Origin of the sequence: Stutzerimonas frequens (assembly GCF_024448335.1) — a bacterium.
In the GTDB taxonomy this organism is placed as follows: Bacteria; Pseudomonadota; Gammaproteobacteria; order Pseudomonadales; family Pseudomonadaceae; genus Stutzerimonas; species Stutzerimonas frequens.
Window position 1 is genome coordinate 56,731 of record NZ_JAMOHM010000004.1, and the last position, 57,671, is coordinate 114,401.

The following is a 57,671-nucleotide window of genomic DNA, read 5'->3' on the forward strand; positions in this document are numbered from 1 at the left end:
GCGAGCGCCACGGCCGACACGCTACGCTGCGGCAATCAGCTGGTCACTACCGGCGATCGCACCTTCGAAGTCGAGCGCAAATGCGGTGCGCCGCAACACCGCGACGTCGTCGGCTATCGCCTGGGCCGGCATGACCGTCATGAGCTTATGCTGGAAGAATGGGTCTACGGGCCGCGTAACGGAATGCTCAGCATTCTGACTTTCGAAGGCAACCGCCTGGTACGCATCGAAACCCGTCGAGCCAACTGAGTCTGGAGCCAACCAATGGTCCGTCACCTGCCCGCCGCGCTACTCGCCCTGCTTTCGGCCAGTTTCCTCGCCGAAGCCTCATCGACCTATCGCTGCAACAGCCGGCTCGTGAGCCTGGATGCCAGCACGGCAGAGGTTCGCAGCAAGTGCGGCGAGCCGGCCAGCAGTTCGCTGATCGGCTATAAGCAGGTTATCGACGACTATGGCTACGCTCAGGAGGTGCCTGTCGAAGAGTGGGTCTATGGACCCAACCACGGCATGCTTCACTTCCTGCGCTTCGAAGGTAACAGGCTCCGACAGATCGAGAGCCAGCGAGGAAACTAGCCCAATGCAAAACCCCGCCATTTGGCGGGGTTTCTTTATGTCTGCGCTGAAAACAGAATCAGTCGACGGCTTTCAGGCCATCAGCTGAGACGTCCTTCACGCCTTCGATGCCACGCGCCTTGGCGATGGCTGCTTCTTTTTCCGCCTCGGTTGCCACTGTACCGGACAGCGAAACGACGCCGTCCTTGGTTTCCACTTCGATATCCATACCCGGAGTCGCATCCTCGGCCAGCAGGGTGGATTTCACCTTGGTGGTGATCCAGGTATCAGAAGCGGCATCACCGGCATCATCCATAGTATTGGCGGCCAGCATGACGGTATCGGTCTTGTCGATGGCAGGCGTGGTATCGGCCAGAGCGGCGCCAGCGAACGGCAGGCTAAGAGCAGCGGCAATGGCGGTGGCAGTCAGTGTCTGAATAGTCTTCATAGATGTCACTCCTGTTCTCGTGGTTTCTGCGGTATGACTCCGAACCGCAGACTCGTGAATAACAGGCGCAAGCTGCATGCCAACTTTTGAAAATATTTTTTACTATAAAAATCAATAGGTTAATTAAACGGCACGTCCTTCTCTCAGTTGCACATTGCAAGTTCATGGCTTTGCGCGCGTGCATCTTGCAATCTCGTGACCCCAGAAACGAGAAAAGGCCCCGAAGGGCCCTTTCAACACTACAGCATGAATCAGACGCCGGAAGCTTCGGCGGCCGCGACGTCCTTGATCGAAAGCTTGATACGACCGCGGTTGTCCACATCCAGCACCAACACCTTCACTTCCTGACCTTCCTTCAGTACGTCGGTCACCTTCTCGATGCGCTGATCGCTGATCTGCGAGATGTGCACCAGTCCGTCCTTGCCCGGCAGAATGTTGACGAAGGCACCGAAGTCGACGATCCGCTCGACCTTACCCACATAGATCTTGCCGATTTCGGCTTCAGCCGTGATCGACAGCACGCGCTGCTTGGCTGCCTCGGCGGCGTCCTTGGTCTCGCCGAAGATCTTGATCGAGCCATCGTCTTCGATGTCGATCGAGGCTTTGGTCTCTTCGCAGATCGCACGGATGGTGGCGCCGCCCTTGCCGATCACGTCGCGGATCTTGTCCTGGTCGATCTTCATCGCCAGCATGGTCGGTGCGTTGGCCGACAGCTCGCTGCGCGACTGGGCAATGACCTGGTTCATCTGGCCGAGGATGTTCAGGCGCGCTTCCAGGGCCTGGCCCAGAGCGATTTCCATGATCTCTTCGGTGATGCCCTGGATCTTGATGTCCATCTGCAGCGCGGTTACGCCCTTGGCGGTACCAGCAACCTTGAAGTCCATGTCGCCGAGGTGGTCCTCGTCACCGAGAATGTCGGTCAGAACGGCAAACTTCTCGCCTTCCTTCACCAGGCCCATGGCGATACCGGCCACCGGCGCCTTCATCGGCACGCCCGCATCCATCAGTGCCAGCGAGGCACCACAGACCGAGGCCATGGAGCTGGAACCGTTGGATTCGGTGATCTCGGAAACCACGCGGATGGTGTACGGGAATTCGTCGGCGCTCGGCAGCATGGCGGCGACGCCGCGACGGGCCAGACGACCGTGGCCGATTTCCCGGCGACCGGTAGCACCCATGCGACCACACTCACCGACCGAGTACGGCGGGAAGTTGTAGTGCAGCATGAAGGGGTCTTTCTTCTCGCCTTCCAGGGTGTCGAGCAGCTGCGCGTCACGGGCAGTACCGAGGGTCGCAACGACCAGGGCCTGGGTTTCGCCACGGGTGAACAGAGCCGAACCGTGGGTCTTGTCGAGCACGCCGACTTCGATGTTCAGCCCGCGAACGGTGCGGGTGTCGCGACCGTCGATGCGCGGCTTGCCGTTGACGATGTTCTCGCGAACGGTGCGGTACTCGATCTCACCGAAGGCATCCTTCACTTCGCCGGCAGACGGCTGGCCTTCTTCACCAGAGAACTTGGCAACGACCTGGTCCTTCAGCTCGCCCAGGCGCGCATAGCGATCCTGCTTGATGGTGATGGTGTAGGCCTGGGAGATGGCTTCACCGAACTCGGCACGGATGGCGTCCAACAGCGCGGTGTTGGCCTGCGGAGCAGTCCAGTCCCAGCGCGGCTTGCCGGCTTCGGCGGCGAGTTCTTCGACCGCCTTGATCACGGCCTGGAACTCGTCATGGGCGAACAGCACGGCGCCCAGCATCTGGTCTTCGGTCAGCTCTTTGGCTTCCGACTCGACCATCAGTACGGCGTCCTTGGTGCCGGCCACGACCATGTCCAGGCTGGAAGCCTTGAGCTGCTCGTAGTTCGGGTTCAGCAGGTAGCCGGTTTCCGGGTGGAAAGCCACGCGTGCGGCGCCGATCGGGCCGTCGAACGGAATGCCGGAAACAGCCAGGGCTGCCGAAGTACCGATCATCGCAGCGATGTCCGGATCGGTCTTCTTGCTGGTGGAAACAACGGTGCAGATGACCTGCACTTCATTCTGGAAACCTTCCGGGAACAGCGGACGGATCGGGCGATCGATCAGACGCGAGGTCAGGGTTTCCTTCTCGGAAGGACGCGCCTCACGCTTGAAGAAACCACCGGGGATCTTGCCGGCTGCATAGGTCTTCTCCTGGTAATGCACGGAGAGCGGAAAGAACCCCTTGCTCGGATCGGCGGTCTTGGCACCGACCACGGTCACCAGCACGGTGACGTCGTCATCGACGGTGACCAGCACTGCGCCGGAGGCCTGGCGAGCGATACGGCCCGTTTCCAGGGTTACGGTCGACTGACCGAATTGAAACTTCTTGATTACCGGATTCACGGTTTTTCCTTCTCTTTGTTGCCTTGGGGAAATTGGCAGAACGCTCGGGAGTCGGCCCGAAACGACCTGCAAGAAAGCCAAAAGCTGGAAGACCGAAGCTGATTGCAGGGATGTCCCACTTTCAACTTCAGGCTTCCAGCTTCCGGCTTCCAGCGCGGGCGCGTCTTAGCGACGCAGACCCAGACGACCGATCAGGGTGCTGTAACGAGTGGTGTCCTTACCCTTCAGGTAATCCAGCAGCTTGCGGCGCTGGTTAACCATGCGGATCAGACCACGACGCGAGTGGTGATCTTTGCCGTTGGCCTTGAAGTGGTCCTGCAGCTTGTTGATGTTGGCGGTCAGCAGGGCTACCTGCACTTCCGGGGAACCGGTGTCGCCTTCAGCTTGCTTGTACTCGTTAACGATCTGGGCTTTTTCTTCAACGCTCAGTGCCATGATAGGGCTCCTTGAGTGAACAGGCCGGGAATCATCCCGTGTTTAATAAAGAGAAATGACCGTGCCTGCTGACAGCCACCCTCTGACGCAACGCGCGAACGCGCTGCGTAACGGTCATTCCGACCGAATCAACCGACGTGGCGCAATGCGCCCGTCTTCGCTCACTTCACCGATACCGATGAAGCGACCATTGTTATCCTGTACGCGAACCATGCCGTACTGCGGCGCCTCCGGTGCCCGCACCGGCTGTCCGTGCAGCCAGTAGTAGGCGCTGTGCTCCGACAACTGCAACAACGGCCAATGCTCCAGCCCGCTGTCCACCGGTTGCAGGAATCCATCCAGGGCCTCGGAGCCGCCGTCAGCATGCGCCCGCTCCAGTTTCTCGAGCGTCACCGTCTGCGAAAGGTCGAACGGACCGGCCTGCGTGCGCCGCAGCTCGGCGACATGCGCGCCGCAGCCGAGCAACCGGCCGATGTCTTCCACCAAGGTCCGGATATAGGTGCCCTTGCTGCAGGTCACAGCCAGTCGCGCCTTGTCGCCTTCGAGCGCGAGCAACTCCAAGCGCGCAATATTAACAGAACGCGGCTCGCGCTCCACCACTTCACCGGCACGCGCCAGCTTGTATAGCGGCTGGCCGTCGCGCTTGAGCGCCGAGTACATCGGCGGCACCTGCAGGATATCGCCGCGAAACTGCGGCAGCAGTGCCTCCAGCTGCTCAGGGGTAACCATCACCGGCTTACGCTCCAGAACCTCGCCCTCGGCATCCGCGGTGGTGGTGGTCACGCCGAGCTGCATCACCGTCTCGTAGGCCTTGTCCGCATCTAGGAGGTACTGCGAGAACTTGGTGGCTTCTCCGAAACACAGCGGCAACACCCCGGTCGCCAGTGGATCGAGGCTGCCGGTATGCCCGGCCTTCTCCGCATTGAGCAACCAGCGAACCTTCTGCAGCGCCGCGTTGGAGGTGAACCCGCGCGGCTTGTCCAGCAGGATGATGCCACTGACATTGCGTCGTACACGCTTGACCTGTGCCACGCTTACTCTCCGCGCTCGTCGCTGTGCTTGCGATCTTCGGCCACGGCGCGCTCGATCAGCGAACTCAGTTCCACGCCGCGCCGGATGCTGGCGTCATAGTTGAAATGCAGTTGCGGGACCGTACGCAGCTTCATGCTCTTGCCGAGCTGCATGCGCAGGAAGCCGGCAGCCTCATTCAGGATGCGCAGGTTGCCTTTGACCGCTTCCTCGTCGTCATCCTGCCCCATGATGGTGATGAAGATCTTCGCATGGGACAGATCGCGGCTGACGTCTACCCCGGTGATCGTGATCAGCCCCAGACGCGGATCCTTGATCTCGCGCTGGATGAGCAGCGCCAGTTCGCGCTGCATCTGATCACCGATACGCTGGGTACGACTGAATTCTTTGGCCATATTTTTTCCACCCGTTCAAAAGCCAAAAGCTGGAAGCTCGGAGCAGCCACCGCAACCGCGGCGACGACTCCTGGCTTCCAGCTCTCGGACTGGCGCTTGCTTACAGCGAACGCGCCACTTCGACCTTCTCGAACACTTCGATCTTGTCGCCGACCTTGACGTCGTTGTAGCTCTTCACGCCGATACCGCACTCCATGCCGGCGCGGACCTCGGCGACGTCGTCCTTGAAACGACGCAGCGACTCCAACTCGCCTTCGAAGATCACCACGTCGTCGCGCAGGACGCGGATTGGCCGATTGCGGTAGACCATGCCCTCGGTGACCATACAGCCGGCAACCGCGCCGAACTTCGGCGAACGGAAGACGTCACGCACTTCGGCAATGCCGAGGATATTCTCGCGCACATCGCTGCCGAGCATACCGGTGAGCGCCTTCTTGACGTCCTCGATAATGTCGTAGATGACGTTGTAGTAGCGCATGTCCAGGCCCTCGGCCTCGACGATCTTGCGCGCACCTGCATCGGCACGGACATTGAAGCCGAACAGCACTGCGTTGGATGCCAGCGCCAGGTTGGCATCGGACTCGGTGATACCACCGACGCCGCCGCCGACCACGCGCACCTGCACCTCGTCGTTGCCCAGCCCGTTGAGGGATCCCTGCAGGGCCTCGAGAGAACCGCGTACGTCGGCCTTGAGGACGATGTTCAGCGTTTTCTTCTCGTCCTGCCCCATGGTTTCGAAGATATTTTCCAGCTTGCCGGCATGGGCACGAGCCAGCTTCACCTCGCGGAACTTGCCCTGACGGAACAGCGCAACCTCGCGGGCCTTCTTCTCGTCGGCAACCACGGTCAGGTCGTCACCAGCTTCCGGGGTACCATCCAGACCGAGAATCTCGACCGGAATCGCCGGACCGGCTTCTTTCACCGGCTTGCCGTTCTCGTCGAGCATGGCGCGAACACGACCGAAGTTGACGCCGCAAAGAACCATGTCGCCCTGGCGCAGCGTGCCGTCCTGAACCAGCACGGTAGCGACCGGGCCACGACCCTTGTCCAGACGCGATTCGACCACCACGCCACGACCCGGGGCCGACGGCGTCGCTTTCAGCTCGAGGAGCTCGGCCTGCAGCAGTACAGCCTCGAGCAGCTCGTCGACACCAGTACCCATCTTGGCGGATACCGGGATGAACGGAGTATCGCCGCCCCACTCTTCCGGAATCACATCGAGCGCGGCCAGGCCGTTCTTGATGTTGTCCGGGTTGGCGTCCGGCTTATCGATCTTGTTCACCGCGACCACGATCGGAACACCAGCCGCCTTGGCATGCTGTACCGCTTCCTGGGTCTGCGGCATGACGCCGTCATCGGCCGCCACGACCAGGATCACGATGTCGGTGGCCTTGGCACCGCGAGCACGCATGGCGGTAAACGCCGCGTGGCCCGGGGTATCGAGGAAGGTGACCATGCCACGCTCGGTTTCGACGTGATAGGCACCGATGTGCTGGGTGATACCGCCAGCTTCGCCAACAGCTACCTTGGCACGGCGGATGTAGTCGAGCAGCGAAGTCTTACCGTGGTCGACGTGGCCCATGACGGTCACAACCGGCGCACGGGCGACCGACTCGCCTTCGAACTTCAGCAGCTCGGCCAGCTGCTCTTCCAGCGCATTGTCGCTGACCAGCTTGACCTTGTGGCCCAGTTCCTCCGCGACCAGCTGCGCGGTCTCCTGATCCAGCACTTGGTTGATGGTGACCGGAGACCCCATCTTGAACATGAACTTGATGACTTCGGCCGCTTTCACCGACATCTGCTGGGCCAGTTCGGCCACAGTGATGGTCTCGCCGATCGACACTTCGCGCACGACTGGTCCTGTTGGGCTCTGGAACCCATGCTGGTTACGCTTCTTGAGCTTGCTCTTGCCACCGCGACCACCGCGACGGAAGCCATCGGCTTCGTCCTCACCGCTACGCACGGTGCGCGCCAGCGGTGCCTTGGTCTTGAGCGACGGCCGATGCTGCGCATGCTTGCGATCACGACGCTCGTCGTCATCGCTGCGCGGCTTCTCGACACGGCGAGGCTCTTCCTTCTTGCGCTCTGGAGCGGGAGCAGCAGGCTCGACCGCTACCGGCACGGGCTCTCCGCTCGCGGGCTCGACAGGCTGGGCAGGCGCCTCGGCCACGGCCTTGGCTGCCTCGGCCTGGCGACGCGCCTCCTCTTCGGCGCGCTCGCGGGCTTCCTGTTCGGCCTTGGCACGCGCGGCTTCCTCGGCAGCACGCTGTTCTTCCAGCTCGCGACGCTTTTCCGCTTCGATTTCTTCAGCGCTGCGCTTGACGAAGGTCTTCTTCTTACGGACCTCTACACTGATGGTCTTGCTGCCACCCACCTTCAACTTGGTAGTGGTTTTGCGCTGCAAGGTAATCTTGCGCGGTTCATCCACCTTCGCCCCATGGCTGCTCTTGAGATGGGCAAGCAGGGCCTGCTTTTCGTTATCGGTCACTACTTGCTCGGCGCTGGTGTGCGACAGTCCTGCCTCACGCATCTGCTGAAGCAGTCGCTCGACCGGTGTGTCGACCACCTGGGCCAGTTCTTTCACCGTGACTTGCGTCATGCATTTCTCTCCTCAGGCCGCTAATTACTTACTCGAACCAATGGGCTCGGGCGGCCATGATCAGCTTGCCGGCACGCTCTTCATCGATGCCGTCTATGTCGAGCAGGTCGTCAATAGACTGCTCGGCCAGGTCTTCGCGGGTGATGACGCCCCGCACGGCCAACTCGACCGCCAGTTCTTTGTCCATGCCTTCAAGCGCCAGCAGATCGTCAGCCGGCTGAGCGTCTGCGAGCTTTTCCTCGTTGGCGATGGCCTTGGTCAGCAGGCGATCCTTGGCCCGCGTACGCAGCTCGTTGACGATATCCTCGTCGAAGCCATCGATGTCGAGCATCTCCTCCATCGGGACATAGGCGACTTCTTCCAGCGAAGTGAAGCCCTCTTCTACCAGTACCTGCGCGAGCTCCTCATCTACATCCAGCTCTTCGATGAAGCTGCGCAGAATATCGCCGGTCTCTTCCTGCTGCTTGGCCTGGATGTCCGCTTCGGTCATGACATTCAGCGTCCAGCCGGTCAGTTGGCTGGCCAGACGTACGTTCTGACCGCCGCGTCCGATGGCCTGGGCCAGGTTGTCCTCGGCGACGGCGATATCCATGGCATGTGCGTCTTCGTCGACGATGATCGCTGCGACTTCGGCAGGCGCCATGGCATTGATGACGAACTGCGCTGGGTTCTCGTCCCACAGCACGATGTCGACCCGCTCACCACCGATTTCGCCGGACACTGCCTGAACCCGCGATCCACGCATACCGATACAGGCGCCCTGGGGATCGATGCGCTTGTCCTTGGAACGAACAGCGATCTTGGCCCGCGAACCTGGGTCACGCGACGCCCCCATCACCTCAATCAAGCCCTCGGCGATCTCAGGCACCTCGATGCGAAACAGCTCGATCAGCATCTGCGGCGCAGTGCGCGACAGGATCAGCTGCGGGCCGCGGTTCTCGGTGCGAATTTCCTTGAGCAAGGCGCGAACACGGGCACCGACGCGGAAGGTTTCACGCGCGATGATGTCTTCCCGGGCCAGCAGCGCTTCGGCGTTGTTGCCCAGATCGACAATGACGCTGTCGCGGGTCACTTTCTTGACCGTTCCGGAGATGATTTCACCCAGACGATCGCGATAGGCCTCGACTACCTGCGCACGCTCGGCCTCGCGTACTTTCTGCACGATGACCTGCTTGGCAGTCTGCGCCGCAATGCGACCGAACTCGATGGACTCGATCTTCTCCTCGAACACATCACCGAGCTTGGCGTCCGGATTACGCTCCTGGGCCTGATCCAAGGCCAATTGGTGGGCCGGATCCTCGAAATGCTCGTCGTCGACCACGGTCCAGCGACGGAAAGTCTCGTAACTGCCGTTGTGGCGATTGATTTCCACACGCAGATCAACGTCGTCTTCGTAGCGTTTCTTGGTCGCTGTGGCCAAAGCCAGCTCCAACGCCTCGAAAATCACACTTGCCGGTACGCCCTTTTCATTGGACACCGACTCCACAACCAGCAGTACTTCTTTGCTCATCGTACGCCTCGCCTTTCGCAATCCATTGGGTCCGCGGGATCCGCTCAGTCAAAACGGGGAACTATGTTGGCCTTATCGATCATGTCGATCGGCAGCAGATACTCATGGTCATCAACCAGCACAACAATGTCCTGCTCTTCCACCCCACGGAGAAGACCCTGGAAATTGCGCCTGCCCTCGAAGGGCGAGCGCAGCTTTATTTTTACTTGTTCACCGACATGGGCGCTGTATTGCTCGATCGTGAACAGCGGCCGGTCCATTCCCGGAGAGGACACCTCAAGGGTGTAGTCCACGCTGATCGGGTCCTCCACATCGAGGACACCGCTCAGTTGCCGGCTGACCTTCTCGCAGTCATCAATGAGAATGCCGTTGGCATGATCGATATAGACACGCAACAGCGAATGACGGCCCTGGGAAATGAACTCGATCCCCCAGCATTGATAGCCAAGCGCCTCAACCACCGGGGCCAACAAGGCCTGCAACTGTTCTAGCTTGCTCGACATCGAAGTCCCTCGCGCATGCTGTACAAATGAAAAATGGGCGAAACGCCCATCCCTTCTGACCGCCTGTAAATGCCGGCGACCTGGCCTCAAGCTAATAAAAAGCCCCTGTACAGGGGCTCTTTATTGGCTGGTTGCGGGGGCTGGATTTGAACCAACGACCTTCGGGTTATGAGCCCGACGAGCTACCAGACTGCTCCACCCCGCGTCAAACTGGGCACGAATTATACGACCCACACCCAATACAGGTCAACCGAAACCCTCAAACACAAGAAAGCCCGCACTAGGCGGGCCTGCTTGTTTGGTACCGAGGAGGGGACTCGAACCCCTACAGCCTATGGCCACTACCACCTCAAGGTAGCGTGTCTACCAATTCCACCACCTCGGCAAAAACCTTATTGCCCCTCTCCCACCTCAGGCACGTCGCCAGCAGTCTCCGTCGCCTTTTGCTCTTCGAGCATCGGCACATCTTCTACCGCGGGCTTGCTTGCCGGCACTTCCAGAACAGCCGGATCAGGCAGCCCCGCCTGAGACAATTGATCAGCCTGCTGCTTGGCGAAGAACGCCAACCCAAGGCTGGTCAGAAAAAAAACGCCCGCAAGTATAGCAGTAAGCCGACTCAAAAAGGTAGCAGAACCTTGGCTTCCGAAAACAGTTGCCGAAGCACCGGAACCGAAAGACGCACCAGCATCCGCACCCTTGCCCTGCTGCAGCAGCACCAGCGCAACCACACCAAGAGCAACCAGCAGATGCACCACGATCACAACAGTCTGCAACATCTGTTCAGTTCCCCGCGGCGCGACAGATCGCACCGAATTCATCCGCTTTCAGAGAGGCCCCACCAACTAGCCCCCCATCAATATCCGCCATGGCGAACAGCTCGGCTGCATTCTCCGCCTTGACGCTACCACCATACAGCAGCCTTACACCCTCAGCGATGCGGCGATCGCTACGGGCAAGCTGCTCACGAATGGCAGCATGTACTTCCTGCGCTTGCCCTGGCGCCGCCGTCAAGCCCGAGCCGATAGCCCAGACAGGCTCGTAAGCGACCACCGCAGACCGAAACGCCTCGATTCCCTGATCATCGAGAACCCGACCCAGCTGCCGCGCCACTACCTCGAGCGTCCTACCGGCTTCGCGCTCCTCGAGCGTCTCGCCGACGCACAGCACAGGCATCAAACCACTCAACTGGGCTGCCGCAAACTTCTGGCTGACCACTTCGTCCGTCTCACCCAGCAACAGGCGGCGCTCGGAATGCCCAACCAATACCCACTTGCAACCCGCGTCAACAAGCTGTTCGGCCGAGACCTCACCGGTCAAAGCACCAAACCCCGACTGCAACGCACAATCCTGAGCACCGACGGACACTTTTGCTCCATCGAGCGCGCTCAAGACCTGACTGACATGCACAAAGGAGGGAAATACCGCAATCTCGACTGCCGCAGGCAATACCTGCTGCTGAAAAGACTCGATCAGCTCTGCGACGCTAGCGCGGGTACCGTTCATTTTCCAGTTACCAGCTACCATGGGGCGACGCATGCTTTACCTCATCGGTCAAAGTGGGCGCAGATGTTACTCAACGACTGCGCCCCTGGCAAGCAGCTTCACGCACAAACTTCGGTTACGACCTTGGCCAACTCTTCCGCCATGCACCGCACCTGAGTCTCGTCATCGCCCTCGACCATTACCCGCACCAGCGGCTCGGTACCAGACTTGCGCAGCAGGACGCGCCCACGCCCACCCATGCGCTCGGTGACGCTATCGCACGCAGCCTTGACACTGGGATGAGCAATCGGATCACGATCGCCTGAGAAGCGCACATTGATCAGTACCTGCGGACACTTGTGCCACGCCAGACGCTCCTGGGCGAGGGTCTGCTCACGGCGACGAAGAGCCAGTACCACCTGCAAGGCCGCGATGATCGCATCACCCGTCGTGGTGTGCTGAGCGCAGACGATGTGCCCGGAATTCTCGCCACCGAGAACCCAGCCACGATCAAGCATTTCCGCGATCACATAGCGATCGCCGACCTTGGCACGCGTGAATGGAATCTCACGCGCCTTCAACGCAAGCTCTAGCCCGAGGTTGCTCATCAGCGTGCCCACCACGCCACCGGCCAGACGCTCGCGCTCCTGCAGATCGGTCGCAATGATGTAAAGCAGCTCATCGCCATCGACGACCGCACCGGTATGGTCGACCATCATCACCCGGTCGCCGTCACCGTCAAAGGCGATGCCGAGGTCTGCTCCATGCTCAACGACCGCTTTCTGCAATTGCCCGACGTGGGTTGAACCAACATCGGCATTGATGTTCAGCCCATCCGGCTGTGCACCGATCACCACGACCTCTGCCCCAAGCTCGCGGAACACGCTGGGCGCGACCTTGTAGGTAGCGCCGTGAGCGCAATCGACTACCAGCTTGAGCCCGGAGAAATCAGTACTGGTCGGCACGCTGCTCTTGCAGAACTCGATATAGCGACCGGCCGCATCGTTGATCCGCGACGCCTTGCCCAACTGAGCCGACTCGACGACCGTCATCGGCGTGTCGATCAGCTCCTCGATCATCAATTCCACCTCGTCGGGGAGCTTGGTGCCGCGACCGGAAAAGAACTTGATGCCGTTGTCGTGATGGGGATTGTGCGAGGCACTGATAACGATCCCGGCCTCGGCATGAAAGGTACGTGTCAGGTAGGCAACCGCCGGAGTCGGCATCGGCCCTAGCAGCAACACATCGGCTCCAGCAGCGGAGAGCCCCGCCTGCAGTGCCGACTCGAACATGTAGCCCGAGATACGGGTGTCCTTGCCGATCAGGATTCGGCACTTGCCCTGCTTGCGAAAGGCCATGCCCGCCGCCCAGCCCAACTTGAGCATGAAGTCAGGGGTAATGGGCGCCTGCCCTACGTGGCCACGAATGCCGTCGGTGCCGAAGTACTTTCTAGTCATGGTGCTTTCCCTACTCTGCCGCCTGCACTGCGGCAATCATTCGAACTACATCAACCGTTTCGGCAACATCATGCACCCGCACGATCTGCGCCCCCTTGCTGACGGCAAGAGCCGCTAGCGCCAGACTGCCATACAACCGCTCAGCCACCGGGCGCCCTAGCACGCCACCGATCATGCTCTTGCGTGACACACCTACCAGCAGGGGGCGACCAAATTGGTGAAGCGCCTCCAGATGCTTGAACAGCACGAGATTGTGATCCAGCGTCTTGGCAAACCCGAACCCCGGGTCGAGCACGATGCGCTCGGTCGGAATGCCTGCCGCCGCACAGGCAACCATTCGGTCACCGAGGAACGACGCTACTTCCTCAGTGATATCGTCGTAACGCGGATCATCCTGCATATCACCTGGCTCGCCGCACATATGCATGAGACAGACTGGCAGACCGCTGTCGGCCGCAGCATCCAGCGCGCCATCGCGCCGCAACGAGCGCACGTCGTTGATCAGCCCAGCCCCGAGACGCGCACACTCACGGATCACGGCCGGCGTCGAAGTGTCGACCGAGATGACGACGTCCAGCTCGCGGGCGATAGCCTCGACGATCGGAGCGACTCGCTCCAGTTCCTCAGTAGGTGATACCGAGCGCGCGCCCGGACGCGTCGACTCACCCCCGACATCGATCAGCGTGGCGCCAGCCGTGACCATCGCCTGCGCGTGGCGCAAGGCGGCGTCGCGCTCGGCGAAGCGGCCACCGTCGGAGAAGGAATCAGGGGTGACATTGAGAATCCCCATGACATGGGGACGAGATAGATCGAGAACCCGACTGCCGCAGACCAGTCGAGCAGGTGAAGACGAGTTATTCATTCACGAGCCTTGAACGTTGGGACGCCTGGGCAGGCGATCCACACCAGCTGCACCACCATGGCACAGCGGGGAGAACAATTTACACCAGAAGGGGCGCCTATGCGCCCCTTCTGGATTCAGCTCATGACACGCGTTCGGCGCGCTGCCCTCAGTGCTCGCCGGCCGGACCGCCGATCGGCGTCTGCGGGCGGCTGTCATCCGGTACCGCTGGCGTCCCGGATGTTCCAGAACCACCCTCCCAGTCGCGCGGCTCACGCGGTGGGCGTCCGGCCATGATGTCGTCGATCTGCGGCGCATCGATCGTTTCGTACTTCATGAGGGCCTCGGCCATCATGTCCAGCTTGTCGCGATTGTCCGTCAGGATCTGCTTGGCCGTGCCGTAGCAATGATCGATGATGCTGCGCACTTCTTCATCGATGAGCTTGGCGGTCTCGCCGGACACGTTGGCATGCTGACTACCGGCACTGCGACCGAGAAAGACTTCGCCTTCCTCTTCGGCATACATCAGCGGACCAAGCTTTTCGGACAACCCCCACTTGGTCACCATGTTCCGCGCCAGTTGCGTGGCGCGCATGATGTCGTTGGAGGCGCCAGTCGTGACACCTTCGAACCCCAGGGTCATCTCCTCCGCAATCCGGCCGCCAAACAGCGAGCAGATCTGGCTGATCAGCGCGCGCTTCGACAGGCTGTAGCGATCCTCTTCCGGGAGGAACATGGTGACGCCCAACGCCCGCCCACGCGGGATGATCGAAACCTTGTACACCGGATCGTGCTCCGGCACTACGCGCCCCACGATGGCATGTCCCGCCTCGTGATAGGCCGTGTTGAGCTTCTCCTTCTCGGACATGACCATGGACTTGCGCTCGGCGCCCATCATGATCTTGTCCTTCGCCAACTCAAACTCGCGCATCTCGACTATGCGCTTGTTCGCCCGCGCAGCGAACAGCGACGCCTCGTTGACCAGATTGGCCAGGTCCGCGCCCGAAAACCCCGGTGTACCGCGGGCGATAACCGCCGGCTCGACGTTCTCGCTGACCGGCACCTTGCGCATATGCACCTTGAGGATCTGCTCGCGACCGCGGATGTCCGGCAAGCCAACAACGACCTGGCGGTCGAAACGGCCCGGACGCAGTAGCGCCGGATCGAGCACGTCTGGGCGGTTGGTAGCCGCGATGACGATAATGCCGTCGTTCATCTCGAAACCGTCCATCTCCACCAGCAACTGGTTGAGGGTCTGCTCGCGCTCGTCATGCCCGCCGCCAAGGCCGGCACCACGATGGCGGCCGACTGCATCGATCTCGTCGATGAAGATGATGCACGGCGCATGCTTCTTGGCCTGCTCGAACATGTCACGGACACGGCTGGCGCCGACACCGACGAACATCTCGACGAAATCCGAACCCGAAATGGTGAAGAACGGCACCTTGGCTTCGCCGGCGATTGCCTTGGCCAGCAGCGTCTTACCGGTACCGGGCGGGCCGACCATCAACACACCGCGCGGAATACGGCCACCGAGACGCTGGAACTTGCCTGGGTCACGAAGGAATTCGACCAGTTCGTGCACCTCTTCCTTGGCCTCGTCGCAACCCGCGACGTCAGCGAAGGTGGTCTTGACCTGATCCTCGGAGAGCAACCGAGCCTTGCTCTTGCCGAAGCTCATCGGCCCGCCCTTGCCGCCTGCACCGCCCTGCATCTGCCGCATGAAGAACATGAACACGGCGATGATCACTAGGATCGGGAAGCTGGCCACCAGCAACTGGGTCCAGATGCTCTGCTGCTCAGGCTGCTTGCCCTCGATCAGCACATTGTTGTCGAGCAGGTCACCGATCAGGCCGTTGTCCTGGATCGCCGGGCGAATGGTCTTGAAGGTATCGCCGTCGCTCCGCTTGCCGATGATGACGAAGCCATCGACGGTCACGCGCTCGACGCGCCCTTCCTTGACTTGTTCGAGGAAATCCGAGTAGTTCAGCGTCTGCGGCTCGGTCGGGCTGGAGAAGTTGTTCATCACCGTGACCAAGACGGCGGCGATGATCAGCCACAGAATCAGGTTTTTTGCCATGTCGTTCAATTCACTACCCTCTGGAGCAAACCCGTTGTCTGCGGGCCCGCATGACGGCCGATAGGTTGCTTGGCCTAACTTACTACACAACTCAATGAAACAGGCAGCCGGTCTGTAACCCTATGAAACAGCCTAGCCCTAGCTTTATGTGCCCGTCCATTGGACTCGCAACCGCCGGAAACGGTCGCTTTGATCTGGGACGGCAGCTTACGTGCTAGTCGTCTTGCCCGCCCCGGAAGCCACGAGCGAGCAGATATTGCTCGCGAGACCGGTCGCGCGACGACAGCGGCTTGCGCATTTGCACTTTCTCGAAGTTCTGCCGAACCTCTTTCAGGTAGGCATCGAAGCCCTCTCCCTGAAATATCTTGATCAAGAAATCACCACCCGGACGCAGCACGCGGCTCGCCAGATCGAGCGCCAGCTCGCAGAGGAACATCGCGCGCGGCTGATCCGCCGCCCTCACCCCACTCATATTGGGGGCCATATCCGAAATCACAAGGTCGACGGGATTATCCCCGATGGCCTCGAGGATCTGAGAGAAGACCTCGTCTTCTGTGAAATCGCCTTGAATGAAGGTTACGTCGGCGATGCTGTCCATCGGCAGAATGTCAGATGCGATCAGCCGACCTTTGTCGCCGATGACCCGACTGGTGACCTGAGACCAGCCACCCGGCGCCGCACCGAGGTCGACCACCGTCATGCCAGGGCGCAGGATGCGATCCTTCTCCTGGATCTCCAGCAGCTTGTAGCTGGCGCGCGAACGGTAGCCGTCGCGTTGCGCCATCTTCACGTAAGGATCGTCGAAATGTTCTTTCAGCCACCGTGGGCTGGTCTTGGAGCGTGCCAAGCTGATACCTCATCTGTGCGGCCCTGCACCTCTCGGGTACACTAGCCGCCGTTTTTCAAGGGTTCTGACGCAAGGGTCGAAATATGCCGCTCACAAACGAGCAGAAGAAACAGTACAAGTCCATCGGCCACCATCTGAAACCGGTTCTGATCGTAGCCGAAAACGGGCTGACCGAAGGCGTTCAGGCCGAACTGGAGCGAGCCCTGAACGACCATGAGCTTATCAAGGTCCAGTTTCGTCTTACCGAGCGCGAAGATCGTCGCGCCTTGATGGAAGAGCTGTGCGCGATCGGTAAGTGCGAGCTGGTACAAACCATCGGCAAGATGGCACTGGTCTATCGCAAGAATCCGAAGCCGAACAAGCAGCTGTCGAACATCCATCGCTTCCAGGCGTGAAACCGCTGCGGCAGCAACCTGCCGCGGCAATTCATTGCGCTCGCCCTGGCGCAGGCTGCAACACCAGCATCAGGCCGCCCAGGGCCATCGCCAGAATGCTGAAACTGCCCCAGTAAATGGACTCGAACCAGCCAGCATTCATCAGCAGATGCGTGCCGGCCAGGACCATCACTGCCAATAGCACCTGCCCACGCACGTCACGCCACAAACCGCGAAGGCCGACGGCCTGGACCAGCACCAGCGCCTGCAGCGCGGCACAGAATGCGGCGAAGCCGACCATCAGAGGGCGCAGGCCTCCGGCAATCTCCTCGACCAGCATTGGCGCCAGGCCGATCCGGCCGAGCGCAGGCAGCACCAGAAACTGCAGCAACCACAGACCGCCGACCCAGAAGGTTTGGGTCAGCTGCCAGGTGATGAAACCGGCGCGCGCAGGCTGCCGATCAGATATGGCGGACTTCGACAATCTCGTACTCGATCAGCCCGCTGGGTGTTTTGACCGCCACCACATCGCCCTCCTCCTTGCCGATCAGTGCCCGCGCGATCGGTGAACTCACCGACAGCTTGCCCTGTTTGATATCGGCCTCGTCGTCACCGACGATCTGGTAGGTCACCTGCTCGTCCGTCTCGACGTTGGCGATGTCCACGGTGGTACCGAAGATCACCTTGCCGGTCGGTGGAATGCTGGCGATGTCGATAACCTGGGCATTCTGCAGACGACCCTCGATGTCACGAATGCGCGCCTCGACCATGCCCTGCTGCTCACGCGCCGCGTGGTACTCGGCGTTTTCCTTGAGGTCACCTAGCTCACGCGCCTCGGCGATGGCCTGGGTGATCTGCGGACGCAGCACGGTTTTCAAATGCTTGAGTTCTTCTTCCAGGGCGCGAGCGCCCTGGATGGTCATGGGGAATTTTGTCATGCGTTGATTCCTGCATGGAGATCCTGCAAGCGGCGCACGGTCTTTTCGGGACCGAACTTGAGCGCCTCACAGATCGCCTGACCACCGGCGATGGTGGTGGTGATGCAGATCTTGTGTTGCAGGGCGTTACGACGAATGGAATACGAATCGGCGATGGACTGACGCCCTTCGGTGGTGTTGATGATCAGCGTGACCTCGTCATTCTTGATCATGTCGACCACGTGCGGACGGCCTTCGGTCACCTTGTTCACGCGACGCACCGGCAGCCCGGCCGCCTCGATGATACGCGCCGTGCCAGCGGTGGCAACGACCTCGAAGCCGAGGCCAACCAGATCACGTGCGACCTGCTCGACGTAGGGCTTGTCGTCTTCGCGCACGCTGAGGAAGGCGCAGCCAGAAGTCGGCAGGATTTCACTGGCACCCAGCTGGGCCTTGGCGAAGGCTTCGGCGAAGCTGTCGCCGACACCCATCACCTCGCCGGTGGACTTCATTTCCGGGCCGAGGATGGTGTCGACGCCCGGGAACTTGGCGAACGGGAACACCGCTTCCTTGACGCTGAAGTAGGTCGGGATGATCTCGCGGGTGAAGCCGACCTCGGCCAGGCTCTTGCCCGCCATGACGCGGGCAGCGACCTTGGCCAGCGACTCGCCGATGCACTTGGAGACGAACGGCACGGTACGCGAGGCGCGCGGGTTGACCTCGAGCACGTAGATGTCCTCGCCCTGCACGGCCATTTGCACGTTCATCAGACCGACCACGTCGAGCTCCAGGGCCATCTTGCGCACCTGCTCGCGGATCTCGTCCTGGATGTGCTGCGGCAGCGAGTAGGCCGGCAGCGAGCAGGCCGAATCGCCGGAGTGCACGCCGGCCTGCTCGATATGCTGCATGATGCCGCCGATCACCACGGTCTCGCCGTCACAGACGGCATCGACGTCCACCTCGATGGCGCAGTTGAGGAAGTGGTCGAGCAGAACCGGGCTGTCATTGGACACCTGCACCGCTTCGCGCATGTAGCGCTTGAGCTCTTCTTCCTCGTAGACGATTTCCATCGCGCGACCGCCCAGTACGTAGGACGGGCGCACCACCAGCGGATAACCGATGGCCTTGGAAGCCGCGATCGCCTCTTCCTCGCTGCGCGCGGTGGCGTTCTGCGGCTGGCGAAGGTTCAGGCGCTGCACCATCTGCTGGAAACGCTCGCGGTCTTCGGCACGGTCGATCGCGTCCGGGCTGGTGCCGATGATCGGCACGCCGGCTTCTTCCAGGGCGCGACAGATCTTCAGCGGCGTCTGACCACCGTACTGCACGATCACACCCTTGGGCTGCTCGACGCGGACGATTTCCAGCACATCTTCCAGGGTCACCGGCTCGAAATACAGACGGTCGGAAGTGTCGTAATCGGTAGAAACGGTCTCCGGGTTGCAGTTGACCATGATGGTCTCGTAACCGTCTTCACGCATGGCCAGCGCGGCATGCACGCAGCAGTAGTCGAACTCGATGCCCTGGCCGATGCGGTTGGGACCGCCGCCGAGAATCATGATCTTCTCGCGGCTCGACGGGTTGGCTTCGCACTCTTCCTCATAGGTCGAGTACATGTAGGCGGTGTCGGTGGCGAACTCGGCGGCGCAGGTGTCGACGCGCTTGTACACCGGCAGCACCTTGAGCTTGTGGCGATGGCTGCGCAGGTTCTTTTCGGTGACGCCGAGCAGCTTGGCCAGACGGGCGTCGGAGAAACCCTTGCGCTTGAGCTTGTACATCAGGTCACGGTCGATGCTGGACAGGCCGAGCGTCTTGACCTGCTCCTCGTCCTTGACCAGATCTTCGATCTGCACCAGGAACCACGGATCGATCTTGGTCAGGGCGAACACGTCTTCGACGCTCTTGCCGGCGCGGAAGGCGTCGGCCACGAACCAGATGCGGTCGGCGCCCGGCACGGTCAGCTCGCGCTTGAGCGTACTTTCGGCCTCGGCATCAGCCAGGTTCAGCTTCGGATCGAAACCGGTGGCGCCGACTTCCAGACCGCGCAGGGCTTTCTGCATGGACTCCTGGAAGGTACGGCCAATGGCCATGACCTCGCCGACCGACTTCATCTGAGTGGTCAGACGAGCGTCGGCCTTGGGGAATTTCTCGAAGGCGAAGCGCGGCACCTTGGTCACGACATAGTCGATCGCCGGCTCGAACGAGGCAGGCGTGCGACCGCCAGTGATGTCGTTCTGCAACTCGTCGAGGGTGTAACCGACGGCCAGCTTGGCGGCGATCTTGGCGATCGGGAAGCCGGTGGCCTTGGAGGCCAGCGCCGAGGAACGCGACACGCGCGGGTTCATCTCGATCACGACCATGCGCCCGGTGTTCGGGCAGATGCCGAACTGCACGTTGGAACCGCCAGTTTCCACGCCGATCTCACGCAGCACCGCCAGCGAGGCGTTGCGCATGATCTGGTATTCCTTGTCGGTCAGGGTCTGCGCCGGGGCTACGGTGATGGAGTCGCCGGTGTGGACGCCCATCGGATCGAAGTTCTCGATGGAGCAGACGATGATGCAGTTGTCCTTCTTGTCGCGGACCACCTCCATCTCGTATTCCTTCCAGCCGATCAGCGACTCGTCGATCAGCAGTTCGCTGGTCGGAGACAGATCCAGACCGCGGGCACAGATCTCTTCGAACTCCTCACGGTTGTAGGCGATGCCGCCACCGGTACCGCCCATGGTGAACGACGGACGGATGATGCAGGGGAAGCCGACCTTGTCGAGAACCGCGTAGGCCTCTTCCATGTTGTGCGCGATGCCGGATTCCGGGCAGGCCAGGCCGATGTTCTTCATCGCCTTGTCGAAGCGCGAACGGTCTTCGGCCTTGTCGATGGTGTCGGCGTTGGCACCGATCATCTCGACACCGAACTTCTCCAGCACACCATGCTTTTCCAGGTCCAGCGCGCAGTTCAGCGCAGTCTGGCCGCCCATGGTCGGCAGCAGCGCGTCGGGGCGCTCCTTCTCGATGATCTTGGCCACGGTGGCCCACTTGATGGGCTCGATGTAGGTGGCGTCGGCCATGGCCGGGTCGGTCATGATGGTGGCCGGGTTGGAGTTCACCAGGATGACGCGGAAGCCTTCTTCCTTCAGCGCCTTGCACGCCTGGGCACCGGAATAGTCGAACTCGCAGGCCTGGCCGATGACGATGGGGCCAGCGCCGAGGATGAGGATGCTTTTGATATCTGTACGTTTTGGCATATTCGTTACTCGAATCCTTGGGTCAGTCGGCGAGTCATCTTGAGAGTTACTGCGCGCTCCTGGGCTGCGTTGCGCGGTACTCACTTCCTCGCCGTACTACCTGTACTGTCTCGTCGTTGCGTTCCGGGCGCCTTGCCCAGACCGCGCTCGCTACACTCTCAAGGCGACTCGTTTACTGTCGCTTGGCCATGGCTTCGATGAAACGGTCGAACAGCGGCGCGACGTCGTGCGGGCCGGGGCTCGCCTCGGGATGGCCCTGGAAGCTGAAGGCAACCTTGTCGGTACGCTCGATGCCCTGCAGGGTGCCGTCGAACAGCGACTTGTGCGTGGCGCGCACATTGGCCGGCAGGCTGGCTTCGTCCACGGCGAAACCGTGGTTCTGACTGGTGATCATCACCACGCCAGTCTTCAGATCCTGCACCGGATGGTTCGCCCCGTGATGACCATTGGGCATCTTCACGGTCTTGGCGCCGGAGGCCAGCGCCAGCAGCTGATGGCCGAGGCAGATGCCGAACACCGGAATGTCGGTTTCGAGCACCTGCTGGATCGCTTCGATCGCGTAGTCGCACGGCTCAGGGTCACCCGGGCCGTTGGCCAGGAAGATGCCGTCCGGATTCAGCGCCAGGGCTTCGCTGGCAGGCGTCTGCGCCGGCAGCACGGTGACGCGGCAACCGCGGGCGACCAGCATGCGCAAGATGTTGTACTTAACGCCGTAGTCGAAGGCGACGACATGGTAGGGCAGCTCGCTGGCCGGGATCTCCGCATGCGCGTCGTCCTTCAGGCACCAGACAGTGGAACGCCACTCGTAACGTTCCTTGACGCTGACTTCCTTGGCCAGGTCCATGCCTTTGAGGCCGGGGAAACTGCGCGCCAGCTCCAGCGCTTTCTCTTCGGTCGCGTCAGCTCCAGCCAGGATGCAGCCGTTCTGCGCACCCTTCTCGCGCAGGATACGGGTCAGACGACGGGTATCGATGCCGGCGATGGCAACGGTGCCGTTAGTCTTGAGGTAATCGGGCAGCGACTGCTTGTCGCGCCAGTTGCTGGAAATCAGCGGCAGGTCGCGAATCACCAGGCCCGCGGCCCAGACCTTCCAGGACTCGGCATCCTCGGGCGTGGTGCCGGTATTGCCGACGTGGGGATAGGTGAGGGTAACGATCTGCTTGGCGTAGGAAGGATCGGTGAGGATTTCCTGATAGCCGGTCATGGCGGTGTTGAACACCACCTCACCAATGGTTTGCCCATCGGCGCCGATGGATTCGCCGCGAAAGATGCTGCCATCGGCAAGAGCCAGAATGGCTGGCGTAAGGGCTGGCTTAGTCAAGAGACCTCCCGTAGATCAAGGCTGGAGCAAACGCAGATTGTAAAAAAGCGGGATGACGTGTGAAGGTCATCCCGCTTTTTGTTTGATTCATTTCTGCGCAACTTTTAGTGGACACACTAAAGCGGGAAGCTTACACAAAACCGCCTTTCCGGTCCAGCCGAAATCGCCGCCCAGCGCACCCGAACGGGGCACCGCACAGCCAGCGCGCGCAACGAATCATTTCAGCCCGAGCACGTCCTGCATGTCATAGAGGCCCGCCGGCTTCTCGTCCAGCCACAGCGCGGCGCGCACTGCACCCTTGGCGAAGGTCATGCGACTGGAAGCCTTGTGGGTGATCTCGACACGCTCGCCATCGGCGGCGAACAGCACGGTGTGGTCACCCACAACATCCCCGGCACGCACCGTGGCGAAGCCGATGGTCTCGCGCGGCCGCGCACCCGTCTGACCTTCGCGACCATAGACGGCGACCTTCTGCAGGTCGCGCCCAAGCGCCTCGGCGACCACCTCACCCATGCGCAACGCAGTGCCGGACGGTGCATCCACCTTGTGCCGGTGATGGGCCTCGATGATCTCGATGTCCACATCGTCGCCCAGGACCCGCGCCGCCGTATCCAGTAGCTTGAGGCAGAGATTGACGCCAACACTGAAGTTGGCCGCGAAGACGATCGGAATCTCCCTGGCCGCTGCCGCGAGGCGTTCCTTCTCTTCCGGCGAAAAGCCGGTGGTGCCGATCACTATGGCCTTACCGGCGCGCCGGCAGACCTCCAGGTTCTTCAGCGTCACCGAAGGGTGGGTGAAGTCGATCAGCACGTCGAACTCGTCGACCGCCCTGGCGACATCACCGGTCAGCGGCACGCCCAACCGCCCGATGGCTGCCAGCTCGCCTGCATCGGCGCCGACCAGGGTGCTGTCCGGCCGATCGATGGCCGCGGTCAGGCCGGCGACGCCGCCTGTTTGCTGCACCGCCTCGATCAGTGTCTTGCCCATGCGCCCGGCGGCGCCCGTCACTGCAATACGTCGCATACATCAGCTCCAAGCTGCAAGCCGGAAACCGACGGAGAGGCCGATGCACGGCACCGGACCTCAAGCCCTCAGTTCGACTCAAACATCACCGAAAAAGCGCTTCACACCCTCGAACCAGCCGCTGGCCTTGGGTGAATGGGAGGTGTCGCCCTGTAGCGTGCCGCGGAACTCCTCGAGCATCTCGCGCTGGCGCTTGCTCAGGTTGACCGGCGTTTCGACCACGACGCGACACATCAGATCGCCCGCTGCGCCACCGCGCACCGGCGCCACACCCTTACCGCGCAGGCGGAACTGCTTGCCGGTCTGGGTGCCTTCCGGGATCTTCAGCTTGACCCGGCCATCCAGCGTCGGCACCTCGAGCTCGCCACCCAGCGCCGCATCGGCGAAGCTGATCGGCACCTCGCAGTACAGGTGCTTGCCGTCACGCTGGAAGATCGCGTGCTCGCGCACGTTGACCACTACATACAGATCACCAGCCGGACCGCCCTGAGTACCCGCCTCGCCCTCACCAGACAGGCGAATGCGGTCGCCGGTATCGACGCCCGGCGGCACCTTGACCGAGAGAGTCTTCTGCTCTTCGACGCGACCCTGGCCGTGGCAGCTGCCGCAAGGGTCGGAAATCATCTTGCCGCTGCCATGACAGCGCGGGCAGGTCTGCTGTACGGAGAAGAAGCCCTGCTGCATGCGCACCTGGCCGATGCCGCCACAGGTGGTACAGGTCACCGGACTGGTACCCTTCTTCGCCCCGGAGCCATCGCAGGTCTTGCATTCGACCAGGGTCGGCACGCGAATGGTCACCGTGGTGCCGCGCACAGCTTCTTCCAGATCGAGTTCCAGCGTGTAGCGCAGATCGCTGCCGCGCTGAGCGCCGCCGCGGGAGCCGCCACGACCACCACTGAAGAAATCGCTGAACACGTCGCCAAAGATGTCGGAGAAGTTGGCGCCGCCATAACCGGCTCCGCCCGCCCCCATCTGCGGATCGACGCCGGCGTGTCCGTACTGATCGTAGGCAGCACGCTTGCTCGGATCGGACAGCACCTCATAGGCCTCATTGGCCTCCTTGAAGGCATCCTCAGCCGCCTTGTCGCCCGGGTTGCGGTCGGGGTGATGCTTCATGGCGAGGCGACGGTAAGCCTTTTTCAGCTCCGCCTCGCTGGCGCCGCGCTCGACGCCCAGCACCTCGTAAAAATCGCGTTTGGCCATAACTATCCTGAACCCTCAATTTCATGCCTTCCAGACACGCCGACGCGGGAGCAAGCCCCCGCGCGGCGGTCTTGCCCACCCCATTGGCGTCGGGGCGGGCTGGAGCGGAAGCAAGCCGGGGCTTACTTGTTGTCCTTGACCTCTTCGAACTCGGCATCGACCACGTCGTCGCCCGGCTTCGCCTGCTCACCGGCAGGCTGACCCTCGCCAGCCTGGCCCTGCTCGGCATACATCTTCTGCGCCACCGGAGTGGAGGCCTGGGACACCGCGGCGATCTTCGCTTCGATCTCAGCCTTGTCGTCGCCCTTGATGGCAACTTCCAGCTCGCCAAGCGCCTTCTCGATGGCAGCCTTGTCATCGTCGCTGGCCTTGTCGCCAGCTTCGGTGAGCATCTTGCGGGTGGCATGTACCAGCTGGTCGCCCTGGTTACGTGCGGTGGCCAGCTCCTCGAACTTGCGGTCTTCCTCGGCATTCGCCTCGGCGTCACGCACCATCTGCTCGATTTCCTCCTCCGACAGACCCGAGTTGGCCTTGATCACGATGGACTGCTGCTTGCCGGTGGCCTTGTCCTTGGCGGACACGTGCAGGATGCCGTTGGCGTCGATGTCGAAGGTGACCTCGATCTGCGGCATGCCGCGCGGAGCCGGCGGAATCTCGGCCAGATCGAAGCGACCCAGCGACTTGTTCTGCGCGGCCTGCTTACGCTCGCCCTGCAGCACGTGAATGGTCACGGCGCTCTGGTTGTCGTCGGCAGTGGAGAACACCTGCGACTTCTTGGTCGGGATGGTGGTGTTCTTCTCGATCAGCGGAGTCATCACGCCGCCCAGCGTCTCGATGCCCAGGGTCAGCGGGGAAACGTCGAGCAGCAGCACGTCCTTGACGTCACCAGCCAGTACCGCACCCTGAATGGCAGCCCCCATGGCGACGGCTTCGTCCGGGTTGACGTCCTTGCGCGCTTCCTTGCCGAAGAACTCGGCGACTTTCTGCTGCACCAGCGGCATGCGGGTCTGGCCACCGACCAGGATCACGTCGTTGATCTTCGATACATCAATACCGGCATCCTTCAGCGCGATGCGGCAAGGCTCGATGGTGCGCTCGACCAGATCCTCGACCAGCGACTCCAGCTTGGCGCGGGAGATCTTCACGTTCAGGTGCTTCGGACCGGATGCGTCAGCGGTGATGTATGGCAGATTGACATCGGTCTGCTGACTGGAGGACAGCTCGATCTTGGCCTTCTCAGCGGCTTCCTTCAGGCGCTGCATGGCCAGCGGGTCGCCCTTGAGGTTCATGCCGGTTTCTTTCTTGAATTCGTCGACGAGGTAATCGATCAGGCGGATGTCGAAGTCCTCACCACCGAGGAAGGTGTCACCATTGGTGGCCAGAACCTCGAACTGGTGCTCGCCGTCGACTTCGGCGATCTCGATCACCGACACGTCGAAGGTACCGCCACCCAGGTCATAAACGATCACGGTGTGGTCGCCCTTGGCCTTGTCCATGCCATAGGCCAGCGCGGCCGCAGTCGGCTCGTTGATGATGCGCTTGACGTCCAGACCAGCGATGCGACCGGCATCCTTGGTGGCCTGACGCTGGCTGTCGTTGAAGTAAGCCGGCACGGTAATGACCGCTTCGGTGACCGACTCACCCAGGTAGTCCTCAGCGGTTTTCTTCATCTTTTTCAGCACTTCGGCGGAAATCTGCGGAGGGGCCATCTTCTGACCCTTCACTTCCACCCAGGCATCACCGTTATCGGCCTTGACGATGCTGTAGGGCACCATCTTGATGTCCTTCTGCACGACGTCTTCTTCGAAACGGCGGCCAATCAGGCGCTTGACTGCGTACAGGGTGTTCTGCGGGTTGGTGACTGCCTGGCGCTTGGCCGACTGGCCAACCAGCGTCTCACCATCGTTGGTGTAGGCGATGATGGACGGCGTGGTGCGTCCGCCTTCGGCGTTCTCGATGACCTTGACGTTGCCGTTTTCCATGATGGAGACACAGGAGTTGGTGGTCCCCAGGTCGATACCGATGATCTTGCCCATTTAATTCGCTCTCCAAATTTCGATTGATCCGCGCCTGTCTACCGGCTGCGGGTAACACAAAAACGCTTGGCTACCAGATGGGGTTGGGTACGCCGATTTCAAGCCTTCTCATCGATCGAAGGCGGCGCGTCGGCAGGCGCCTTGCTGACCACGACCATCGCCGGACGCAGCAGGCGGCCGTTGAGCAGATAACCTTTCTGGAACACCTTGAGCACACTGCCCGGCTCGACGTGGGTGCTTTCCTCCATCGCCATGGCCTGGTGATGCTCGGGATTGAACGGCTCGCCATGCGGGTCCAGCTGCTCCAGCTGATGGCGCGCCAGGGTGTCGAGCAGCAGCTTGAGGGTAAGCTCGACGCCTTCGCGCATCGGCTTGACCGCCTCGTCGTCCGGATTCGACAGCTCCAGGCCGCGCTCCAGGCTGTCGGCAACCGCCAGCAGGTCACCGGCGAACTTTTCCAGCGCGAACTTGTGCGCCTTCTCTACATCCTGTTCGGCACGTCGACGGATGTTCTGCAGCTCTGCCGCCACGCGCAGCGACTGATCCTGCGCAGCCGCCAGCTGTTCCTCCAGCGACTGCACGCGGGCCGCCAGATCCTCGGCTACGTCCGCTTGCGATTGCTCTGGCGTTTCCGGGTTCTGGTTATCCTGATTCTGCTCGTCGGCCATGGGTCCTCCTCTCAGTACGATCAGCGGGCAGCAAGCCCGCGCTTGTGCCGCTATATGGGGGCGCGAAAACCGGCTTCAAGGGCATGAGGCGATGTACAGCGGGGGAAATGACGAGCAACGGCACATTCATCCTTATGCGCTTGTGGGCGGCAGGAAAACCACTGTATAAATAGCCAGCCACGCAAAATCGGGAGCCTCGCCATGCTGGTTCATCTGTCGGTTCACAACTACGCCATCGTCGAACACCTGGACCTCGAGCTGAAACGCGGCATGAGCGTGATCAGCGGTGAAACCGGTGCGGGCAAGTCGATCATGCTCGATGCCCTCGGCCTGACCCTCGGCGACCGGGCCGATAGCAGCGTGGTGCGCATCGGTGCGGACAAAGCCGACATCCTCGCCAGCTTCGACCTGGACGACATCCCCGACGCCCGCGCCTGGCTGGCCGAACGCGATATGGACAGCGAAGGTCCTTGCATCCTGCGCCGGGTGATCACCGCCGAAGGCCGCTCGCGCGGCTACATCAATGGCACGCCCTGCCCGCAGGGTGACCTCAAGGCGCTGGGCGAACTACTGATCGATATCCACAGCCAGCACGAGCACCAGTCGTTGCTCAAGGCCGACACCCACCGGCGCCTACTCGACGAGTACAGCGGCAGCCAGGAACTGGCGCGCCAGGTGCAACTGGCCGCGCAGCGCTGGCGGCAGACGCGCCAGACCCTGGAGCGGCTGAGCAACAGCAGCGACGAGCAGCGCGCACGCCACCAGCTGCTCAGCTATCAGCTGGAAGAGCTGGAGAATCTCGCGCTGGGCGAGAACGAACTGGAGCAGCTCGAACAGGAACACAAGAACCTGGCGAACGCCGAACAGCTGCTCGGCGCCTGCCGCCAGGTCATGGAACTGTGCAGCGAAAGCGATGCCGGCAACGTGCTCTCTGCCCTGACCAGCAGCCTGCAGCGGCTGACCGCCTTCCAGAATCAGCCGCAGGCACTGAGCGAAGCGGTCAACCTACTGGCCAGCGCGCAGATCCAGGTCGAAGAGGCGATCGGTGAGCTCAATCGCTTCGTCGACCATTTCGACGCCGATCCGGAACGCCAGCAGATGCTGGAGGAGCGCCTGGACACCATCTACACCCTGGCGCGCAAGCACCGCATACAGCCGAGCGAACTGCCCAACCTGCACCAGCAGCTGCTGGAAGAACTGGAAGGGCTGAATGCCGATGACGAAGCGGTCGAGCGCCTCGGCGAAGAGCTGGCGGCCTACGCTCGCCACTACGAGGAGAAAGCTGGCGAACTGAGCCGCAACCGCCAGGCAGCCGCCGAAGAGCTGGCGAGCGCGGTCGAGGCAGAAATCCAACGTCTGGGCATGCCCGGCGGGCGCTTCAGCGTACAGCTCAAGCCGGCAGCAGAAGGCGAGTACACGCCCTACGGCCTGGAACAGGTGGAGTTCTTGGTCAGCGCCAACCCCGGCCAGCCACTGCGCCCGCTGGCCAAGGTCGCGTCGGGCGGCGAGCTGTCCCGGATCAGCCTGGCGATCCAGGTGATCACTGCACAAACGTCGCGCGTGCCGACGCTGGTGTTCGACGAAGTCGATGTCGGCATCGGCGGCCCTACCGCGGAAATCGTCGGCCAGTTGCTGCGCCGCCTCGGCGAGCGCGGCCAGGTCTTGACCGTCACGCACCTGCCGCAGGTGGCTGCGCAAGGACACCACCACCTGTTCGTGCACAAGGCCCGCGGCAACGATGAAACCCGCACGGCCGTGGCCGAGCTGGACCAAGCCGGACGCGTCGAGGAGATCGCACGGATGCTCGGCGGCGTCGACCTGACCGAACAATCCTTGGCTCATGCCCGGCAGATGGTCACTTCCGCACAGGCCTGACGCCCGGCAGAGCGACATAAAAAAGGCGGCCCATGGCCGCCTTTTCAACATCTATGAGGCTCAGTCCTTCTTGCGCACGTAGAGCACCAGGTTGTGATCCACCAGCTCGTAGCCGTGACGCTTGACGATTTCTTTCTGCAGTTTTTCGATTTCCTGGTCGAAGAATTCGATGACATCGCCCGTATCGACGCAGACCATGTGGTCGTGATGCCCGCTATCGGCCAGCTCGAAGACGGCATGACCACCATCGAAGTTGTGCCGAACTACCAGGCCGGCCGCCTCGAACTGAGTCAACACACGGTAGACGGTCGCCAGACCGACATCTTCGCCCGCTTCCATCAATGCCTTGTAGACGTCCTCGGCACTCATGTGACGGCGATCGGTCGTATCCAGCATCTGCAGGATCTTGACCCGCGGCAGCGTTACCTTGAGACCTGCTTTACGTAGTTCGCTATTTTCAACCATGGTTGGCTTTCTCGCTGCTGCTGTTTCGCAGCCTCCTTCAATACGGGTATGATCCGGGTTCTTTGCCCAGCCAAGATAGTGGAAGTCACCCACCGATGCAAAACACCAAGCTCATGCTGGCCAGCCTCACATTCGTGGGTCTGTTCGCACTCGCCGGTTGTTCATTTCCCGGGGTTTACAAGGTCGACATTCAACAGGGCAATGTCGTCACGCAGGACATGATAGACCAGTTGCGACCTGGAATGACCCGCCAGCAGGTGCGGTTTATCATGGGCAACCCGCTGATCACCGATACCTTCCACCCCAATCGCTGGGATTACCTCTACAGCATTCAGCCCGGCGGCAGTCAGCGCCAGCAGGAGCGCGTGAGCCTGGTGTTCAATGCCAACGATCAGCTCGCGGGCCTGGCCGGTGACTTCATGCCGGGTGTCAGCCGTGACGAACAGATTCTCGGCCGCCAGCCTCAGGCCCCGAGCACGCCCGCAGCCACGCCCCGCCAGCCGGAAGAGCGCCCCGCGCCCGGATCGCTGCTGGAGCAGATCCAGCGCGAAGTGGACGAAGCGGAAGCCGTTCCGGTACCGATTCCCGAGCCACTGGAAACCGAATAAGACAACGCCCGGCTTGCCCGGGCGTTTTTGTATCCAGCTTTTACTTACGCATCCTCAGCCTTGTTCTTCGCCGCCTTAGCCGCACGCTGCTTACGGACCTCCTTCGGATCGGCTATCAGCGGCCGGTAGATCTCGACGCGCTCGCCCTCTGCCAGCACCCGCTCTTCTGGCTTGGGCACCGCCTTGCCGAATATTCCCAGCGGCGCGCTGGCGAGGTCGAGACCAGGAAAATGTGCATCCAGCCCTGAACGCAGCGCAGCCTCGCGGACGGTGGTGCCGGCAGGCACGGTCATCTGCAGCAGCTTTTGCTTGTCGGCCAGCGCATAGACCACTTCGACGGCAATCGACGGCTTATCCATAGAGCTGTTTCGCTCGCTCGCAAAAGGCGTCCACCAGGGTATTGGCGGCCTGATTGAACAGCGGACCAAGCGTCGCCTTGACCAGCGGCCCGGCGTAATCGAAGGTCAGATCGAGACTGATCTTGCAGGCCTTCTCACCCAGCGCCTTGAATTCCCAGATGCCATGCAGGTGACTGAACGGCCCCTCTTCCAGCTTCATCTCGATGCGCTTGCCAAGCTCCAGCGCGTTGCGCGTCATGAAGCGCTGACTGAGCCCAGCCTTGGCCACGGTCATGCTGGCATGCATTTCGGTCTCGCTACTGGAGAGCACCTCGGTCGCAGAGCACCAGGGCAGGAACTGCGGATAGCTGGCTACGTCGTTGACCATGTCGAACAGCGCGTGTGCGGGATAAGGCAGCAGCGCGGAACGTTGAATGTGCGTCGTCATGCGGACCTTCTACGTCGTCGTTTCATTGCGCGCCATCCAGACGTCGGCGCAGCCAGCCCGCACCCGCGGCTCGACCATTTGCCGCAGCCGCTCAGCGCGAAGCGGGCACATTGTCGGGGATTAGCGGCTGCCCCTCAAGTTTCTGCCGCCGGCGCTGTTGCAGGCTGTCGCCAGCCGCAACGGGACTCCCTATAATGCCGCCCCTATGGCCAAACAGAAGAAACAGTCCCCCGGGACCATCGCGCTGAACAAGAAAGCGCTACACGATTACTTCATCGAGCAGAAGTTCGAGGCCGGCCTCGTCCTCGCCGGCTGGGAAGTGAAGAGCATGCGCGCCGGCAAGGCGCAGCTGGTCGACAGCTATGTGCTGCTCAAAGATGGCGAAGCCTGGCTGATGGGCGCGCACATCACGCCGCTGACCAGCGCCAGCACTCACGTCATCGCCGACCCGACCCGCACTCGCAAGCTACTGCTCAACAAGCGTGAGCTGGGCAAGCTGTTCGGTGCCGTGCAGCAGAAGGGCTACGCCTGCGTAGCACTGTCGCTGTACTGGAAGAAGCACATGATCAAGTGCGAGATCGCCCTGGCCAAGGGCAAGAAGGAATTCGACAAGCGCCACACCGAGAAGGAGCGAGATTCCGATCGGGAAATCCAGCGCGCCATGCGTACCAAGGGCAAGGACGACTGATCGGTCCCGGGCGAGGCAGCACCGCTTCGCCCGCCAGCCTTGCCTCGCTCACGTCTCAGCCTGCCTTCTGCGATGCCCCTACCCGCTCCTGCCGACGCTGCGCGCGCGCCAGCCGCTGGGCTTCCTGCTGACCTTCGGCAAGCACTTCCTGTACATAGTTGATGTGCCGATGGATGACGTCGCGCGCCTCCACCGCACGCCGCGCCATGATCGCCTCGTACAACTCGCGATGCTGGCTCATCAGCATGTCGCGAGTCTCGTCGCGCAGGGCGTACATGCCGCCGATATTGGTCACCACGTTGCGCTTGAGCAGATCGAATAGGCCACGAATGGTGTGCAGCAGCACCGCGTTGTGGCTGGCCTCGGCAATCGCCAGGTGGAACTGCGCGTCGGCCGCGCCCTCTTCCGCGCGAGTCACCTTGCCCTCACGGGTGTAGCAATCCTGCAGTGCCGAGAAGGCCTCCGTGAGGCGCTTCTGATCCACCTCGGTCGCACGCAGCGCCGCATAGTACGCACAGCTGCCCTCCAGGGTATGCCGGAACTCCAGCAGGTCGCGCTGGGCATCGCTGTTGTTTTCCAGCAGGTGCAGCAACGGGTCGCTGAAGGTGGAGCCCAGCGACTCGGCGACGAAGGTGCCGCCACCGTGCCGACTGATCAGCAGGCCCTTGGCCGCGAGCTTCTGGATCGCCTCGCGCAGGGAGGGCCGCGACACCCCGAAGCGCTCGGCCAGCATTCGCTCGGCCGGCAGCCGTTCACCGGCCTTGAGGGTGCCTTCCAGAATCATGGTTTCCAACTGCGCGACGATATCGTCGGCCAGCCGCCGCTGACGCACCATGCCCACGTCCATATCCACCTCGAAATGGTCTTACCAGTCGAAGAATGCTAGCCGTCGGCTCACGGCCATACAAGGTCAGCGGCTGCGACCAAAGTCTATGCCCACCTGATTGACGCTCCCAGACGCAGCTCTTACGCTGGCCATTCGCTTCTGGTAATTGGTATTACCAATTTACAGAGGCGACTAACAATAAGAGGACTCAGCATGAGATCTGTGCACGACAACCATTCCACGGTCCACTCAGGGCCCCGTATGAATCGAACCGTAGGGGACGCCTGACATGTCCAACGGACTGCTCGCACTATTCGCCTTCACTCCCATTCTGCTCGCGGCCGTGATGCTGATCGGCCTGCGCTGGCCCGCCAGCCGCGCCATGCCGCTGGTCTACCTGTTCACCGCGGCAATCGGCCTGTTCATCTGGGACATGAGCTTCACCCGCATCATCGCCTCCACGCTGCAGGGCCTGGTGATTACCCTCGGCCTGCTGTGGATCATCTTCGGTGCGATCCTGCTGCTGAACACGCTGAAGCACTCTGGCGGCATCACCGCCATTCGCGCCGGCTTCACCACCATCAGCCCTGACCGCCGCATCCAGGCCATCATCATCGCCTGGCTGTTCGGCTGCTTCATCGAAGGCGCTTCCGGCTTCGGCACCCCGGCCGCCATCGCCGCGCCGCTGCTGGTTGCGGTTGGCTTCCCGGCGATGGCTGCGGTCCTGCTCGGCATGCTGGTACAAAGCACGCCGGTGTCTTTCGGCGCGGTCGGTACGCCGATCGTCGTGGGCATCAATAGCGGCCTGGATACCGCCACCATCGGTGCGCAGCTGGCAGCCCAGGGTTCCAGCTGGCAAGCCTTCCTGCAGCAGATCACCAGCAGTGTGGCGATCACCCATGCCATCGTCGGCACCGTGATGCCGCTGGTCATCGTGCTGATGCTGACGCGCTTCTTCGGCAAGGAGAAGAGCTGGAAAGCCGGCTTCGAAGTGCTGCCGTTCGCGATCTTCGCTGGTCTGGCGTTCACCCTGCCCTACGCCGCCACCGGTATCTTCCTCGGCCCGGAATTCCCGTCGCTGCTCGGCGGCCTGGTCGGTCTCGCTATCGTCACCACCGCGGCACGCTTCAACTTCCTGACCCCGAAGCGCACCTGGGATTTCGCCGACGCCAAAGAGTGGCCGGCCGAATGGCTGGGTACCATCGAAATGAAGCTGGACGACATCGCGGCGCGCCCGATGAGCGCCTTCCGCGCCTGGCTGCCCTATATCCTGGTCGGTGCGATCCTGGTCGTCAGCCGGGTATTTCCGCAGGTCACTGCCACGCTGAAGTCCGTCTCCATCGCCTTTGCCAACATCCTTGGCGAGACCGGCGTCAGTGCAGGCATCGAGCCGCTGTACCTCCCGGGCGGCATTCTCGTCATGGTGGTGCTGATCACCTTCTTCCTGCACGGCATGCGCGTTTCTGAGCTGAAGGCTGCGGTAAAGGAATCCAGCGGCGTGCTGCTCAGCGCCGGCTTCGTCCTGCTGTTCACCGTGCCGATGGTGCGCATCCTGATCAACTCCGGCGTCAACGGCGCCGAGCTGGCCAGCATGCCGATCGTCATGGCGCGCTACGTCGCCGATAGCGTCGGCAGCATCTACCCGCTGCTCGCTCCCGCCGTAGGTGCACTCGGCGCGTTCCTGGCTGGCTCCAACACCGTCAGCAACATGATGTTCAGCCAGTTCCAGTTTGGTGTCGCACAGTCGCTGGGCATCTCCGGTGCAATGGTCGTCGCCACCCAGGCCGTCGGTGCGGCCGCCGGCAACATGGTTGCGATCCACAACGTGGTCGCCGCATCCGCTACCGTCGGCCTGCTCGGCCGCGAAGGCTCCACGCTGCGCAAGACCGTTTGGCCTACGCTGTACTACGTACTGTTCACGGGGGCGATCGGCCTGATCGCGATCTACGTGATGGGCGTGACCGACCCGCTGGTCGGTAAGTAAGACAACCGTGAAACCTTGCCCCGCTCATGCGGGGCAAGAGCGCTTCAACCTCCCGCAGTTTGCGGATAACCGGGCCCACCCGGAGACCAAGCCGATGAGCGAACTCTTCTACAACGCCGCGCCGAACGCCACCCGCGTCGCGCCGCCGCTGCCCAAGCCACGCGAGTACCCAGCCAAGCCGAGCCAGGTTTACCTGTTCGGTACCTGCGTGGTGGATCTGTTCTATCCAGAGGCTGGCCTGGATGCCATCCGCCTGCTCGAACGCGAAGGATTGACCGTGCACTACCCGCAGGGCCAGACCTGCTGCGGCCAGCCGGCCTACACCACCGGCTATACCGACGAGGCGCGCAAGGTCGCCCGCGCGCAGCTGGAGCTGTTCGCCAACGACTGGCCGGTGGTCGTCCCTTCCGGTTCCTGCGCCGGCATGCTGCGCCACCACTATCTGGACCTGTTCAAGGACGAGCCGGCAACGCTGAAGAAGGCCCAGGCGCTGGCCGAGCGCACCTTCGAGCTGGCCGAGTTCCTGCTCAACGTCTGCAAGGTCGAGTTCAAGGATGCCGGCACGCCGACCAAGGTCGCTCTGCACACCTCCTGCTCGGCTCGCCGCGAAATGAATACCCATCTGCACGGCCGCGCCCTGCTCGCCCAACTAGGCCAGGTCGAGCGCGTCGAGCATGACCACGAGAGCGAATGCTGCGGCTTCGGCGGCACCTTCAGCGTGCGCATGCCCGATATTTCCGGCGCCATGGTGCTGGACAAGACCCGTGCGCTGAAGGAGTCCGGCGCGCATCAGGTGGTCAGCGCCGACTGCGGCTGCCTGATGAACATCAACGGCTCGCTGGAAAAGCAGCGTGAAGCCCTGCGCGGCCAGCACCTGGCGAGCTTCCTCTGGCAACGCACCGGAGGTGCCCGATGAACGCCGAACAGCGTATTCCCGCGATTCAGATCGAAAACGCCGGCGATCCGGATTTCCGCGCCCGTGCCCGCAAGTCACTGAAGGACGAGCAGCTGCGGCGCAACTTCCGCACCGCCATGGACTCGCTGATGACCAAGCGCGCCGCGGCGTTCAGCGATGCCGACGAACGCGAGCGGCTGCGCGAGATGGGCAACCATATCCGCGCTCGCGCACTGTCCAAGCTGCCCGAGCTGCTCGAGCGGCTGGAAGCCAACCTGACCCGCAACGGTGTGAAGGTGCACTGGGCGGAGACGGTAGACGAGGCGAACAACATCGTCCTCGAGATCGCCCGCGCTCACGAGGCGCGACAAGTGATCAAGGGCAAATCGATGGTCAGCGAAGAGATGGAGATGAACCATTTCCTCGACGGCCATAGCATCGAATGCCTGGAATCTGACATGGGCGAGTACATCGTCCAGCTCGACCACGAGAAGCCTTCTCATATCATCATGCCGGCGATCCACAAGAACGCCGGCCAGGTCGCGTCCCTGTTCCACGAGAAACTCGGCGTGGAGTACACCAAGGACGTCGACCAACTCATTCAGATCGGTCGCCGCACGCTGCGGCAGAAGTTCTTCGAGGCCGATATCGGCGTCTCCGGGGTGAACTTCGCGGTGGCCGAGACCGGCACTCTGCTGCTGGTGGAAAACGAAGGCAACGGCCGCATGAGCACCACCGTGCCGCCGGTGCATATCGCCGTCACCGGCATCGAAAAGGTCGTGGAGAACCTGCGCGACGTGGTCCCGCTGCTCTCGCTGCTGACTCGCTCGGCGCTCGGCCAGCCGATCACCACCTACGTCAACATGATCTCCGGCCCGCGCAAGGCGCACGAGCTCGACGGCCCGCAGGAAGTGCATTTGATCCTGCTGGACAACGGCCGCAGCCAGGCCTTCGCCGACAGCGAACTGCGCCAGACGCTCAACTGCATTCGCTGCGGCGCCTGCATGAACCATTGCCCGGTGTACACCCGCGTCGGCGGCCACACCTACGGCGAGGTCTATCCCGGACCGATCGGCAAGATCATCACCCCGCACATGGTCGGCCTGGACAAGGTGCCGGATCACCCCAGCGCCTCGTCGCTGTGCGGCGCCTGCGGCGAAGTCTGCCCGGTGAAGATTCCGATTCCGACCCTCCTGCGCCGCCTGCGCGAGGAAAACGTCAAGGCGCCGGACGATCCGCACAAGGTCATGCGCGGCCAGGGCAGCAAGTACTCCAGGCAGGAACGGCTGATCTGGGCCGGCTGGCGCCTGCTCAACACCAGCCCGACGCTGTACCGCCTGTTCGGCTTCTTCGCCACCCGCCTGCGCGCCCTGACGCCATCGAACATCGGCCCCTGGACGCAGAACCACAGCGCACCGAAACCGGCTGCCCGCTCGCTGCACGAGCTGGCCAAGGAACACCTGGAGGGCAAGCGATGAGCGCCAAGGCCAACATTCTCGCCAAGCTGAAAAAAAGCCTGGAGGGCACCACGCCAGTGGTCGATGACTACGACGAGTCGCTGGTGACCCAGCCCTGGAGCTACGCGCCGGAGCAGCGCATCGCCCGCCTGCGTCAGCTGATGGAAGCGGTGCACACCGAGATTCACCTGACCACGGACGCCGGCTGGCCCGCCCTGCTCGAGCAGCTGCTGCACGACCGCCAGCTGCCGAGCCTGCTGATCGCCCCAACCACACCGTACGGCCAGCGCTTCACCGCGCATTGCGCCGGTCGTGAAGGCCTGCCGACGCTGAAGGCCTACGACCGCCCGGTCGAGGACTGGAAGGACGAGCTGTTCAACGACACCCCGGCCAGCCTCACCGGCACCCTCGGCGCCATCGCCTCCACCGGCAGCCTGATCATGTGGCCCACCCGCGAGGAGCCGCGCCTGATGAGCCTGGTGCCGCCGGTGCATTTCGCCATCCTCAAGGCCAGCGAAATCCACGACAACTTCTACGAGATCCAGCAGAAGTTCCAGTGGGCCGCCGGCATGCCGACCAATGCCCTGCTGGTTTCCGGCCCGTCGAAAACCGCCGACATCGAGCAGGTGCTGGCCTACGGCGCCCACGGGCCGAAGGATCTGGTCGTGCTGATCCTGGAGGACGCATGAACGCGGCCGCACAGCTCGAACGTGCGCCCTTGCCGGCGGCGTTCCTCCGCGAAGTCGAGCGCCTGATCCCGGTCGAGCGCCGCTTCGACGACCCGCTCTCCACCCTCGCCTTCGGCACCGACGCCAGCTTCTACCGGCTGGTGCCCAAGCTGGTGGTACGCGTCGAAACCGAAGCCGAAGTGATCAGGCTGCTCAAACTGGCGCATGCCGAGAACGTGCCGGTGACCTTCCGCGCCGCCGGCACCAGCCTGTCCGGCCAGGCGATCAGCGACTCGGTGCTGATCGTCCTCGGCGACAACTGGAACGGCCGCGAGATTCGCAATGGCGGCGAGCAGATCCGCCTGCAACCGGGCGTGATCGGCGCCAACGCCAACGCCGTGCTCGCACCCTTCCAGCGCAAGATCGGCCCCGACCCGGCCTCGATCAACGCGGCGAAGATCGGCGGCATCGTCGCCAACAACTCCAGCGGCATGTGCTGCGGCACCGCGCAGAACAGTTACAAGACCCTCGCCGGCCTGCGCGTGGTGCTGGCCGACGGCACCGTGGTCGACAGCGAGGATGCCGCCAGCGTTGCCGCGTTCCGCCAGAGCCACGCTGCCCTGCTCGAGCAGCTGGCCGAACTCGGCCGCGAAACCCGCGCCAACGCCGAACTGGCCGCGAAGATCCGCCACAAGTACCGGCTGAAGAACACCACCGGCTTCTCGCTCAATGCGCTGGTCGACTATGACGAGCCACTGGATATCCTCAACCACCTGATGGTCGGTTCCGAAGGCACCCTGGGCTTCATCAGCGCGGTGACCTACGACACCGTGCCGGATCACCCGCACAAGGCCAGCGCGCTGGTGGTGTTCCCCGACGTGGAAACCTGCTGCCTCGCCGTACCGGTGCTCAAGCAGCAACCGGTGTCCGCCGTGGAGCTGCTCGACCGCCGCAGCCTGCGCTCGGTCGAGCACAAGGCCGGCATGCCCGAGTGGGTGAAGGAACTGTCGCCGACCGCCTGCGCGCTCCTGATCGAATCCCGTGCGGCGACCCAATCGCTGCTGCACGAGCAGATCAACCTGATCATGACCTCCATCGCGCACTTCCCGGTGGAGAAACAGGTCGACTTCAGCGAAGATCCGGTGGTCTACAACCAGCTGTGGAAGATCCGCAAGGACACCTTCCCGGCAGTCGGCGCCGTACGCCAGACCGGCACCACGGTGATCATCGAGGACGTGACCTTCCCGGTCGAGCGTCTGGCCGAGGGCGTCAATCGGCTGATCGAGTTGCTCGACAAGCACCGCTACGACGAGGCGATCCTCTTCGGCCACGCGCTGGAAGGCAACCTGCACTTCGTCTTCACCCAGGGCTTCGACGATCCGGCGCAGGTCGCCCGATACGAGGCCTTCATGGGCGAAGTGGCGCAGCTGGTGGCTGTCGAGTTCGGCGGCGCACTCAAGGCCGAGCACGGCACCGGGCGCAACATGGCGCCCTTCGTCGAGCTGGAATGGGGCAGCGAGGCCTACGCGCTGATGTGGAAGATCAAGCGCCTGCTCGACCCCACCGGCATCCTCAATCCGGACGTGGTGCTCTCCGAAGACCCGGACATCCACCTGAAGAACCTCAAGCCGATGCCCGCCGCCGACGAGATCGTCGACAAGTGCATCGAGTGCGGCTTCTGCGAGCCGGTCTGCCCATCCAACGGGCTGACCCTGACGCCGCGCCAGCGCATCGTCATCTGGCGCGACATCCAGGCACGCAAGCGCGCGGGTGTCGACACCACGGAGATCGAGCGGCTCTACCACTACCACGGTGTCGAGACCTGCGCCGCCACCGGCCTCTGCGCCCAGCGCTGCCCGGTGGGCATCAACACCGGCGATCTGGTTCGCAAGCTGCGCGGCCGTGAGGCGAACAAAACCGGTACCGCCAACTGGCTGGCCGAGCATTTCGCCACCGCCGTGCAAGGCACCCGCTTCATGCTGCACGTGGCCAACGGCGCACACCTGATCATGGGCACGCGAAACCTGGCCAAGATGTCGGCGACCATGACCCGCGCCAGCAAGGGCCGCGTGCCCCAGTGGACGCCGGCTACGCCGCAGCCACTGCAACGTTTGAACCTGCCCAAGGCGCCGCCCACCGACGAGCGCGCTCGGGTGGTCTACCTCGCCGCCTGCGTCTCCCGCGCCATGGGCCCGGCGGCACGCGATCAGGAACAGGAGCCGCTACTCGACAAGACCCGCAGCCTGCTGGAAAAGGCCGGCTACCAGGTGATCTTCCCCGAACAGCTGAACGACCTGTGCTGCGGCCAGCCGTTCGCCTCCAAGGGCTATTCCGAACAGGGCGAACGCAAGCGCCAGGAAATGCTCGATGCGCTGCTCAAGGCCAGCCGCGGCGGGCTCGACCCGATCTATTGCGACACCAGCCCCTGCACCCTGCGCCTGGTCCAGGGCCTGACCGATCAGCGCCTCGATCTGTACGACCCGGTGCGTTTCATCCGCACGCACCTGCTCGACAAGCTGGACTTCGTCCCGCAGGACAAGCCGATCGCCGTGCACGTCACCTGCAGCACCCAGCACCTGGGCGAGGCGCAGGCGCTGATCGACATCGCCCGCCACTGCGCCAAGGAAGTCGTGGTGCCCGAAGGCATCCACTGCTGCGGCTTCGCCGGCGACAAGGGCTTCACCACGCCGGAGCTGAACGAGCACGCGCTGCGCAGCCTGAAGAACGCCGTGCAGATCTGCGAAGAAGGCATCTCCACCAGCCGCACCTGCGAGATCGGCCTGTCACGTCATGGCGAGATCGACTATCACGGTCTGGTCTATCTGGTTGACCGTGTAACGCGTCGTAAAACTGCCGACCAGCCTCTCTAGCACCAGCGTTACGGCCCCGCTCAGCGGAGCGGGGCCGTTTCGTTTGTGTCGCTTCGATGAACGCTCTTGCGCAATCGCAGTCGGATTTTTAGAGCCCCTGACGGGTTCGATTCGACTCGGCGCCGCCGTTTCAGCAGTTCTCAGGCAGGCCCGGGAAGTCCACAAGACTGGAGGACCCACAATGAAAGTTCATGCACTGCTCGCATCCGCGGTACTGCTCGCCAGCCCCGCTGTCTTCGCGCAAGACGACCTGTGTCAGCTCAACCTGCAGGAAATTGACGACAACATGGCCGCCAACACCGCCACCCTGGGTGAGCCGGCCAAGAGCCAAGTCGACGAGTACGTAAAACAGGCTCGCCAAGCCCAGCAATCCGGCGATACAGAGGCCTGCATCGCGCACTCCACCAAGGCACTGCAAGAGCTGAAAGGCCCGGGCAGCACCGGTAGCGGCGGTACCAGCGGCTCCGGTTCCGGCGCCGGCAACTAAGCCAGGCCGGCGGGATCGTGCGAGCGATCCTGCCGCTGCCAAGCTGTACATTTTGTAACCAGCATGGCTACAAGATGATCGACAGCGCAGAGAGATCGCCGTACACTCGCGCCCAGCACCACAAGCTGCACCAGGGGCCGATTAGGATTCGACGCCGGTAACGAAACTTGAGGGGCATGCCGAGTTGGTAACAGAACTCGTAAATAAACTGTTGCAAACCTATAGTTGCCAACGACGACAACTACGAAGGGTACGCGCTAGCCGCCTAACCTTCATCTGGTAGCTTCGGCTCCAGCGGTCACTAGGGGATGCCTGTAAACCCGAAATGACCGTCAGATAGAACAGGATCGCCGCCAAGTTCGCTGTAGACGTAACGGCTAAATCTCATACAGCTCGCTCTAAGCACCCTGCCAATCGGGCGGCGCGGAGTTAACTCAGTAGATCTGGCTAAGCATGTAGAACCAATAGCGGAGAGCTGGCGGACGGGGGTTCAAATCCCCCCGGCTCCACCATCACAAGCGCAGAGCCCCGTACTCCGGGGCTTTGTGCTGTCTGGACCTGCCGTTTTAGCAGGTGTGACATCGAGCAGTCACATCGAAGCAGGGCATCAGCAGGCGCCCATGATGAAACTCGCTCCTACCTACCTCTACCGAAATCGCCACGGAACCTTCTACTTCCGCATGGTAATTCCCGCCTCCCTGCGCCCTCGAATCAACGGCAAACGAGAGATTCGGCGCTCACTGAAAACTGATAGCGAAAGGCTAGCGCTCAAGCGCGCTCGACAGCATGCTGTGCACTTCGATTCAATCTTCGATAGAGCTTCGCGCATGACCGACCACAGCGACTACGAACCCAGCCAAGAAGACATCGACCTTTTCGATGAACTGTGCCGCGACCAAAAGGGCATCGGCGTAGGCACGTGGTCTAGCCCAGCCAGCGCAGCGGCAGAATCAGAACCAGTGCTATCCAATGCAGAGATCGAAGAACGCCAGCGCCGCCATTGCATCGCTGAGCTACTGGAGGGGCGATTCGACCGCCCAATCCGGGACGAGCTGGAGCCCCTAGCGCGAAAGCTGTTGGCGCTTTCGCGCTCGTATCAGCCGACCGAGCTACCAAGGGTATTGCCTAAGCTAAGGGACGAGCTGGTTACAGTCAGCCTCACCGCTACAGGCACTCCAACCGCAACTGAATTACCGCTGGCAACAGAGCCCAGCCACGACCCTAAAATGGCCAGCTGGACGCTTTATGACGTGTGGCAGCACCAGCTAGAGCGCGATCGAGCCGACAAGACTACTAGGGGTGGCCAAGCCAAGCACGGCGGAACGCTCGAAGAGAGCAAACGTCGTGCTCGTGTGATGACGGTACTTACACGACACAAGCCAGTGTGCGAACTGACCAAGCAGGACTGGCAATTCGCATACGACGCAGCGCGCACGATTAGAGCCGGCGCGACTGTAACAATCGATCCGCCATCGCCTCTGGAATCGCTCGTTACGGACGATCCGGGAGAAATGGCAGGACATGAGCGCGTAACCAGTCTGATCGGCGCGATGAAGCGAATCCAACGACATGCGAGGTTCTTGGACCTTACCGTCATCGGCCCTGAAGACTTACTGATCAAGGCCGTCCAAAAGCGAGAGAACTCACGTAGCCGGAAAGGCAAGCCATTTTCCATGGAGGAGGTGGAGACGATCTTTTCAGGCTACATCTACCAAGGCACACCGCCGGCTAACAGGACGAAGGCTTATCCCTTTTGGTTCTGGATGCCCCTCGTCGCCTACTTTACTGGTGCCAGAACCAACGAAATTGCCCAGCTCGACACCGCTGACATTCGCGAGATAGACGGGCACCCATGCTTCGACTTTCGCCCAGACGATCCCAAAGCCTTTGAAGCCAAACGAGTCAAGACCGAAGAGGCTAGGCAGGTGCCTATCCACCCTCGCCTGATTGATCTTGGATTTCTTGACTACTTGGCAAGCCAGCGAACGGCTAAGCAGAAAAAGCTCTTCGGAGACGGCCTCGCCTACCTGCCACCACGGGACGAAACCTCCGATCACAACAAAGAGGGGTGGGCCAAAAGCGCCAGCAAGTTTTTCAACGAAGCGCCAAACGGCTACTTAGTGGCCATCGGCGTCCACTACCCGAAGTCCGGTAAGAGCCTCTACTCTTTTAGACACACTCTAGAGACAAACCTGCGAAACGCCCGCAGAGATGGTAAGCCGGTGGACCAAACGGTCATTGATGCCATCACGGGCCATGCACCCAACACGATTGCCGGGAAGCACTACGACGGCGGCGCGACGATTGAGCACAAGCTTGCGGCGCTCAAACTGCTGCCAATTCCAGAAGCCATCCAGCGGTTAAAAAGCTATCAAGCGGATTTCGCTGATCGTTTCGGCGCCGTACTGCGTAAGAGTATTACCAGCCACCGTGCGCGGCACCCTCGCATGGTATGAAGGCCATCAAAGAAACGAGGTTACTGAAGTCGCCTAGGAAGGCTCACTGCACATCCAATGCCCGCGAATCATTTCCCTTAGCTGATCGAGGCTGAGAGTTGTTCGGCGCTTTCGGTGGATGACCGCATGGCAATTGGCGCACAAAGTAATCAAGTCGGTTTCCGGGTTAACGAGCTTCGCGCCATCGAATTCAGAAATCGGCTGCACATGGTGCACGTGAATGTAGCCTCGTGCGTAATCGCCGTACGCCTTCTCGAAGTCAAAGCCGCACGCTTTACAGGCAGTACCATGAATGGCGATGGCCTGGCACCTGAGCTTGGGGTCTCGCTCATAGCGGACGCCGAAGTAGCTCGTTGTGCTGCCTTCGACACCAGATCGGAAAGCCAAAGCATCTTCGCTTTCCTGCACCTCCGCGATCTGTAGAGGCTTGAGCTTAGCTCGCATCAGAATGCTCTGGTAGGTGCCTTGATCGATCGATCGGACACCGTCACGCCAGTAATTACTCACCTTGGATGGCGGAATGGGCTCTAGGTAGGTATCGCCATCCTTAGCGAGAACAGGCCACTCGAATGGTTGGAATTCCTCGATCAGGGCAAACAGATCACCCTTTGAGCTGTTTGGATCGGGATAAACCTTGCCTATGCGAGCGATCCCGAAGTAATGCGGCAGGTCGGTCAGCCGCCGATCTGCGTAGGCTTTATCCTTCATCCCGCCTTTATAGTAGATGACCTGTATTCCAGGTTTGAGAATGGCGCTGTACCGCTTCGGATAATGGTAAACGGCACCAGTTTCATCGTCCCAAATCGAAACGTCGTTCTCAACGATGACAGCGGGCATGAGCATACTCCCTTGCGCTTCGCGGCGTTACGGTCTGGCAGCTATGCGTGCAAAACGGACCAAGCACTTCATAACTGCGGACCACAGGTGGATTCGAACAAACAATCGAGAATCAGATTGAAGAAAACCTCGGGCAGTCCAGCTAGCGGCTCAACAGCTCGGCGCGTAGCGGGAGCTGTCTTGCTGCCTAGAAACACCCATCCAGCTAACGGAGTCTGCTACTCCGCTTTAATCCGTTCCCATTGGTGTTCGTAATAGGACGCCTCCTCCTTGCAATCGGCGCAAATCAGCCCGTCGGCAAACCTTGTATCCAAGGCCTCTATTAGCTCTTTTCCCTCTAATTCGCGCGAACAACCATTGTGATGCCCGCCTGGGTTGACAACCCCCTCGCAAGTCTGGCGCATGAACGGCTCAAGAACGTGCTGCTGAGCAGGCGACAGGCTGCTGAACCCCCTATCAACGCCCGCCTGCGCGATCCCTGCGCATTTTGGATCACTGTCGTGAAACGCATCGCAGTCCAGCAGCTTTTTCAACACTTCCTCTTCAACACCCATACACCCCTCCCAAGTAAAGACACTCAATGGATTCGAAACGCCAGGCGAAGCCCTATGACGACCCAAAGCAATCTATTGCATTTCGCCAGCATTAACAAAACGGATGCTCAACAGAATTCTCAAACCTCTATACCCATCTGAGAGACGCCAAGCTCGCGTACCGGGACTATCAAAAAACCTGTAGATGCAGGGCAATTGATCGAACTATCATTTGCCCATCAAATCTAGAGTTACTTGAGAAAACTCCCCATGAAAGCCCGCCTGTACCTGAGAGCATCGACGAAGGACCAAGACAGCCACCGCGCAGAGCAGATCTTGCGAGAGTTTGCGGCTGAACGAGGCATGACCATTGCCGGCATCTACGCCGAGAACATTAGCGGCACGAAGTTGGAGCGCCCGGAGCTGATTCGCCTGCTCGATGAAGCTGAGCCGGCTGATGTGCTGCTATGTGAAAGCGTGGACAGGCTGTCCCGCTTGTCTCAGGACGAATGGAAACAGCTTCGCAGCATGATCGAATGTAAGGGACTCAGGTTAGTAGTGGTAGACCTACCGACCACGCACCAGCTAGCCAACAGCGATGACATCGCTAGTCAGGTTCTAAGGGTTATCAACGATATGCTTCTTGACCTGATGGCAACCATGGCACGACTCGACCAACAGAAACGAGTCGAGCGGATCAAACAAGGCCTTGAGCGCCGCAAGGAGCGCGGCGAGATGATTAAAACCCGTGGCAAGTCGAAATCATGGGTTACAGCCCAAGAGATGCTGTTGAAGTTTCCGGACGCCTCTGCTGAGGAGATCGCAAGGTTGGCAAAGTGCGGAGTGGCAACTGTTTATCGAGCCAAGGCCGAACTTCCGAAATCCTTACACATATAAGAAAGCCGAAGTCAAGCATAACTCTAGACACAAGACGCTAAACGCAATTACAATATTGGCGCTGAATTAAACAGCGCCTTAAACCATGAACCATAAACACTTGGAGGACGCCCTATCGGGAAGAATTTTTCACATCGTTGCTAAGGGGTAACGAATGCAATACCTAGAGACAACTGCTAAGCAGTTCATGCAATCCGACAACGGCAGCTATTCGCGCCTTGCCGATCTACTTAACAAACTCGCTCCCCGCTCTGACGGCTCCCGTTGGACAAAAAATTCCGCTTACCACTTCTGCCGAACCCATGGCATCAAATCAAGCCGACGATGCCGCAATCAGCCAACTGCCGGCTGCACTCAACGCGCTAAAACTCGCCAAGCCATCATCAGCGCAACTCTCGACGCACTCACAGCCGATGGCAAAACCATCTTCGATATAGCTCCGGTCGAGCTGAAAACAATCGTTAGGCTGTCAGGCGCGCCGATGTTCAACGTGCGCAACAACTGGCACGAGCTAACGAATGAACTCAATGCGCTGGCAGGTCTGCCACCGTCCCTGCTTATCGTTGAAGAGTAAGCGCAATGAGCTCGAAGACCACACCGGACATCGAAGCCCAAGCCGTCATACTTCGCGAAGCGGGTTATTCCTGCCCAGCCATCGCTGACAAGCTCGACCTATCCCTATCTACCACTAAGCGCATTCTGAAGCGCCGCAGCGCTGTTGCTGGTGCTGCAACCGAAAGTCTTGTCGAGCAAGCACGTCAAGGCATGCTCAACACCGCCTTCGATCTGGACGCGGTACAACAGCACGCCGCCGCGCTGGTGCTGGACGATCTCGCATTGTCCCGCATGATCCGGGGGAAGGTAGTAGAAGCTATGGAAGCGCTCGACCCCAGCACCAGCACGCCTTACCAAATGATGCGAACAGTGGTGGCAGCAGCCACAGCGCTTGATCTCACGCAGAAGGTGGCGCGCCGTGCCCTGCCGCTTGATCGCTTGGCAGAAGCCACGCATGTTGAAGAGCTGTCCGAGCTTCGCATTCGAATCATGACCGACGATGACGTCCGAGAGATTCGAGAGCAGCAGCGCCGCGAAGCAGCCGAGCGCATCACAGGCAACTCACTGCTGACCGAAGAAGAAGACAACGGGGTAGTGGAGCTGGTGCAGGACTGACATCTACAACGAACCGACACCGGGCCGAACATGACACCACGAGCCCGGTTGTCGAATCCTTAGAAAAACAAAGCCAACTAGACCCCATAGCGCTCAATGCGCAGACCTGAAAATTGAAAATCAGGCAGAGGGACGGAGGCGACAACGAGCATTGGACAGATGCAGGACTTCAACGATTCTGAAAACGTAACCGACGCCCGGCTAGAAGTAATTCGTGAGGGTATGAGGGAGGCTGTCAGGGAAGACATTCGAGACAGCACAATCGACCACCTATTTTTGCCAGTGAGCGCTTGTACGAGCGATGCGCCATCAGAGCTTCTGCAAAAACCCGTAAATTTCGGGACTCCAAAAAACGCCTCACCGCTAGTAACCACGGTGCTTTCAAAGCAGTTCGCTATGGCTAAGACCAGTATACTAGGGAGGAATACAAGCAATACCCTTCACACCAACCAGAAGCCTCATACGCTCTTGGAAGGGGTACAGCCCAAGACGTTTGTATTCCGTTCATGGCGAGATACGGACGACAACCACAAGCTGATGCTTGCAGTGGCACCGCTACTAGACAGGGCGGCTGAACTGACCTACGAGTGCAAAGCCTTCACCCTGATCCTGAACAGCAAGCTAAGCAAGCGGCTCGACCAGGGCGACCAAACTGCACCGGAGCAAATCAGAGACCAGATGGTTCGCAAGGTTCGCGAGGCATTGGGAGGCGATGCTTGGTTTCTCTATTCACTCGAAAAAAGCCCAGCGGTTCTAACGAAGGATGGCAGCCGTAGGCGCTGGCACCTTCACGGGCTCATCATTGGACCTACTGGGTTTGCAGCTCAAGGCCAGACCAAGCTTCGTCGCGCACTACGCCGCGTGAAGGGCGAAGCTGACAGCGACCTTATGTTCACCACTCCCGGCTCCGATATCGAGCGAGAAGGCTTCGCCAGTGCGCTTGGATGGGCCGCATACTGTGCGAAGAACAAGCTATCAGTGCTCGCAGACTCTAGGCTCAAAGAGTTTTACGATCTGCCCCCCGGTAAAGCGACTTACATTTCCAGCGAACTACTACGGCTGACAAAGGCGCACTACCAGAGCACCGTCCTGATACATGCCAACCACCACGCCCGGAAAGGCACCTAGAACGCTCATAGCGATGCGATCTGACAAAAGACCGTACAGGCAGCGCCAAAGCTAGATCGAAGCGTATAGAGCCTCACAGAAGGCTTTGCAGCGAATCACGGCATTAGGGGTGCCACGGCACCAACACAGCCAGCAGAATCGAGACGAGTCACGCCAAACTGCCGGACTGCCGGACTGCTCCTAGAACCGGCGAGCACCAGCACCAGCACAGCCAAGAAGCCGCCTAGAACGCGCATAGCGATGCGATCTCACAAAAGACCGGCAGACCAAGCGGACAACAAAAAACAGCGCTCTAAACGCCATCTTAGAGCTTACAGCAAAGCGGGCGAACCCAAAAAAACGAGAGCACAAAAAATCAGTGGTAGTTGAACTAACTAACCACTGACTGAAGTACGAGCTTGGACGGTTTGAATTATACACAGAACTTACCGACACCGGCAGACTTCCCGATATCGCGAACCATCGCTACTGTATTCACGCCAACGAAACAGGAGCAAAACCATGCAGCACGAAGTTATAAGCTACTCAGCAGCGTGCGAACTGATTGAACAGTTAGACGCCATCGAAGTACATAGCGCCGGATGGGCGCAGACGTTTAGAGCGGAGAACAATGGGAAGCCGATATACACTCAATTTCTCGGCGAGGGTGATAGCCTGCTTATTCGCTAGAACAAGGCAAAAACCTACTGAAAAACGACGAACTAATCTCAAGCAAAGATACAGATCATGGCAGCAAGCAGGCACAAATGACCATCAATTTAAAGATTAGCGAAACACCTGAAATTAACCACCCACATCACAGGCATACGAAGAGGCCTCCAAACTCAATCTTGGCTGATGTCCTTGCGTGCACCAGTATCCGATATCAACGGCTGATTGCCAGACTCAGCCATTGGTGCCGGCTCCCTTTTTCTGAGTATGCTTATGACCCACGCAAGAAGCACAGCGCCAAAACCCATCATTATGTATGGGTCAGGCACCCGCTTTAGAATCGCCCCTATTAACCCAAGCACAAGAAATCCGAGCGTAGGACCAGGCGCTCGAACGAGGCAGTAAAGCAGAAACAGGATGCCAGCGATTATCAAAAGCTGAACGGCTTTAGCCAAAACACCTATCGCTAGCATGGCTAGAGCCACCTTCCACACGAATGCACCAGAGTTGCCGCTCTTCCTTGACATGCAGGTAGCCTCTAGAGGTTATGCCGAAAGGTATAAAAATTGTCTGCTACTGGAATATAGCTCTCCGAATATAGCAGGGTTATGGCTACAGGCGTTCACCGAATGAACTCCTTGTGAACCGTATGAGTGCTTTCGCCCATCTATTAATGATGCTGCCGAGAGTCGGTACCACTAACGAGCCCCTCCTCTCGAGCGCATAGCGCTGGCGCTCGATGTTGAGCCAGCCTCACTTCCGACCCTGATCGACGGTGCCTGAATTTCGCTTAGCTCGCGCAGCGCCGCACTTTTCGGACGCCGGTTCAAATCCCTCTAGTCCAGACATGCCGCAACGTATATTCTGCGTGAACCATCAACCACGCCCACCTAGGTGTGACATCGAGGCACTGGCGCTGCGGCTCAAACGTACGGGTTCTGTAGCTTGCAATGGGGAACGGGAAATGCGGTTGACCATCCCCCCGGCTCCACCAATTCAACACTGAAACCCGTCTAGAACGCGGGTTTCAGCCCAGATTTGATGGCATTGGATTACTCACAGTCCGTCTGTGAATCCAAAAGGTATGCCATCATGTCCAAGCGCCAAAGCAAAACGGGTGTCCCCCACCTGGTCTATCAAGCCAACACTGGCTTCCAGTACTACCTCACATTCCCTAAGCATTTCGCGGCCAACCCGAAACTGCCTGCGCAAATCCGGTGGTCGCTCAGCCACGACGAAGCCCTGGCCCGCGATCTCGCTAAGTACCTGAATGCTTCTTTCGAGCAGTTCCTTGCCAAGGCAACCGAGCACTATGTCGAGCTCTTTTCTGACCGCCTGCTGGTTGACCTCCAAAGGTTTCACTTAGCGGTAGCGGAAGCACTCAAATTCGCCGACCGGGTTTGGAAAGTCCGTCCGTCGCCCATGAAGCTCGCGAACCAAGACCTTTCGGTCGCCCACGCTCGCATGATGAAAGAGAGTGCCGAGCGTGTAGTGCTCTATAGCCACGAGCCAGGGGGCGAAATTTTCTTCGCACTGACACCAACGCCCGCACTGGTAAAAGCGCTTGGGGTCGGGTTCGTACGCTTTGACTGGCCGCTCGGAACCAACAACCAGAACGTGGCGAGCGACGCTGCCCGGTACATTTACGCCGCCCTTGATGTACTCGAGACCGTCCCACCCTCCCCAGGGCGCTATTCGAAAGAATCTCCTGCATTTGCAGCGATGACGCTTTATGAATACCTGTGCCATGCCCGCCCAGACCAGGGTCGGAATCTCATGCACATCCCCCCAGCACTACCGCAATCTCGGCAAGCTTTGCATTTTCATCTTCAGCAAGCCAACGCGATGCATCTGAAGCTCCGCATCATTGATCGAGCGCTCTTGGTGCAGGAGGGATCGGGGCTTTATGTGATGCTTATCGAACTCGATCCGCTGTGCATGAAAGCGCATCTGAGAGAAAAGAAAAGCTTTCGGGTTGAGCTGCTCACTAGCTCCATCATCATTGCGGTCCTCATGCTGACGTATACGCTGCAGAAGGTTGATAAGGTGCTGTTGCGTTACTTTCAGGAAGACGATCACCAAGATCCTTACGCCCAAGCCATGCAGGAAATCGGTGACCTGGTTCGGCGGATGTTGGGTTCTGCTGCAACCGCCGAGCCTATGCAGACGATTCCGGAGCTGAACTCGCCGACAGATGCTGTGGCACCGCCACAGGATCCAGGCACGCTCGCGTTGCTGAATGCGCTCGGGAGCGTTCTGCCCGACGCGCAGAAAGCCAAGCTTGAAACCCTCTTTACGCAACCCTCCGTCAACGATCGCATTGTCTCGCCGGCGCGTGGTTCAAACGCAGGGTTGAGCCTCGCAGCTTTGGTAAAGGAATACGAAGAACGGCAAATTCGTGAAGGCGCCTGGGCTAACCCGCGGACTCGCATTACCGCAAAGGCCCGCCTGGAAGGCCTGTGCGAGCTGCTTGGCGGGCACCGGCAAGTCGAGACGCTGACTCGCGCTGAATTCAACACGCTACGCGATCATCTGCGTAGCTATCCGAAGAACCGGCATCGCCTCCGTGCCACGCGTAACCAGCCGCTAAGTAAGATCATTAGCGACGGTAAGTTCGAGCCAATCAACCCTCGCACTGCGAAAAAGTTTTTTGAGCTGGCAAGGGCCCTTGTCACCTACGCTCATGATCAGGGTTACATCACCGAAAATATCGCGGCCGGATTGGCATTCAGCACCAAAGGAGCCGAGGCGCCGAGGAAGCGCACGTATAGCCCAAGCCAGATCGAGAAACTTCTTCACGGTCCGGCCTACACACTGACCACGCCGCCGCGCTGGCGCTTGGATGACTACAAGTTTTGGCTGCCGCTGCTTGGCCTTTTTACAGGCGCAAGGCTAAGTGAGCTGTGCCAGCTACGGCTCGAAGACATTCGGCAAGAACTCGGCGTCTGGCTCATCAGCATCAATCGAAGCGGGTCGAAACAGCTGAAGACGTCCGATTCGGAAAGGTTGGTGCCGATTCACCGGCAGCTTATCGAGTCGGGCTTCCTGGAGTTTCATCAAGCACGCCTGGAAGCTGTCGAGCGAGACGGCAAGGCTCCGCTTTTCGACAATATTCGGGTATACGGCGACCTTTCTCCCGGGCATGTTGCGAGCCGTTGGTTTCTCGGCTCAAGCCAGATTAGCCGGGGTTACCTTGGGCTTTGCGGCCTGGGAGATGACGGCCTGACGTACCACGGTCTGCGCCACACCTTTATCAATCAATTTCGCAGACAGAACCTTGACCTGGCGAAAGCCAAAGCGCTTGTAGGCCACTCGGATAAAAGTACCACCGGTGGGTACGGCGACTGCTATCCGTCTGACGTGCTCAAAGACGAGCTCGACAAGCTCGATTTCGGGCTAGGGCTGGGACACATCCATTACCGGCACTATCAAGAGTTACGAGAACGCCAGGGCGTTTTCAATGTCGGTCGCCCGGTTGGCACCCCCTTCCCCAGCGTGCGGGTTGCTAAGCGACACTGGAAAACGTACGCATAATATTCAGCTAATAAAAGGTAGGGGCTCGCTCTTACCTTTTGCTCATCTTGCGATTATTGACAAGTTGTCAATAAAAACTATCGCATGGTAAATCCTAATAGATTATCTTGACTGTTTATCCATCCAGTAATAATCTCAAGCCTCACCCACTGTGAGGTATATATGAATGTAACTGCCCCCCTCTCCATTCCTTTTTACAAAGGCCTGAGTCTTATCGTCGAACCCGGCCATGAAGAACACTTGCGAATCGCGTTGGCAAACATTTCAGCGATTACGGATGCGATAAACCGCTTTCAGTCTTCTCCTTTGCTTACCGAGTTCATGGACATAACGCTGTCCCGCTTTCTGCGAGAAAACAATTACGCAGGGAAATCCGAGCACATGCTTCGAGCGCGGATGGAGAAACTAAAAATCGCTCTGACGCAAGATAATCCTACCCGCCGAGTTGCTGAGCTTGATCGGGCCGACGTACAGCGTCTGAAGGATCAGCTACCGTCGTTACTCAAGCAGAACGCTGCGTCGGGTAGCAAAGGCGCAAACCTCACGACCTACTATCAGTTGTTCAATCGAATGCTAGACGAAGCACTTGAGAGCAAGCTGATTACCGAGGCGATCAAAGTCGCGACCTGCAATACAAAACACGCCGAAATCACCAAGCCATTTCTGGATAGCAATCTGAATCAGATGTTCTCAGGCTGGCCCTACAGAAAGTATCTCGCAGGCGACCTGCCGAAAATCAACCAGGACGCCAAGCCCTATCGGTTTTGGTTGCTCCCGCTTGGGCTCTATACCGGCGCGCGGCTTAACGAGCTCTGCCAGCTACGTGTGCATGATGTGATCCAGGATGTCCACGGCGTAGACCTTATCGATATCAACGATAATGGCTACAACAAGTCGTTGAAGACGGGGCCGTCGGCTCGGCAGATTCCAATCTGCTCGAAGCTAGTGGAGATGGGCTTTCTAAATTTCGTAGAAGAACGGCGCCAGGCCGATGGCAATGACGCTCTGCTTTTCAACGAGCTGAGCTTCGATCCAAAGCACCTATACTCCCGCGACCCAAGTCGGTTTTTCTGCGGGCCGTGCACGGGTACAGGATACATCGGTCAGCACTGTCCGCCGGCGGTTAATGGCGGGCTCAATTTTAAAAGTCTCCGTCGCTCGTTTGCCGTTCGGCTGGAACGGTCAGGCATATCTCCATCCACGATCGCCTATCTGCTCGGCCATGAGGGTGGTGCACCAGAAGTCACAGCAGACCATTACCTGGAGCAGCCACTGAGTCTGAGATTACTGGAGCAGATGGAACGGGGACTGACATACAACGCACAGACCGAGCAGATCCGCTGGGAGCATTTTAAAAAGCTGCTCGCAAACCAAGCCGGACGCGGAAAGCGAGGAAGGAGAACTAAGCAAAAGCCTTGCTAGCGCGTAGCGTTCAAAACAATCATCGCCTGGAGATGATTATGAGACAGGATGAATAAAAGGCCGCAGCCAATCTGCGGCCTTTTTCGTTCTGAACACAACAGGAAAGAAACCGAATTTTCACGCAACTCCGGGCATCGCTTGCGGCGACGGTTGGCACGCCCTATCGCTGAGCACAGTCCACCATCGAAGAACTTGCATCCGCTGCGACGAGAATTCCGTGACAGTCGGCTGCTGCCACACAAATTTCAGTTGAAGCGTGGGCGCTTTGGCATCAGACCGGACACCGCTTCATAACGCCACTGTGACAGACACACGGCACGGTCACCCGGCGCATCGACACTCACTAACTGCCGCAAGCCCTACGAGTGACACGGCGAGACTGCAGCACTCGAGTCATGTGACATGGCGGTCGTAAGACAAGTGTGCCGCAGTGATCGGGCTTATGATTGAGGCCGGGGCGGCAGCGCCCGCGAATGGCGCAGCTCACGTCTGTGCACAATCGCCATTTCGGCCAGGCAACGCCTGGCGGCTATGATTTGACAACAAAATTGCGGGGGCATACTTGAAGCAGCGAAGCGTTCCTTCAAGTATGCCCCCGCGCCCCATACTTGAAACCTTCAAGTATGGGGCAGTTGAGCATTTTGGGCGTTTGCAGGTAAGCGAAACGAATGTGGAGCGAGACCGAGCAATAAGACCAAAATGATCAACTGCCTTCGCGAAGCGGCTGCCATTGTTGTCAAAAAAGGCAGCTTTCTTCATTTGCCGCAGGTAAATGGCTAGCTCCAATTTCGATGCTATGCATGGCTACCTCTGCTAAAGCAGAAGAAGCCTGCTCACGTCCGCTTCCTCTACGGGATGCGCGACGTTTCTATGCAACGGCCGCCGCTTGGTCACCTCCCATTTTGCTAACCCACCACTTCATATGTCAGGAAGTACGCACCTCTCTGGCTGACAAACACTCCGCAGCGCCATCCCTGTACCAGCCTTCTCGATGACTGAATTACTCACGAAATCGGTCGGTCCTTAGTTTTCTCCCTCCGTGCCCAAGCGGTAGACTGAGACACACAAAGCAGTTTCGTTCTCCGAAGGTTACCCATGTCCAAACTCGCCGAATTCAAAGCTCTAGAAGCCCAGCTCGCAGCCCAGCTCAAGCAGCTTGATGCTCTTAAGAATGACGACAAACTCAAGCGCGAAATCGAGTTCGAGGAAAAACTCCGCAATTTGATGGGGCAATATGACGTAGGCCTGCGCGAAATTATTTCAATATTGGATCCGCAGCCCAGCCGCACCAGCATCAGCGCCACCCCGACGTCTCAAGCGCCTCGTCGGCAGCGCCAAGTTAAGGTTTACAAAAACCCAGAAACTGGAGAGGTGGTAGAGACGAAGGGTGGCAATCATAAGATTTTGAAAGCTTGGAAAGAAAAGCACGGCGCCGAAAAGGTAGAGGGTTGGCTTCAGTAAGCTATCCGACCAACACAAGAGCCAGGCACTGCCTGGCTTTTTCTTTACGCTTTCAGCGGTCAACGGATGCAAGCGATCGCACTACAACCAGTACCTGGAATTCATCGGTCCTCGCATGCACTCGCCTAGTTGCACCGCACCACCCACAACTGATCCAGCCTGGTCGTGAAACTTTGGCTCATCATCTCCCGTCGCATGCCCCAGTCCGGCGCGGTGGTTACGCGGCCGGGCCGGAGGGTATTGCGGCCCCACTTGGCGTTGATTGCATCGAGCACGCCCATAACGCGCTCCGACGCGGCGGGCTGGGTTTGGGCGAATAGATCGTCGGTGTACTCGCCGCGCTGGCAGAGGTCCATCAGCAGGACCTCTGCCTTGCTGAACGAAAAGCCATCGCGATAGATGTGTTCCAACCCAGCGATCGCCGCCCGGATGATGTAGCGGGTGTCGTTGGTGGGATACGGCAGCTCACACACGACGCCTTTCGCGAACTTGGGCTCGTCGGGATTAAACATGCCGGTACGGATGCTGATTCGGACGCGCTTGCACATGGACTGCTGTGCCCTCAGCTTCTCGCTGGCCCGAGCGGCATATGCCGCCACTGCGTCCTTGATTGGCTCAAGCTCGCGCAGGCGCTTGCCGAACATCCGCGAGCAGCAGATCTCCTGTTTGGGTGACGCGACCTCCTCCAGATCGAGGCACGGCGTCCCGCGCAGTTCGCGTGCGGTTTTCTCGATGACCACGCTGAATTTTTTGCGCAGGGTCCAGGCATCCGCGCTAGCTAGATCCCAAGCAGTACGTATGCCCAACCTGTTCAGGTGCTCGGTCATCCGGCGACCGACACCCCATACATCGCCGACGTCAGTCACGCGCAGCACCTTGTCGCGCCGCACCGGGTCGAGAAGGTCCACTACCCCACCCGTCTGCTTCTGCCAGCGCTTCGCTGAATGGTTCGCCAACTTGGCGAGCGTCTTGGTCCCCCCAATGCCCACCCCGACCGGGATACCTGTGCTGCGCAGTACCTCAGCGCGGATCCGCCTGCCGAGCACTTCGACGTCTGGCACACCGGTAAGGTCGGCAAACGACTCGTCGATTGAGTACACCTCAACCGCAGGCACCAGGCTCTCGATGACCGTCATGACGCGCTCGCTCATGTCGCCGTACAGCGCGTAATTGCTGGAAAACACCACAACGCCCCAACGCTCCAGGTCGCGCCGGATCTGAAAATACGGCACGCCCATTTTGATACCGAGCTGCTTTGCCTCGGCCGAGCGCGCGATCACGCAGCCGTCATTGTTCGAAAGCACGACGATAGGCGTACGGCGCAAGTCTGGTCGAAAGACACGCTCGCAGCTGGCGTAGAACGAGTTGCAATCAATGAGGGCGATGGCCCGCTCAGTACTTGCCATGGATTCGGATGCTGTATGACACCACGCCCCATACGTAGAGTTCTTCGCTTTCGAGGAGGTACCGCGGCGGGAACTTCGGATTAGCCGAGCGCAGAATGACCTGGCTGCCGGCTCGGTCGAAAATCTTGACCAGAGGCTCGTTATTCAGCGCTGCGATGATCACCTCCCCTTTTTCTGCCTCCCGTCCCCGGTCGATGATCAGAATGTCTCGGTCGAAAATGCCGACCTGGATCATGCTCTCCCCGTCTGCGCGCGCCAGGTAGGTATGCGGAGCTCGGATGTTCATCAGCTCGTCGAGCGAGATGCTCCCCTCCATGTGGTCCTGCGCTGGGCTCGGGAATCCGGCGGGCACGCAGAAACTGAAAAACGGCAGTGCAATTGTGGCGGGAGCAGCAGGTCCCAACATATGGACGGGCATGGCACAGACCTCATAACTGTATGCATATACAGTATTCTGAAGCTAGAGTCCGGTCAATTGAACCAGATGTGCGGGGGCACCCATGTGTGGACGTTTCGCTCAGTACCGAATCGCCTATGAGTACCTGGACAAGATCGCGATGCAGCTGCCCTTGCCATTGCGTGGCAGCGTGAATCCTGAGCCAATCGGACGCTACAACGTGTGTCCGCAATCACTGGTTCAGCTCCTGCACCAGGACGATGATGGCCTGCGCATGGAGCCGGTCAAGTGGGGTTACGCCCCATTGTGGGCACAGGGGAAGCGACCACCAGCGATAAATGCCAGGGTGGAAACGGCCGCGACTAGCAAGTTCTTTCGCGATATCTGGCAAACCGGCCGCGCAATAGTGCCCGCTGATGGTTGGTACGAGTGGAAGAAGGACGCGGCCAACCCGAAGATCAAGCAGCCCTACTACATCACGCTCCGTAGCGGCGAGCCGATGTTTTTCGCTGCGCTCGGGCGGTTTCAGCGAGGCGCCTCGCTGGAACCCCGAGACGGCGACGGCTTTGTTGTCATTACGTCATCTAGCGCTGCCGGCATGCTCGATATTCACGATCGGCGTCCTCTGGTTCTATCGCCAGAGTACGCTGCGCTCTGGATGCAGCAGGAGCTTTTGCCGCTCAAGGCTGAGGAGCTAGCACTGGCGCATGGTTTATGCGTCGAGGAATTCGAGTGGCATCCGGTGGGTAAGGACGTCGGGAACGTGCGGAATGATGGGCCGGAACTTATCAATAGGATCGCCCAGCCGCTGGTATAAAGGCATTTCGCTTCAATGACCGTTGGTGACAACCTAA

At 60.4% G+C, this 57,671-nt stretch carries 51 protein-coding genes, 2 tRNA genes and 1 other RNA gene (1 of these 54 running past the window's edge); 22 read left to right on the plus strand and 32 right to left on the minus strand.

Translation table 11 applies throughout. From position 1 onward, the window contains the following. Positions 1–249 carry the 3' portion of a DUF2845 domain-containing protein gene (locus NAO55_RS07150; RefSeq protein ID WP_063541293.1) on the plus strand. Its footprint begins 39 nt before the window's first position, so only the last 249 of its 288 coding nucleotides appear in the window; its start codon lies off the left edge, out of view; it ends in the stop codon at positions 247–249. Between the two features lie 15 nt (positions 250–264). Beyond that, positions 265–573, plus strand: a complete 309-nt coding sequence (locus tag NAO55_RS07155; protein WP_102838534.1) for a DUF2845 domain-containing protein — start codon at positions 265–267, stop codon at positions 571–573. A 58-nt stretch (positions 574–631) separates the two neighbouring features. On the opposite strand, the gene NAO55_RS07160 is transcribed toward NAO55_RS07155, so the two are convergent. From NAO55_RS07160 to rlmE, 16 genes are all read right to left on the minus strand, one after another. After that, on the minus strand, positions 632–1,000 hold the full coding sequence (locus NAO55_RS07160; protein WP_102838535.1) for a BON domain-containing protein: 369 nt from the start codon (positions 998–1,000) through the stop codon (positions 632–634). Positions 1,001–1,251: 251 nt separating this feature from the next. Further along, positions 1,252–3,357 (minus strand): polyribonucleotide nucleotidyltransferase, encoded by a 2,106-nt coding sequence (gene pnp, locus NAO55_RS07165; protein ID WP_102838536.1) that lies wholly within the window; start codon positions 3,355–3,357, stop codon positions 1,252–1,254. A 165-nt stretch (positions 3,358–3,522) separates the two neighbouring features. Beyond that, complete coding sequence (gene rpsO / locus NAO55_RS07170; protein ID WP_003293213.1) at positions 3,523–3,792, minus strand: 30S ribosomal protein S15; 270 nt, start codon at positions 3,790–3,792, stop codon at positions 3,523–3,525. Positions 3,793–3,906: 114 nt separating this feature from the next. Then, positions 3,907–4,824 carry a tRNA pseudouridine(55) synthase TruB gene (gene truB / locus NAO55_RS07175; protein WP_102838537.1) on the minus strand — a complete coding sequence of 306 codons (918 nt, stop codon included), beginning with the start codon at positions 4,822–4,824 and terminating at the stop codon, positions 3,907–3,909. A 2-nt stretch (positions 4,825–4,826) separates the two neighbouring features. Then, positions 4,827–5,216: a 30S ribosome-binding factor RbfA gene (gene rbfA / locus NAO55_RS07180; protein ID WP_102838538.1), complete on the minus strand. Its 390-nt coding sequence runs from the start codon at positions 5,214–5,216 to the stop codon at positions 4,827–4,829. Between the two features lie 100 nt (positions 5,217–5,316). Next, positions 5,317–7,815: a translation initiation factor IF-2 gene (gene infB / locus NAO55_RS07185; RefSeq protein ID WP_102838539.1), complete on the minus strand. Its 2,499-nt coding sequence runs from the start codon at positions 7,813–7,815 to the stop codon at positions 5,317–5,319. Between the two features lie 28 nt (positions 7,816–7,843). Beyond that, positions 7,844–9,325 carry a transcription termination factor NusA gene (gene nusA / locus NAO55_RS07190; RefSeq protein ID WP_102838540.1) on the minus strand — a complete coding sequence of 494 codons (1,482 nt, stop codon included), beginning with the start codon at positions 9,323–9,325 and terminating at the stop codon, positions 7,844–7,846. A 44-nt stretch (positions 9,326–9,369) separates the two neighbouring features. After that, entirely contained in the window at positions 9,370–9,828 is a 459-nt protein-coding gene (rimP, locus tag NAO55_RS07195; RefSeq protein WP_102838541.1) for a ribosome maturation factor RimP, read from the minus strand. Positions 9,829–9,956: 128 nt separating this feature from the next. Beyond that, positions 9,957–10,033: transfer RNA gene (locus NAO55_RS07200), tRNA-Met, on the minus strand. A gap of 94 nt (positions 10,034–10,127) precedes the next feature. Continuing rightward, positions 10,128–10,213 (minus strand) — tRNA-Leu (locus tag NAO55_RS07205). Positions 10,214–10,220: 7 nt separating this feature from the next. Further along, positions 10,221–10,604, minus strand: a complete 384-nt coding sequence (gene secG / locus NAO55_RS07210; protein ID WP_102838542.1) for a preprotein translocase subunit SecG — start codon at positions 10,602–10,604, stop codon at positions 10,221–10,223. 4 nt (positions 10,605–10,608) lie between these two features. Then, positions 10,609–11,364 (minus strand): triose-phosphate isomerase, encoded by a 756-nt coding sequence (tpiA, locus tag NAO55_RS07215; protein ID WP_102838543.1) that lies wholly within the window; start codon positions 11,362–11,364, stop codon positions 10,609–10,611. A gap of 65 nt (positions 11,365–11,429) precedes the next feature. Further along, positions 11,430–12,767: a phosphoglucosamine mutase gene (gene glmM, locus NAO55_RS07220; protein WP_102838544.1), complete on the minus strand. Its 1,338-nt coding sequence runs from the start codon at positions 12,765–12,767 to the stop codon at positions 11,430–11,432. 10 nt (positions 12,768–12,777) lie between these two features. Continuing rightward, complete coding sequence (gene folP / locus NAO55_RS07225; protein WP_102838545.1) at positions 12,778–13,629, minus strand: dihydropteroate synthase; 852 nt, start codon at positions 13,627–13,629, stop codon at positions 12,778–12,780. A 148-nt stretch (positions 13,630–13,777) separates the two neighbouring features. Next, a complete protein-coding gene (gene ftsH, locus NAO55_RS07230; RefSeq protein ID WP_256359734.1) occupies positions 13,778–15,697 on the minus strand; it encodes an ATP-dependent zinc metalloprotease FtsH in 1,920 nt (639 codons plus the stop codon). Positions 15,698–15,902: 205 nt separating this feature from the next. Next, positions 15,903–16,535: a 23S rRNA (uridine(2552)-2'-O)-methyltransferase RlmE gene (gene rlmE / locus NAO55_RS07235; protein WP_102838546.1), complete on the minus strand. Its 633-nt coding sequence runs from the start codon at positions 16,533–16,535 to the stop codon at positions 15,903–15,905. An 83-nt stretch (positions 16,536–16,618) separates the two neighbouring features. Here rlmE and NAO55_RS07240 point away from each other — a divergent pair, with 83 nt between their 5' ends. After that, on the plus strand, positions 16,619–16,930 hold the full coding sequence (locus NAO55_RS07240; RefSeq protein ID WP_102838547.1) for a YhbY family RNA-binding protein: 312 nt from the start codon (positions 16,619–16,621) through the stop codon (positions 16,928–16,930). A 31-nt stretch (positions 16,931–16,961) separates the two neighbouring features. On the opposite strand, the gene NAO55_RS07245 is transcribed toward NAO55_RS07240, so the two are convergent. From NAO55_RS07245 to grpE, 8 genes are all read right to left on the minus strand, one after another. Continuing rightward, complete coding sequence (locus tag NAO55_RS07245) at positions 16,962–17,393, minus strand: DUF4149 domain-containing protein (protein WP_102838548.1); 432 nt, start codon at positions 17,391–17,393, stop codon at positions 16,962–16,964. Further along, positions 17,371–17,847 (minus strand): transcription elongation factor GreA, encoded by a 477-nt coding sequence (gene greA / locus NAO55_RS07250; RefSeq protein WP_063541277.1) that lies wholly within the window; start codon positions 17,845–17,847, stop codon positions 17,371–17,373. The genes NAO55_RS07245 and greA overlap by 23 nt, the downstream gene beginning before the upstream one ends. Next, positions 17,844–21,065: a carbamoyl-phosphate synthase large subunit gene (carB, locus tag NAO55_RS07255; RefSeq protein WP_102838549.1), complete on the minus strand. Its 3,222-nt coding sequence runs from the start codon at positions 21,063–21,065 to the stop codon at positions 17,844–17,846. Before carB ends, greA begins: the two co-directional genes overlap by 4 nt. A gap of 172 nt (positions 21,066–21,237) precedes the next feature. After that, positions 21,238–22,386, minus strand: a complete 1,149-nt coding sequence (gene carA / locus NAO55_RS07260) for a glutamine-hydrolyzing carbamoyl-phosphate synthase small subunit (RefSeq protein WP_102838550.1) — start codon at positions 22,384–22,386, stop codon at positions 21,238–21,240. A 216-nt stretch (positions 22,387–22,602) separates the two neighbouring features. Continuing rightward, positions 22,603–23,409, minus strand: coding sequence for a 4-hydroxy-tetrahydrodipicolinate reductase (gene dapB, locus NAO55_RS07265; RefSeq protein WP_102838552.1), 807 nt, complete (start codon positions 23,407–23,409; stop codon positions 22,603–22,605). A 78-nt stretch (positions 23,410–23,487) separates the two neighbouring features. Continuing rightward, positions 23,488–24,612, minus strand: coding sequence for a molecular chaperone DnaJ (gene dnaJ / locus NAO55_RS07270; protein WP_063541273.1), 1,125 nt, complete (start codon positions 24,610–24,612; stop codon positions 23,488–23,490). Between the two features lie 122 nt (positions 24,613–24,734). Beyond that, positions 24,735–26,648, minus strand: coding sequence for a molecular chaperone DnaK (gene dnaK, locus NAO55_RS07275; RefSeq protein WP_102838553.1), 1,914 nt, complete (start codon positions 26,646–26,648; stop codon positions 24,735–24,737). Positions 26,649–26,746: 98 nt separating this feature from the next. Beyond that, positions 26,747–27,316 (minus strand): nucleotide exchange factor GrpE, encoded by a 570-nt coding sequence (gene grpE / locus NAO55_RS07280; protein WP_102838554.1) that lies wholly within the window; start codon positions 27,314–27,316, stop codon positions 26,747–26,749. Between the two features lie 201 nt (positions 27,317–27,517). On the opposite strand from grpE, the gene recN reads away from it, so the two are divergent. Continuing rightward, a complete protein-coding gene (recN, locus tag NAO55_RS07285) occupies positions 27,518–29,191 on the plus strand; it encodes a DNA repair protein RecN (RefSeq protein WP_102838555.1) in 1,674 nt (557 codons plus the stop codon). Between the two features lie 60 nt (positions 29,192–29,251). Here the strand turns inward: recN and fur are convergent, their stop codons facing one another. Beyond that, the gene (gene fur / locus NAO55_RS07290) at positions 29,252–29,656 is read right to left on the minus strand and encodes a ferric iron uptake transcriptional regulator (protein ID WP_011914390.1); all 405 of its coding nucleotides are present in this window, start codon (positions 29,654–29,656) and stop codon (positions 29,252–29,254) included. A gap of 95 nt (positions 29,657–29,751) precedes the next feature. On the opposite strand from fur, the gene NAO55_RS07295 reads away from it, so the two are divergent. After that, positions 29,752–30,264, plus strand: coding sequence for an outer membrane protein assembly factor BamE (locus NAO55_RS07295; RefSeq protein WP_063541269.1), 513 nt, complete (start codon positions 29,752–29,754; stop codon positions 30,262–30,264). A 44-nt stretch (positions 30,265–30,308) separates the two neighbouring features. On the opposite strand, the gene NAO55_RS07300 is transcribed toward NAO55_RS07295, so the two are convergent. Together NAO55_RS07300 and NAO55_RS07305 are read right to left on the minus strand one after the other, a co-directional pair. Next, on the minus strand, positions 30,309–30,623 hold the full coding sequence (locus tag NAO55_RS07300) for an RnfH family protein (protein WP_102838556.1): 315 nt from the start codon (positions 30,621–30,623) through the stop codon (positions 30,309–30,311). Then, the gene (locus tag NAO55_RS07305) at positions 30,616–31,050 is read right to left on the minus strand and encodes a type II toxin-antitoxin system RatA family toxin (protein ID WP_063541267.1); all 435 of its coding nucleotides are present in this window, start codon (positions 31,048–31,050) and stop codon (positions 30,616–30,618) included. Before NAO55_RS07305 ends, NAO55_RS07300 begins: the two co-directional genes overlap by 8 nt. 205 nt (positions 31,051–31,255) lie before the next feature. Here NAO55_RS07305 and smpB point away from each other — a divergent pair, with 205 nt between their 5' ends. Continuing rightward, a complete protein-coding gene (smpB, locus tag NAO55_RS07310; RefSeq protein ID WP_003293251.1) occupies positions 31,256–31,738 on the plus strand; it encodes an SsrA-binding protein SmpB in 483 nt (160 codons plus the stop codon). Between the two features lie 55 nt (positions 31,739–31,793). Here smpB and NAO55_RS07315 read toward each other — a convergent pair whose 3' ends face one another. Then, positions 31,794–32,585, minus strand: a complete 792-nt coding sequence (locus NAO55_RS07315; RefSeq protein ID WP_102838557.1) for a GntR family transcriptional regulator — start codon at positions 32,583–32,585, stop codon at positions 31,794–31,796. Between the two features lie 268 nt (positions 32,586–32,853). On the opposite strand from NAO55_RS07315, the gene NAO55_RS07320 reads away from it, so the two are divergent. From NAO55_RS07320 to NAO55_RS07355, 8 genes are all read left to right on the plus strand, one after another. Beyond that, positions 32,854–34,548, plus strand: coding sequence for an L-lactate permease (locus tag NAO55_RS07320; RefSeq protein WP_102838558.1), 1,695 nt, complete (start codon positions 32,854–32,856; stop codon positions 34,546–34,548). 94 nt (positions 34,549–34,642) lie between these two features. Then, positions 34,643–35,464 (plus strand): (Fe-S)-binding protein, encoded by an 822-nt coding sequence (locus NAO55_RS07325; RefSeq protein WP_041103899.1) that lies wholly within the window; start codon positions 34,643–34,645, stop codon positions 35,462–35,464. Further along, a complete protein-coding gene (locus NAO55_RS07330; RefSeq protein ID WP_102838559.1) occupies positions 35,461–36,921 on the plus strand; it encodes a LutB/LldF family L-lactate oxidation iron-sulfur protein in 1,461 nt (486 codons plus the stop codon). The genes NAO55_RS07325 and NAO55_RS07330 overlap by 4 nt, the downstream gene beginning before the upstream one ends. Beyond that, positions 36,918–37,589, plus strand: a complete 672-nt coding sequence (locus NAO55_RS07335; RefSeq protein ID WP_102838560.1) for a LutC/YkgG family protein — start codon at positions 36,918–36,920, stop codon at positions 37,587–37,589. Before NAO55_RS07330 ends, NAO55_RS07335 begins: the two co-directional genes overlap by 4 nt. Next, positions 37,586–40,438, plus strand: a complete 2,853-nt coding sequence (locus tag NAO55_RS07340; RefSeq protein WP_102838561.1) for an FAD-binding and (Fe-S)-binding domain-containing protein — start codon at positions 37,586–37,588, stop codon at positions 40,436–40,438. The genes NAO55_RS07335 and NAO55_RS07340 overlap by 4 nt, the downstream gene beginning before the upstream one ends. A 181-nt stretch (positions 40,439–40,619) precedes the next feature. Continuing rightward, positions 40,620–40,925: a PA2433 domain-containing protein gene (locus tag NAO55_RS07345; RefSeq protein WP_102838562.1), complete on the plus strand. Its 306-nt coding sequence runs from the start codon at positions 40,620–40,622 to the stop codon at positions 40,923–40,925. A 133-nt stretch (positions 40,926–41,058) separates the two neighbouring features. After that, positions 41,059–41,437: a transfer-messenger RNA gene (gene ssrA / locus NAO55_RS07350) on the plus strand. 108 nt (positions 41,438–41,545) lie between these two features. Next, entirely contained in the window at positions 41,546–43,381 is a 1,836-nt protein-coding gene (locus NAO55_RS07355; protein WP_232244569.1) for a site-specific integrase, read from the plus strand. A gap of 33 nt (positions 43,382–43,414) precedes the next feature. On the opposite strand, the gene NAO55_RS07360 is transcribed toward NAO55_RS07355, so the two are convergent. Beyond that, a complete protein-coding gene (locus NAO55_RS07360) occupies positions 43,415–44,218 on the minus strand; it encodes an HNH endonuclease (RefSeq protein ID WP_102838563.1) in 804 nt (267 codons plus the stop codon). A gap of 218 nt (positions 44,219–44,436) precedes the next feature. Further along, positions 44,437–44,772 carry a hypothetical protein gene (locus NAO55_RS07365; RefSeq protein ID WP_102838564.1) on the minus strand — a complete coding sequence of 112 codons (336 nt, stop codon included), beginning with the start codon at positions 44,770–44,772 and terminating at the stop codon, positions 44,437–44,439. 249 nt (positions 44,773–45,021) lie between these two features. Here NAO55_RS07365 and NAO55_RS07370 point away from each other — a divergent pair, with 249 nt between their 5' ends. The 7 genes from NAO55_RS07370 to NAO55_RS07400 all read left to right on the plus strand — a co-directional run bounded on the left by NAO55_RS07370 (position 45,022) and on the right by NAO55_RS07400 (position 55,014). After that, the gene (locus tag NAO55_RS07370; RefSeq protein ID WP_102838565.1) at positions 45,022–45,648 is read left to right on the plus strand and encodes a recombinase family protein; all 627 of its coding nucleotides are present in this window, start codon (positions 45,022–45,024) and stop codon (positions 45,646–45,648) included. 154 nt (positions 45,649–45,802) lie between these two features. Continuing rightward, positions 45,803–46,222: a hypothetical protein gene (locus NAO55_RS07375; protein ID WP_146030716.1), complete on the plus strand. Its 420-nt coding sequence runs from the start codon at positions 45,803–45,805 to the stop codon at positions 46,220–46,222. Between the two features lie 5 nt (positions 46,223–46,227). Continuing rightward, a complete protein-coding gene (locus NAO55_RS07380; RefSeq protein ID WP_102838566.1) occupies positions 46,228–46,818 on the plus strand; it encodes a helix-turn-helix domain-containing protein in 591 nt (196 codons plus the stop codon). A 159-nt stretch (positions 46,819–46,977) separates the two neighbouring features. Then, complete coding sequence (locus tag NAO55_RS07385) at positions 46,978–47,946, plus strand: hypothetical protein (protein WP_102838567.1); 969 nt, start codon at positions 46,978–46,980, stop codon at positions 47,944–47,946. Positions 47,947–49,689: 1,743 nt separating this feature from the next. Then, positions 49,690–52,131, plus strand: coding sequence for a site-specific integrase (locus tag NAO55_RS07390; RefSeq protein ID WP_014597600.1), 2,442 nt, complete (start codon positions 49,690–49,692; stop codon positions 52,129–52,131). Between the two features lie 162 nt (positions 52,132–52,293). Continuing rightward, positions 52,294–53,553: a site-specific integrase gene (locus NAO55_RS07395; protein WP_011914403.1), complete on the plus strand. Its 1,260-nt coding sequence runs from the start codon at positions 52,294–52,296 to the stop codon at positions 53,551–53,553. 1,095 nt (positions 53,554–54,648) lie between these two features. After that, positions 54,649–55,014, plus strand: a complete 366-nt coding sequence (locus tag NAO55_RS07400; protein ID WP_017243953.1) for a histone-like nucleoid-structuring protein, MvaT/MvaU family — start codon at positions 54,649–54,651, stop codon at positions 55,012–55,014. 125 nt (positions 55,015–55,139) lie between these two features. Here the strand turns inward: NAO55_RS07400 and umuC are convergent, their stop codons facing one another. Continuing rightward, a complete protein-coding gene (gene umuC / locus NAO55_RS07405; protein WP_017243954.1) occupies positions 55,140–56,420 on the minus strand; it encodes a translesion error-prone DNA polymerase V subunit UmuC in 1,281 nt (426 codons plus the stop codon). Continuing rightward, complete coding sequence (locus NAO55_RS07410) at positions 56,407–56,838, minus strand: LexA family protein (RefSeq protein WP_011914412.1); 432 nt, start codon at positions 56,836–56,838, stop codon at positions 56,407–56,409. Before NAO55_RS07410 ends, umuC begins: the two co-directional genes overlap by 14 nt. A gap of 82 nt (positions 56,839–56,920) precedes the next feature. Here NAO55_RS07410 and NAO55_RS07415 point away from each other — a divergent pair, with 82 nt between their 5' ends. Beyond that, positions 56,921–57,634 carry an SOS response-associated peptidase family protein gene (locus NAO55_RS07415; protein ID WP_011914413.1) on the plus strand — a complete coding sequence of 238 codons (714 nt, stop codon included), beginning with the start codon at positions 56,921–56,923 and terminating at the stop codon, positions 57,632–57,634. The last annotated feature ends 37 nt before the right edge of the window (positions 57,635–57,671 follow it).

What these genes read in the sequence shown, in the direction of transcription:
- NAO55_RS07155 (WP_102838534.1), top strand. Translation starts at nt 265, where the DNA reads ATGGTCCGTCACCTGCCCGCCGCGCTACTCGCCCTGCTTTCGGCCAGT.
- NAO55_RS07160 (WP_102838535.1), bottom strand. Translation starts at nt 1,000, where the DNA reads ATGAAGACTATTCAGACACTGACTGCCACCGCCATTGCCGCTGCTCTT.
- rpsO (WP_003293213.1), bottom strand. Translation starts at nt 3,792, where the DNA reads ATGGCACTGAGCGTTGAAGAAAAAGCCCAGATCGTTAACGAGTACAAG.
- rbfA (WP_102838538.1), bottom strand. Translation starts at nt 5,216, where the DNA reads ATGGCCAAAGAATTCAGTCGTACCCAGCGTATCGGTGATCAGATGCAG.
- infB (WP_102838539.1), bottom strand. Translation starts at nt 7,815, where the DNA reads ATGACGCAAGTCACGGTGAAAGAACTGGCCCAGGTGGTCGACACACCG.
- nusA (WP_102838540.1), bottom strand. Translation starts at nt 9,325, where the DNA reads ATGAGCAAAGAAGTACTGCTGGTTGTGGAGTCGGTGTCCAATGAAAAG.
- rimP (WP_102838541.1), bottom strand. Translation starts at nt 9,828, where the DNA reads ATGTCGAGCAAGCTAGAACAGTTGCAGGCCTTGTTGGCCCCGGTGGTT.
- secG (WP_102838542.1), bottom strand. Translation starts at nt 10,604, where the DNA reads ATGTTGCAGACTGTTGTGATCGTGGTGCATCTGCTGGTTGCTCTTGGT.
- tpiA (WP_102838543.1), bottom strand. Translation starts at nt 11,364, where the DNA reads ATGCGTCGCCCCATGGTAGCTGGTAACTGGAAAATGAACGGTACCCGC.
- glmM (WP_102838544.1), bottom strand. Translation starts at nt 12,767, where the DNA reads ATGACTAGAAAGTACTTCGGCACCGACGGCATTCGTGGCCACGTAGGG.
- folP (WP_102838545.1), bottom strand. Translation starts at nt 13,629, where the DNA reads ATGAATAACTCGTCTTCACCTGCTCGACTGGTCTGCGGCAGTCGGGTT.
- NAO55_RS07240 (WP_102838547.1), top strand. Translation starts at nt 16,619, where the DNA reads ATGCCGCTCACAAACGAGCAGAAGAAACAGTACAAGTCCATCGGCCAC.
- greA (WP_063541277.1), bottom strand. Translation starts at nt 17,847, where the DNA reads ATGACAAAATTCCCCATGACCATCCAGGGCGCTCGCGCCCTGGAAGAA.
- carB (WP_102838549.1), bottom strand. Translation starts at nt 21,065, where the DNA reads ATGCCAAAACGTACAGATATCAAAAGCATCCTCATCCTCGGCGCTGGC.
- dapB (WP_102838552.1), bottom strand. Translation starts at nt 23,409, where the DNA reads ATGCGACGTATTGCAGTGACGGGCGCCGCCGGGCGCATGGGCAAGACA.
- dnaJ (WP_063541273.1), bottom strand. Translation starts at nt 24,612, where the DNA reads ATGGCCAAACGCGATTTTTACGAGGTGCTGGGCGTCGAGCGCGGCGCC.
- dnaK (WP_102838553.1), bottom strand. Translation starts at nt 26,648, where the DNA reads ATGGGCAAGATCATCGGTATCGACCTGGGGACCACCAACTCCTGTGTC.
- grpE (WP_102838554.1), bottom strand. Translation starts at nt 27,316, where the DNA reads ATGGCCGACGAGCAGAATCAGGATAACCAGAACCCGGAAACGCCAGAG.
- recN (WP_102838555.1), top strand. Translation starts at nt 27,518, where the DNA reads ATGCTGGTTCATCTGTCGGTTCACAACTACGCCATCGTCGAACACCTG.
- fur (WP_011914390.1), bottom strand. Translation starts at nt 29,656, where the DNA reads ATGGTTGAAAATAGCGAACTACGTAAAGCAGGTCTCAAGGTAACGCTG.
- NAO55_RS07295 (WP_063541269.1), top strand. Translation starts at nt 29,752, where the DNA reads ATGCAAAACACCAAGCTCATGCTGGCCAGCCTCACATTCGTGGGTCTG.
- NAO55_RS07300 (WP_102838556.1), bottom strand. Translation starts at nt 30,623, where the DNA reads ATGGATAAGCCGTCGATTGCCGTCGAAGTGGTCTATGCGCTGGCCGAC.
- NAO55_RS07305 (WP_063541267.1), bottom strand. Translation starts at nt 31,050, where the DNA reads ATGACGACGCACATTCAACGTTCCGCGCTGCTGCCTTATCCCGCACAC.
- smpB (WP_003293251.1), top strand. Translation starts at nt 31,256, where the DNA reads ATGGCCAAACAGAAGAAACAGTCCCCCGGGACCATCGCGCTGAACAAG.
- NAO55_RS07315 (WP_102838557.1), bottom strand. Translation starts at nt 32,585, where the DNA reads ATGGACGTGGGCATGGTGCGTCAGCGGCGGCTGGCCGACGATATCGTC.
- NAO55_RS07320 (WP_102838558.1), top strand. Translation starts at nt 32,854, where the DNA reads ATGTCCAACGGACTGCTCGCACTATTCGCCTTCACTCCCATTCTGCTC.
- NAO55_RS07325 (WP_041103899.1), top strand. Translation starts at nt 34,643, where the DNA reads ATGAGCGAACTCTTCTACAACGCCGCGCCGAACGCCACCCGCGTCGCG.
- NAO55_RS07330 (WP_102838559.1), top strand. Translation starts at nt 35,461, where the DNA reads ATGAACGCCGAACAGCGTATTCCCGCGATTCAGATCGAAAACGCCGGC.
- NAO55_RS07335 (WP_102838560.1), top strand. Translation starts at nt 36,918, where the DNA reads ATGAGCGCCAAGGCCAACATTCTCGCCAAGCTGAAAAAAAGCCTGGAG.
- NAO55_RS07340 (WP_102838561.1), top strand. Translation starts at nt 37,586, where the DNA reads ATGAACGCGGCCGCACAGCTCGAACGTGCGCCCTTGCCGGCGGCGTTC.
- NAO55_RS07345 (WP_102838562.1), top strand. Translation starts at nt 40,620, where the DNA reads ATGAAAGTTCATGCACTGCTCGCATCCGCGGTACTGCTCGCCAGCCCC.
- NAO55_RS07355 (WP_232244569.1), top strand. Translation starts at nt 41,546, where the DNA reads ATGATGAAACTCGCTCCTACCTACCTCTACCGAAATCGCCACGGAACC.
- NAO55_RS07360 (WP_102838563.1), bottom strand. Translation starts at nt 44,218, where the DNA reads ATGCCCGCTGTCATCGTTGAGAACGACGTTTCGATTTGGGACGATGAA.
- NAO55_RS07365 (WP_102838564.1), bottom strand. Translation starts at nt 44,772, where the DNA reads ATGGGTGTTGAAGAGGAAGTGTTGAAAAAGCTGCTGGACTGCGATGCG.
- NAO55_RS07370 (WP_102838565.1), top strand. Translation starts at nt 45,022, where the DNA reads ATGAAAGCCCGCCTGTACCTGAGAGCATCGACGAAGGACCAAGACAGC.
- NAO55_RS07375 (WP_146030716.1), top strand. Translation starts at nt 45,803, where the DNA reads ATGCAATACCTAGAGACAACTGCTAAGCAGTTCATGCAATCCGACAAC.
- NAO55_RS07380 (WP_102838566.1), top strand. Translation starts at nt 46,228, where the DNA reads ATGAGCTCGAAGACCACACCGGACATCGAAGCCCAAGCCGTCATACTT.
- NAO55_RS07385 (WP_102838567.1), top strand. Translation starts at nt 46,978, where the DNA reads ATGCAGGACTTCAACGATTCTGAAAACGTAACCGACGCCCGGCTAGAA.
- NAO55_RS07390 (WP_014597600.1), top strand. Translation starts at nt 49,690, where the DNA reads ATGTCCAAGCGCCAAAGCAAAACGGGTGTCCCCCACCTGGTCTATCAA.
- NAO55_RS07395 (WP_011914403.1), top strand. Translation starts at nt 52,294, where the DNA reads ATGAATGTAACTGCCCCCCTCTCCATTCCTTTTTACAAAGGCCTGAGT.
- NAO55_RS07400 (WP_017243953.1), top strand. Translation starts at nt 54,649, where the DNA reads ATGTCCAAACTCGCCGAATTCAAAGCTCTAGAAGCCCAGCTCGCAGCC.
- umuC (WP_017243954.1), bottom strand. Translation starts at nt 56,420, where the DNA reads ATGGCAAGTACTGAGCGGGCCATCGCCCTCATTGATTGCAACTCGTTC.
- NAO55_RS07410 (WP_011914412.1), bottom strand. Translation starts at nt 56,838, where the DNA reads ATGCCCGTCCATATGTTGGGACCTGCTGCTCCCGCCACAATTGCACTG.
- NAO55_RS07415 (WP_011914413.1), top strand. Translation starts at nt 56,921, where the DNA reads ATGTGTGGACGTTTCGCTCAGTACCGAATCGCCTATGAGTACCTGGAC.